This window comes from Rhizorhabdus dicambivorans (assembly GCF_002355275.1).
Classification (GTDB): domain Bacteria; phylum Pseudomonadota; class Alphaproteobacteria; order Sphingomonadales; family Sphingomonadaceae; genus Rhizorhabdus; species Rhizorhabdus dicambivorans.
Map to the genome: position 1 here is coordinate 3916381 of NZ_CP023449.1, position 56281 is coordinate 3972661.

The window sequence follows — 56281 nt, forward strand, 5'->3', positions numbered from 1 at the left end:
AGCCCTGCTCCTCTATCCAGCGCGTCACCTCCGCACAAACTCGCTCATGCACCGCGGGATCCCGAACCACACCTCCCTTGCCGACCTCTTCCCGCCCCGCTTCGAATTGCGGCTTGATCAGGGCAACCAGCCTGCCGCCGGGCCGAACGAAGCCGAGCGGCGCCACCAGCACCTTCGTCAGCGAGATGAAACTCGCATCGCACACGACCAGATCGATCGGTTCCGGGATTTCGGCAGGCGTCAGATAGCGGGCATTGGTCTGTTCTAGGACGACGACACGCGGATCGCTGCGCAATTTCCAGGCAAGCTGGTTGGTCCCGGAATCAACCGCATAAACCCGTGCCGCGCCATGAGTGAGCAGCACGTCGGTAAAGCCCCCGGTCGATGACCCCACATCGATGGCGACCACGCCCTGCACGTCCCAGCCAAAATGTTGCAACCCGTGGGCCAGCTTGATCCCGCCCCGCGAGACCCATGGGTGATCCCGCCCCCGCACCTCGATCGGCGCATCGGCCTTCATGCCCTGCCCGGCCTTCTCGATCTTGCGCTCGCCAGAAAACACCAGCCCCGCCAGGATCAGCGCCTGCGCCCGCGCCCGGCTCTCGGCCAGCCCGCGATCCACCAGCAACTGATCGACACGGACACCAGCCGCCATCAGGGACTCTTCGGAAAAATGGTGGGCGGTGACGGGCTCGAACCGCCGACCCTCTCGGTGTAAACGAGATGCTCTACCAACATGAATTTCCGCCTATCCCAGCAGGGAACAAATGTCGAGAACAAAAAATGAACAAATGCACTGCGATGGAGGATGCTCCATCGATCAGGCAGCCCGAGTGCCGTGCCCTAACTGCAAATGCTTGATGCGCTCATGGAACCGCCTATCCTTGCGAAGGTTAATGGCCGATTGGGGGCGAATCTGCCGGGGCGGGCTTTAGAAGACGAATGAACGACCGATCGACATTGGAGGCACAGGCGGGGGAGCAGCGCTACCAGTTGCTCGTCAACGCGATCAGCGATTATGCGGTCTACATGCTCGATCCCTCCGGGCGCATTGTCACCTGGAATTCGGGCGCCCGCCGGTTCAAGGGCTATGAGGCGGACGAGATCGTCGGCCAGCATTTCTCCCGGTTCTTCACGTCGGAGGACCGCACCGCGGGGATGCCGGAAACGATCCTGCGTACCGCGCGGGAAGAAGGCCGTTATGAGGGCGAGGGTCTGCGCATCCGCAAGGACGGCAGCCTCATCTGGGTTCATGTCGTCGTGGATCCCATCGTCGCCGATGACGGCACCCTGATCGGCTTCGCCAAGATCACCCGAGATATCACCGAACGACGCGCGACCGAACGCGCGCTCTACGCGGCCGAACAGCGCTTTCGCATGCTCGTTCAGGGCGTGCGCGATTATGCGATCTACATGCTCGATCTCGATGGCAGGGTGACAAACTGGAATGCCGGCGCGGAAGCGATCAAGGGCTACCGCGCCGACGAGATCGTCGGGGAGCATTTCTCGCGCTTCTATACAGAGGAGGATCGCATTCGCGGCGAACCCGGCCGGGCGCTCGAAACGGCCCTGCGCGAAGGGCGCTACGAACGGGAAGCAGAGCGGGTGCGCAAGGGCGGCACGCGTTTCTGGGCTCATGTCGTGATCGATCCGATCCATGACGAGCAGGGCAGGCTGATCGGCTTCGCCAAGATCACGCGCGACATCACCGAGAAAAAGCGCGCCCAGGAGGAGCTGGAGCAGGCCCGCGCCGCGCTCTTCCAGTCGCAGAAGATGCAGGCGCTGGGGGAACTCACCGGCGGCATCGCGCATGATTTCAACAACCTGATGACGGTTATCCGCGGCTCCGCCGAGTTGCTCCAGAAGGAGGAACTGGTCCCGGAAAAGCGCCGCCGCTATGTCCGCGCGATCACCGAAACGGCCGACAAGGCCACCGCCCTCACCGCCAAGCTGCTCGCCTTCGGCCGCCGCCAGGCGCTTCGGCCGGAGGTGCTCGACCTCGGCAGCCGGCTTGATGCCTTTGGAGAGGTTCTTTCGCGCACGCTAGGCAGCCTGATCGAGGTGAAGCTCGAGCTTGCTCCCGATCTCTGGCCGATTGAGGCCGACGCAGCGGAGCTGGAAACCGCGCTGCTCAACGCCGCTTTCAATGCCCGTGACGCGATGCCCGATGGCGGCTCTCTAACAATTTCGGCCCAGAATGTAGCCGATGAGGACGCGGTGTGCATCGCGCTTCGCGATACCGGGGAAGGCATCGCGCCGGACATACTCGAACGGGTGTTCGAGCCGTTCTTCACCACCAAGCCGGTCGGCAAGGGCACAGGTCTCGGGCTCAGCCAGATCCACGGCTTTGCGGCTCAGACCGGCGGCCGGGCCCGGATCGAATCTGTCCCAGGCGGCGGAACCACCGTCAGCCTGCTGCTGCCGCGTACCGATAAAGTGCCGGATCTCGGTGCGGCGGCTCGCTCAGCCATCGCCAATTGGAAACGGCTCGATGTGCTTCTGGTGGAGGACAACGACAATGTTCGCCAGTTTGCCCGCGCGATGCTGGGGGAACTGCGCGCCGATGTCACCGAGGCCGAAAATGCCGAGACCGCGCTCGATCTGCTCGAACGGCGCCGGTTCGATCTGGTCTTCTCCGACATCGTCATGCCGGGAATGAGTGGCCTCGATCTCGCTCGCCGCCTGCGCGACACCAAGCCCGCCCAGCGAGTCCTCCTCGCCACCGGCTATAGCCGCGAAGTCGCGGGCGGCGAGGCGGCGGGCTTCCACATCGTCCAGAAACCCTATGGTGCGGAATCGCTCACAGCGGCGATCTCCCTGGCGCTGGCGGATTGATTCAGGGGCACTTCCGCCTGAACCACGTCTTGGACATCTCATCCGTTGGTCCATTCTCGTCATTCCCACGAAAGGGGGAATGATATCGCTGGCTCAGGGTCGCTCGTCTTTTCATTTTCCTGCAAATAATCGCAGGTCTTTTTAAATCCGGCAAATATACAACCCAATCATTGTGACAATTCGTCGTCAGCATTTTCTCAAATCGACGGTTTTGTGATCACTTCCCATAAAAATCCCTCCCCGTGTAGGGTATGATATTTTACGAATCTCCACCTCGTCTATTCTGCATTTACTTCCATTATACTGATAATTTACTGAAATAATATCTTCAATTGGTTCAACGACATCCATATGATCCAACGGTTTAACAATTTCAGGATCGTATGCATGCCCCTTCACCAACACTTGAACTTCCACATCAAAACCTACGGCATTATTGATTTTTGTCTTCAACTCCCTGGAACAGGCGGCAACCATAAGACATCCGGCAAGAAGAATTATAGCTCTCATCTTGCCGCCCTTTCTTTTTGCTTTCTGACCGCATAATTATCGGCATCGATGTCAAAGGGATTATCATCTCCCAAATATGTTCCCGCAATTTCTAGCGGAATATAAAGAGGGCCCAGAACTTGTCCCTGATAAGTATGCCCCTCTTCATGCAAACCATTATTGACCTGCTGGCCCGTGTAGGAATCCGGATTGTCCCTTTCCGGTCCATATCCGGGTGCATAGATCTGTATGTTACCTACAGTATAAGCGCGACCATCGATGTTTAAGGGCGAGTTGAGCAACTGGAGCGCGTTGTTCCCAAATCGAAATTTCGGATCCGTTCCCATAACCTTGCCCGCGACATAAGATGGCAACGCCGCAGCTAGCCCTATGGCTGTATTTGGCGAATTCCACACCTTGCCGGCCATGTCGACCACTGTTTCCGCGAGGCCACCAGACTGGTCAGGCATCTTCCGCTCCATTTTCACATGAGCAGGCGACGCACTGGTAGCCGATTTCTTGCTTTCCCGAAACAAGCGTACCAACTCGGGCTCTCGTGGTGCAACAGGCTTCGATCTTTCGCGAGCCCATTGAATAAAACCGGCATCGCCAGCCGCAATGCGGCGCTGAGCAGATGGGCTCTCCCGCACCCAACGTACGAAATCGGAGCGCTCGTCATGATCATTTCTGCCGATAGTCGACTTATAGCTTCCCGGCGTATCGCCCTCCACGAGAAGACCTCGCCCTAACAAGCCACCCCGATCCGACCATCCTTCCCTATCGCCCACCGACAAAACTCCCGCCTTTTCGTGACCGCCCATCGATCGAGGACGACCATAGCAAAAAAACCGCAAAATGTTAAGAACAAAAAGAGAACATTAAAATTACGGCTTACGGATGGCAAGCACTCTCTCTATCAGCGGAAGCTGGCTCGCCAGCATCATCTCTCGCGCCTCTTCCACCCCGAACCAACGCGCCGCATCCACCTCGGGAAATCTCTGCATCCGTCCGCTTTTCGGGGGCCACTCCATCTCGAACATATTACTGCGGATCGCCGCCGCGTCGATGTCCGCTTCGATCGCGAATGCCTCGACGATCTTGCCGCCCGCCTGCCTGATCTCGCCCAGCGGCACCAGCGCGCCCTCCAGCGCCGCACCCAGTTCCTCCTGCGCCTCGCGCAGCGCCGCGCTCGCCGCATCCTCGCCGGGCTCGATCATCCCCTTGGGAATCTGCCATGCACCGGCATCCTTGTTGCGCCAATAGGGCCCGCCCGGATGGACGAGCAGCACCTCCATCGCGCCCTCGCACACCCGCCATATCAGCAGTCCGGCACTGCGCGGGGCGGGCATCCTATTCCCCCAGCAGGTGGAGCGCGATCGTGCGCTGATGCGGCCGGCGGCGGTGCTCGAACAGATAGATGCCCTGCCACGTCCCCAGCGCCAGCCGTCCGCCGATCAGCGGGATGGAAAGCTGCACCTGGGTCAGCGCCGCGCGCAGATGCGCTGGCATGTCGTCGGGTCCTTCGTCATCATGCGCATAGGCCGCCGGGTCCTCGGGGGCGATCCGCGCGAAATAGCGCTCGATGTCGCCGCGCACCTCGGGCGCCGCATTCTCCTGGATCAGCAGCGATGCCGATGTGTGCCGGCAGAACAGCGTCAGCAGCCCATCGCGCATATTCTGCTCCGAGACCCAGCGCACAACTTGGCTGGTGATCTCCGACAGTCCCTGTCCCCGGGTATCGATCTCGACCATCGTCTGCGCCTGGCGCATGCCGTTTGCTCCACCCTGTTCATACGCGCCTTTCCGCCACCGACGCGCGCTTGTCGAGTTTACAAGCCGTAGCGTCATATCCGGATACGCGTCACGACGGGGCTCGCACTAACGCCCCACATGGGTTAGGTTTCCCCTCGGGTGGCCAGAGGATCGGTACAAGCCCTTATGGTATGCGTCAGATATTTCAGGATATTTGGCCACGGGTAGAAGGTTGCGTAGGGGGTCTCGGATGGACGCATCCAGGGCGATGGACGACATCAATGCGCCGGCATTGCTGGCGGAACGCTGGTCGCTTCTGGCCAGTGCTATCGAACAGCTGGGCAGCGCCCGCTCGCTTGAGGACATCGTCGAGATATTGCGCAGCTCGGCGCGCCGCATCGCCGGCGCCGACGGGATCACCGTGGTTCTTAGGGACAATGGTCAATGCCATTATGTCGCCGAAGACGCCAAGGCGCCGCTGTGGGTCGGCCTGCGCTTCCCCCGCGACAGCTGCATATCCGGCATTGCGATGCGCGATCGGAAAGTCGTCCTGATCCCGGACGTGATGGCCGATCCGCGCGTGCCCCACGCCGCTTATGAACCTACATTCGTGCGCAGCATGGCAATGATCCCGATCGGCGCTCCGGAGGCGGTCGCCGCGATCGGGGCCTATTGGTCTGATACCGGCACGCCCAGCGCCGCGGCGGTCGCCCTGCTGCACACGCTCAGCCGCGCCGCGACCACCGCGCTCGAGAATAGCCGCCTTCTGGCTTCGCTGACCGAACTCAACGGGGCACTGGAAGCCCGCGTTGTGGAGCGCACCGCCCAGCTGGAGCGCACCCAGGAAATGGCCCGCCAATCCCAGAAGATGGAGACGATCGGCCAGCTCACCGGCCATGTCGCCCATGATTTCAACAATCTGCTGACGCCGATCATGGGCAGCCTCGACCTCATCCTGGCGCGCCAGACGATCACCGACGGTGTGTTGCGCAGTGTCAACGTCGCGATGGATGCGGCGGAGCGCGCCCGGCTGCTTGTCCAGCGCCTGCTCGCCTTCGCCCGGCGCCAGCCGCTCGCGCCGAGCCCGGTCGATCTGCGCGATCTCATCCTCGGCATGCGTAATCTGCTGGCCAGTTCGCTCGGCCCCCGCATCGCGCTCAGCTTCGATGTCGCCTCCGATCTGCCGCAGGCGATGGGTGACCGGCATCAGCTGGAAATGGCGCTGCTCAACCTCGCGGTCAATGCGCGGGACGCGATGCCGGAGGGCGGGATCCTGTCGATCTTGGCCGATCGTGGCGAGGCTTCCAGCCGTCCCGAGACGCTCGCCCGTGGCGATTATGTGCGCGTGATCGTCCGCGACGACGGCACCGGCATGGACAAGGCGACCCTCGCCCGCGCGGTCGAGCCGTTCTTCAGCACCAAGGATATGGGCCAGGGCACGGGCCTCGGCCTTTCGATGGTCGACGGGCTCGTGGCCCAGCTCGGCGGCACGTTGGAGATCCACAGCACTCCCGCTACCGGAACCACGGTCATCTTCTGGCTGCCGGTCGCACGCGAAAAGGCTGCTACCCCAGCGCCGGTGCAACCCGCGCCGGAGGACGATGCGCCACCCGGGACGGTGCTGGTCGTGGACGACGAGAGCCGGGTGCGCACCGCTACCGCATCGATGCTCAATGCCCTGGGTTATGACACCGTCGAAGCGGGCAGCGCGATCGAGGCGCTCGACCAGCTCGATGACGGCCTCGATCCGGCGATTGTCATCACCGACCATCTGATGCCGGGAATGACCGGAGCCGAGCTTGTACTGCGCCTGCGGGAGGAACGCCCCGGCCTGCCGGTGATGATCATCTCGGGCTATCAAGGCGTCGACCTGCTGGCCCCCGACGTCGTCCGCGTCTCCAAGCCCTTCCGCCGGGCCCACCTCAGCGCCGGCATCGCCGCCGCGCGTGAGAAGATCATGGCCTGAATGCGGGTCGCAAGCCCTCCGAGAAGGCCGATTTCTCCTTCTCCTAAAGCACGCGGCTCTATTTCCCTGGGCAGGCCCCGATCCGCCGCCCGGTGCTGGTGGACGTCATCTTCATGCTCATCCGGCCGGTCATCGTCGCGCTCGACGTGATGTTGAACGAGGTCGGCGAATAGCTGCCGTTCGCCCGTGCGGTCATCGTCCCGCCATTCTGCTGGCAGCTCATCTCGGTCGATATTCGTCCGCCCAGCATGGAATATTTGGTGAAACGACAGGAAGGGTTCTGCTTCAGCATCTCCTGCGGCCCCTGCTTGGCCTGCTCGGGGGTGATGCAGTAGCTCTGCTTCGTTGTCTTCCCTTTCATCATCGCCGCCATCTGCGGCGGCGCGCCCGGCATGTCGATCGACTGGACCGTCACAGAGGACTCCCACAACCCCGGCTGGACCTGCGCTTGGGCTAGGTGGGGAAGCGGCAACAGCAAGGCAACGCACAGACAGTTCGAAAATCGCATATGACTCTCCCTGCCCCCGCCGCCACTGTGCCGCATCGAGCAGCACTTGGAAAGCGGGCGAAACGACGTCGGCATTGCACGCCGCCTATGCCGGAGCGGCGAGGATCGCCGGCACCCCTTGTTCGCGCCCTGATACCTGATCCAGATCAGTCAATTCGGTCGGAACCCTGCCCGCGTGGCTTTCGTTCTGCCCGTATAATAGTCTAACAGCAGGATGAATGATGGCGACCCGATTCAGGATCGAGGAGCGTGAGCGACGCTCGCAATTTCTAACCGACAGTTTCCAGCGGGGCTTGGCCCACTGGAATCGCGAACGCCTTGCGCCCCGTCTTCCCGATGAGGATTGGGCCCGCCGCTTCGAGCGCGATGCCCGTATGGTTCGCCTCGAACGCGCCTTTCTGGATGAGCTACGGGCCGAAATCGCAAACGAGGCGGCCGCGGTGCCTACCGATCCCGACGGCTTCATAGCGTGGTTCGAGAATCTCAAACACGTCGGCCCCGGCCAGGGCGATCCGCTTTTTCCTTGGCTGGCCGAGCAGGCAACCCGCGACGAGCTGCGCTGGTTCTTCGAACAGGAAGCGGCGGGCGAAGCCGGCTTTGACGATCTCGTCGCCTACACCCAGGTCAAGCTACCCGTTCCCGCCAAGCTGGAACTCGCCCGCAACTATTGGGACGAGATGGGGCGCGGTACACGTGCCGGAATGCATGGGCCGATGCTCGACACTCTTGTCGAGACGCTTGCGGTTGATCCGTCCATCGAAAACACCGTCTGGCAGAGCCTCGCGCTCGCCAATGCGATGACGGCGATGGCGACGCATCGAGATCTAGCCTGGCATTCGGTCGGTGCGCTCGGCGTGATCGAGTTGACCGCGCCGGGCCGCTCGGCAATGGTCGCAAAGGGCCTGCGCCGCATCGGCCTGTCGGATAGGGAGCGCCGCTATTTCGATCTCCACGCCGTGCTGGATGTCAAGCACAGTGCCGATTGGAATCGTGAAGCGCTGCACCCGCTTGTTACGGAGGATCCGCGTCGTGCCACGGCCATTGCAGAGGGCGCGCTCGTCCGGCTGCGCTGCGGCGCGCGCTGTTTCGACCGATACCGTAAACATCTCTGGGCGGACCGTTGATCGCCCCCTAAGCGGCGCCAGATGAATCCGGCCCTGCGCATGCTGCTCGCCCTGGCGCTTGGCCTGGGCGGCGGCATCCTGGCCGGCGGCCACGCCCCGATAACGGGATATTTGCTGCCGATAGCAAGGCCGATTGGCAGCCTGTGGCTCGACGCCTTGACGATGACGATCGTCCCCCTGGTCTTCGGACTGATCGTGAACGGCATCGCTTCCGCCACACGGGAAGCTGCGGCCAGCCACATTGCCTTGCAGTCCATTGTTGGTTTCGCGACGCTGTTGACCGTTGCCTGTGCGCTCGGGGCCCTGGTCGCGACCGGGATACTGCACGCATGGCCGCTTTCGGAGCAGGCTATCGCCCTGCGCAGCGCTCCCTTGATGGCCGCTGCCGGCCCGGGTGGCACACATTGGTATGAAGGCATCATTCCGGCCAATCCGATCAAGGCGGCAGCCGAGACCGCGATGGTGCCCCTCCTCATCTTCGCTCTGCTGTTCGGTTTCGCGCTGATGCGGATCGATACCCGCCTCGGCGATGCCGTGCTCGCCCTCACCGAGGCGCTGGTCCAGACGATGCTGGTCATCGTACATTGGGTATTGCGGCTCGCGCCCCTCGGCATCACGGCGCTGGCGTTCGTGGCGGGCGTCAACATGGGCGCTGCCGCCGCCGGTGCGCTCGGCCAGTATATTGTCGTCGCATCGGCCGCCTGCCTCGCCGCGACAGCCATGGCCTATCTTGCCGCAATCTTTGTCGGCCGGCTTTCCCCGATGCGCTTCGCCCGCGCCGTGGCACCGGCCCAGGCGGTGGCTTTGGGCACACAATCCTCGCTCGCCACCTTGCCCGTGATGATAGACAGCGCGCCCGCCGTTGGCGCCGACCCCCGGGTGGCAGGCATCGTCCTGCCACTAGCCGTCACCCTGTTTCGCGCCGCCAGCGCGGCCGCGAATGTAGCGGTCGCCATCTACCTTGCGCATCTCCACGGCGTCCATCTCAGCATACCGATGTTGATCCTGGCGGTCCTTGTCGCCGTTCCGGTCAGCCTCGCGGCGGTCGGCGTCGCGGCCCAGGTCTCCTTCATCGCCACGATCGCGCCGATCTGCGTCGCACTCGGCGTTCCATTCGAAGTCCTGCCATTGCTGATGGCGGTCGAAACCATTCCCGATCTTTTCCGGACCTTGGGCAATGTCACCGCCGATCTCGCCGTCACCGCTATTGTGAGCACCCGGCAGCCGCAAGCGATTGATGGTTAACCTGAATTGGCCGAACGCTCTTCTGGCGAAGCGATTGCTATACGATGGTCTTATTCAAAATGGTCTGAATTGCGACCATGGTCTAACAGCGCGTTAACCATTTGTTTGTCGAGTCGACGGCAAATCTGCTTCCCGAAAGGAGTTAATGCTCATGGGAAGCTCTCTCGCTCACGTCGCCATCCTCGGCGCCAACGACACCGATGCGTTGCTCGATCTCGGCTTCGCCTATTCGACCGGCACCCGCGGATATCCGTTCGATCTGGTCAACGCGCATAAATGGTTCAACCTGGCCGCGATGTCGGGTTCCGAAGAAGCGCAATATTGCCGCGCCGATATCGCGGGCCAGATGACGGGCCGCGAGATTGCCGAAGCTCAGCGTGCGGCACGCACCTGGCTTGCCGGCCAGCACGCGCACTGATCAGGGTTAAGCCGGGATCAGCCCTGTCGGCTAACCCTTCATCAAACCGCCGCCTCTAGACCGGGCGGCATGTCGCCGCTGCTCATGATCGGCGCCGCTTCGGCCGCCGCCCTGCTCACCTACGGACGCAAGCGCCGCCTTGCCGGCCGGCTTCCGCTCCCGCGCATCGCCCGCGCCAAATCGCGCGCGCTGGCGGAGGCGATCCTTGCGGCGCTCACTGTCCTCCTCGTCGGCTGGCTGATCGCACCGGCGATCGATCCGGCCACCGCATCCTTACGGCCATTCTTCCTCGCCGCTGCGTTGCTTGTCGCCTGGCTCCAGTTCAACCAGACTTGGCGCGCGCGCCGCACACGCGGCGCCTGACCTCTACAATACGTCCGCTTCCTCGACGACCGGCCGGCTCTCGCGCGTGCCGCGCACCCGGCTTTCCGGCTTGTCGGGCTCCGACAGCAGGAAGACATGGTCGTCATGCACCTCGACGATCTGCCCGATGAAAGGGAAGCCAGCCAGGCTGCCGGTCACGCGATAGCTCACCGTGTCGCCGACCTTGAAGGTCGCGGGATCAAAATTAAATTCGAAAGGGCAATCGCCTTCGCCCATATTCTGCATCGGCCTTCTCCTTGTCGCCAATCTAAGGAAGGCGCATCGCCCGATCAACCTTGAGATCCGCGCCGGGCCTTACTTTCAAAAGTGAAATTTGCCCGGTAGAACCGGGCAATGGATCCCAATCCCAACATCCACCGGCAATATCGCAGCTTCGTCACCCATCTCGAATGCTCGCTGACCGGGGAGCGTTACGAGGCCGATCGGGTGCACGGCCTCTCCCGCGCCGGTCGGCCGCTGCTGGTCCGCTACGATCTGGAGGCTATGCGCGGCGCGGTGCCCAGGATCGCGATCCAGGGCCGCCCCACCGACATGTGGCGCTGGCGCGAACTGCTGCCCGTGCGCGATCCCAAGCACATCGTCAGTTTGGGCGAGATCGAGACTCCACTCGTTCCCATCCCCCGTTCTGGCGGCACCCATGTCCTCGTCAAGGATGAAGGCCGCCTCCCCACCGGCTCGTTCAAGGCGCGCGGCCTCGTCATGGCGGTGTCAATGGCTAGGGCGCTCGGCATCACCCGCATCGCCATGCCCACCAATGGCAATGCCGGCGCCGCGCTTGCCGCCTATGCCAGCCGCTGCGGGATCGAGACGATCATCTTCTGCCCGGACGACACGCCCGAGATCAACGTGCGCGAGATCGCCATGCAGGGCGCGCGCGTCTGGCGGGTCAACGGGCTGATCGACGATTGCGGGGCGATCGTCGGCGAAGGCGCAAGGCAGGGGCGCTGGTTCGACTTCTCGACCTTGAAGGAGCCCTATCGGATCGAAGGCAAGAAGACGATGGGGCTGGAGCTCGCGGCCCAACTGGGCTGGGAACTCCCCGATGCGATCTTCTACCCCACCGGCGGCGGCACCGGCCTGATAGGCATGTGGAAGGCCTTCGCCGAACTGGAAGCGCTCGGCTGGATCGGGTCGAAACGCCCGAAGATGTTCGCGGTCCAGGCCGCCGGTTGCGCGCCGATGGTCAGGGCTTTCGAAGACGGCGTCGAGCACGCGGAGCGCTGGGAGAACGCCCACACCGTCGCCGCCGGCATCCGCGTGCCCCGCGCGGTGGGCGATTTCCTGATTCTGCGCGCAGTTCGCGAAAGCGGCGGCCGCGCGCTCGCGGTCGAGGATAACGCGATCCTGAAGGCTGTGGACGATACAGCAAAACGGGACGGTCTGCTGATGTGCCCCGAGGGCGGCGCCACCCTCGCCGCCTATCGCAACGCCCTGGCTCAGGGGCTGGTCAGCGAGGACGACCGGATCATCCTGTTCAACTGCTCGACCGGCCTCAAATACCCGATGCCCGAGGCCCCGTTATGGCTCGATCGCACCCAGCCGATCGATTTCGACGCCCTGTAAGGAAGCCGCCCATGGACCGCCGAACCTTCCTCGCCACCGTCCCCGCCGCCGCGATCGCCGCGCCACTGCTCGCCGAAACCATGCCACCCACGCACTGGCCGGCAGGCGAGGACCGCTTCCTCCGTCCCGACGTCCAGACCGGGGATCGCCCGGTCGGCGCCAGCTTCGCATCGCGCACCGCCGCCTATGGCCTGTCGGGCGCCGCCGGCACCGCCCATCCGCTCGCCACCCTGGCCGGTATCGAGATATTGAAGAAAGGCGGTTCGGCCGTCGACGCGGCCATCGCGATCAACGCCTGCCTCGGCTTCCTCGAACCCACCGCCTGCGGCATCGGCGGCGATTGCTATGCGATGCTGTGGGATCCCAAGGCGAAGCAGGTGATGGGCCTCGCCGGCTCGGGCGCCTCCCCCCGCGCCCTCAGCCTGGAAACGGTCCGCGCCCGCGCGAAGAATGGCGTCCTCCCGCCGCTGGGCGCGATATCGGTCTCGGTGCCCGGCACAGTCGACGCCTGGGGCATGCTCCACGCCCGCTATGGCAAGCTCAAATGGGCCGAATTGTTCGAGCCCGCGATCGACCTTGCCGAGCATGGCGCCCCGGTCCCCGACATCATCGCCTATTATATCCGCCGTAGCCTCGCGGCCTTCCGCAAGCCCGGCACCGGGATCGAGGAGACCGAAAACGCGCTCCGCACCTATGCGCTCGGCGGCGACGGCCCCAAGGCTGGCGGCGTGTTCCGTAACCCCGATCTCGCCCGCACCTACCGCCTGATAGCCAGGGGCGGCCGCGACGCCTATTACAAGGGCGAGATCGCAAAGACGATCGATGCCTATTTCCGCCGCATCGGCGGCTGGCTGAGCGCCGCCGACCTCGCCGCCCACAAGGGCGAATGGATCACCCCTTACAAGACCGACTATCGCGACATCGGCGTCCACGCGCTCGGCGCCAACACCCAGGGCATCGCAACCCTCCAGATGCTCAACATCCTCGAGCATTTCGACACGACGGGCGCCGGCTTCCAGTCGGCCCGCTCGATCCACCTCCAGGTCGAGGCCAAGCGCCTCGCCTATGAGGATCGCGCCCGTTACTATGCCGATCCGCATTTCGCGCAGGTTCCTGCCGAATGGCTGGTCTCGAAGGACTATGCCGCCGAGCGCGCGAAGCTGATCCGCCCCGACCGGATCAATCCCGCCGTCCGCCCCGGCCAGGCCCCGTCGAAGGGCGACACCACCTATTTCACCTGCGCCGACAGCGACGGGATGATGGTGTCGATGATTCAGTCCAACTTCCGCGGCATGGGTTCAGGCCTCGTCGCCGACGGGCTCGGCTTCATGTTCCAGGATCGCGGCCAGCTCTTCGCACTGCAGGACGGCCACCCGAACATCTACGCGCCGGGCAAGCGGCCCTTCCAGACGATCATCCCCGGCTTCGCGACCATGGGCGACCAGCCATGGATGAGCTTCGGCGTGATGGGCGGCGACATGCAGCCGCAGGGCCAGACCCAGATCATCGTCAACCGTCGCGACTATGGCCTCGAAATTCAGGCCGCCGGCGACAGTCCCCGCTGGCACCATGAGGGCTCGTCGCAGGCGATGGGCGAGGACGGCCCCAACCTCCCCGCCACCGGCCTCCTCCGCCTCGAAAGCGGCGTGCCCGAGGCGACCCGCAAGGTGCTAGCCGACATGGGCTGGACGATCGGCGCCTCGGATGGCGGCTTCGGGCGCTACGAATGCATCGAGCACCGCATGGACGGCAAGGACCGGGTCTATGCGGCCGCGTCGGAGATGCGCGCGGATGGATGTGCTCTGGCTTATTGAGGCCGCCATATCCAACACAAGATGTTCGTGTCGTGGAATTAAGCACAAGCTCAGAAGTTAGCCCTCACATTTTCAGCTCGGTCGTGCCGACGCCTATCGCCATCAAGGTAAAGGTTTATGGCCAATCAGTCCATCATAATATGAAATGTGACAACAAACACGAGTATGGCAACAAAAATAGCCGCAAATTTCAGTTTATTGGGCTTTGGTATATCCAGTTTCTCTCCAGATTCTTCTGGATCACGTTCACGCCCAGGCGGCTTATCAGCACCCAGCTTACTGAAATCATGACCTTCTCGATATAGTTCTGTATGATTTTGTAAAAATGCTGGCAATATGACGGCTTCTCGCCAGTAACGATAAAAACCAGGAAGCTCTTCCAGTTTTGCCATGGCTTCGTGAAAGCCAGCCATTTCTTCATGAATCATTCGAACCAGTGACTGGCCTTTCGAAACTGTCTCAATATCACAACAGACCCGGTCGACTATGAACTCATCTCGTTTATATATAGAAACTGCTTTAATATTCGCCAGCATGATCGTATCGATACCAGCCGCCGTACATACCGAAAACCCGCCCTCCAGCATCTTTATATTTGATCGGCGGGGTGGATAGATCCTGAACATTTCTTTTACCAGCCACCGCCGCTCTGAGGCAATCTCCCGCCGCGTCGCAGCAGATTTCCGATATAATCGTAAACCCCTTCGCCAGCCTCATAACCCAACTGACCACCGGTCATTGCTCCAGCCACGCCGCCAGCAGGCGCGGCGACAACCGCGAAAGGTCCAGTAGCCGCACCAATGGCTCCTCCACCCGCACCTCCAGCGACACCTCCTAATCCGGCCCCGATGTTGGCTGCAATTGCACGCTTCTTATTATCGGCTCGCAAAACATCCAGACCGGCAAGTCCGACTCCGAGCACTCCCATTCCTTTTCCAACTTTACCGAACATTCGAGCCTGTTGATTCACAGCCTCATTCGGAACATTGGCTCGTCCGAACGAGCCCGGTTTAGGCCCTTTGTAAGGGAACAACGCATCAAGCGGTCCACGGACTTCTGGGGGAGATTCCGTGCGCAATCGGCCTTTGAGCGCTTCGCGCTGCGCATTGTCGTTCGGACCAAGGCTTCTTACCTGCGGATTGTACCGCGCTCGAACCTTGGCAGCTTCGATACCTACACGGCTGGCCCGTGAAGCCACGCCTACCGCCTGCCCGTCTTCGACTCCGTGAGCGGTATTCGGAGTAGAGGCAGATTTCAGCCTCTGTCCATCGCGCTGCCCTTGAGCGCGCATGGCCTCATACCCATTCCAATCCCAATTACCTGCTTCCGCAAGCTGGATAGGTTTGTCGCCATCGAGGCGCCTGATAGCCGCAAGCTCCTCCTCATACCTGCGATCCAGCTCGTCCCAGCTCATGATCCCCGCGCGCCTCTGATCGCCGGCTTTCCGTTCTCCCTCCGGCCGCGCCGTATTTTGCTCCTCGTCCAGATAAATGACGTTGCCATCCTCATCGACCCTGAACGGTCGAGGCATTTTTCCGTCCGGGCCTGGGAGCGACTTGATCCCCGCAAATCGATCGTAAACCATCTGATTCTCCGCATTCCAAAATGGAACATAGAGTGAACAAATGAAATCCTACTTTACAAGCCCTTTTTTCAGTATCTCGCCTTTTCGTCGCCAATAGTCTCCCACATCCCGCCGCAACTCCCCCGCGCACAGGAACAGCGCGATCACGTTCGGCAACGCCATCAGGAAGAAACTGCTGTCGACGATATCGACCACATGCCCCAGGTCGATCGCCGCCGCCGGCGGCAGTGCGACCACATAAAGCACCTTGTACGACCACTGCGCCCGCAGCCCGTGGCCGAACAGATAGCCCCAGGCCTGCAAGCCATAGAAACCCCAAGCCACCAGGGTCGAATAAGCGAACAGCACCACCACGATCGCCAGCAACCAGGGGAACCAGCCCGACACCTGCGCGAAGGCCGCACTGGTGATCTGGATGCCCTTCAGCCCGGTATCGTCCCAGGTCCCGGCGACGACCAGCGCCAGCCCGCCCAGCGCACAGACGATCATCGTCCCCAGCAGCGGCTCGAGCAACGCCACCATACCCTCGGACACCGGCTCCTCGGTACGTGCCAGACTGTGCGCCATCACCGCCGAGCCCACCCCCGCCTCGCTGGCGAACACCGCGCGGCGCATGCCGGCTACGAAGGCGCCGACCGCTCCGCCCATTGCCGCGTCGCCGCTCCACGCGCCGCGCCAGATCAGCACCAACGCCTCGGGCACCGCGCCCGCATGCAGGATCAGGATCGCCGCGACCCCCGACAGATAGACCGCGACCTTGAGCGGGGTCAGCCGCTTGGAGACCTCGCCCAGCCAATGCGCCCCGCCCAGGGTCACCAGCGACACCGCGAAAGCCAGGCCGATTCCATAGGCCCAGCCGTTGGTCATTCCGGTCACCATACTGACCTGCGCGAAGCTCTGGTTGACCTGCACCATCGGGATCGCCCCGAACAGCGCGAAGAAGGCATAGCAGCCGCCCAGCACCAGCCCGAACTTCGGCAACCCCTTCCGCGCCAGCACCGCCTTCAGCACATACATCGGCCCGCCATGGACATGGCCTCGTTCGTCGGTGACGCGATATTTCAGGCCCAGTGTCACCTCGGCCATCTTCACCGTCATGGCGAACCAGCCGATCGCGAACATCCAGAAGATCGCGCCGGGACCACCCATGGTCAGCGCCACCGCCACACCCGCGATATTGCCGAGCCCGATGGTTCCCGCGAGCGCGGTGGTCAGCGCTGCGAACTGGCTGACGTCGCCCTTCGCCTCGCCCTCGCGCGGCTGGTCGCGCAGCACCCGGAAGGCATGGCCGACATAGCGGATATTGGGAAAGCCCAGCCACAGCGTGAAGAACAGCATCGGCGCCGCGAGGTAGAGCACGATCAGCTCGATCTCGACGCCCAGCACCGGCACCTTGAAGAACACCGCGCCGGTCAATGCATCGACGATGCCGCTGAGGCTTTCTTCCATCAGCGCAGAGTGACCCGAAAGGCCGGGCTTGTCACGCGCGCGGCCGCTGCGATCCCCGATGCGGAATATCGGCGGCGTTGCGCTCGATGAATTCGTCCAGCAGCACCTCGCCGTCCGGCCAATCGGCCAGTCCCGACAAGGCGTTGATATGCCCGGCATGTCCAGCATCGACGAAGCGGCTGCCCCATGCCCGCGCCAGCGCTTCCAGCCGGTCGAAGGCGGCGTAGCGATCGTTGCGGCTGGCGACGAGGATCGACGGAAAGGGCAGCGGCGCGGCCGGCGTCGGCGCGAAGCGGCGCACGAATGGATGCGCGTCGGCCGCGTCGACATCGGGCGGCGCCACAAGCAACGCGCCACGGATCCGCGCCAGCCGCTCGGGCGCCGCGCCGATCGCCCACCAGGCGATCGTCAGGCAGCCCAGGCTGTGCGCGACCAGCACCACCGGCCCGTCCGTCATGGCCAATGCGGCGTCGAGCCGTTCGGTCCAGACGCGCCGGTCGGGCTCGGACCAGCAACCGAGATCGACCCGGCGGCAATCGTCTCGCCTGTCCTCCCACAGGCTCTGCCAATGGCCGGGCCCCGAATTGTCGAGGCCCGGCACGATCAGGCACAAGGGCGTCGGATCAGCCATCGATGCCTCCCACCGCCTCCGTGGTGCGGGCGTCGGCATCCCTATGCGCCCGTGCCTGGGTGATCACGCTGCCCGGCGGCACGCTGACGGTCAGCCAGACATTGCCGCCGATCACCGATCCGGCACCGATCGTCACCCGACCCAGGATCGTCGCACCCGCATAGATGGTCACATCGTCCTCGACGATCGGGTGGCGAGCGAGGCCGCGGCGCAAGGCTCCATCGGCGTCGGCCGGAAAGCTGCGCGCGCCCAGCGTCACCGCCTGATAGAGCCGTACCCGCCTGCCGATCACCGCCGTCTCGCCAATCACCACCCCGGTGCCATGATCGATGAAGAAGCCCTCTCCGATGTTCGCGCCCGGATGGATGTCGATCCCGGTCTTCGAATGGGCGACGTCGGAGATGATCCGCGCGACAAGCGGCGCGCCCGGCCCGTGGAGCAGGTGCGCCAGCCGGTAATGGACGATCGCCAGCGCGCCGGGATAGCAGGTCAGCACCTCGTCGACGCTGCGCGCGGCGGGATCGCCCGCATAGGCGGCCGCGATGTCGCTGTCGATCAGCCGCCTGAGCTTGGGCAGTGATCGCGCGAAATGGCCGATGATCCGGCCCGCATCCTCATCGATCAGCAACGGGGCATCGGTCCCCGCCGCATAGCTCAGCTCTCGCCGGATCTGGCCGTAGAGCCGGCTCAGGGCCGTCTGCAGCGTCTCCGCGACGAACGCCTCCTCGTTGTGCCGCCGCACGAAGCTCGGCCCGAGCCGCAGCGGGAACAGCGCACCGGTCAGGGCGGCCATGATCTTCTCGATCACCGCGCGCGACGGAAAGCCCTCGGCGCCCAGTTCCGCATGCCGCCGATGTGCATTGCGCCATTCCTCGCGCGCCTCGCGCAGCTCAGCGGCGATCAGGTCGATATCCCAATAATGGCCGGCGGGGGCCTCGATCGGATCGTCTGTCAGGTCGGTCATCTGCCCCTCGCGTCACAGCATGGCGTTCCTTACCAACCCCCGGAAAACTCGAAAGCAATTTTTCTCTATCAAATTGATAGATTTTATATCGGAACTCCCGCCCGGCGCGCGGGGGTGCTAAGGCGGGCCATGGTCCCCCGTCTCGGCCCCCTCAAGCTCAAGGCGCAGATCTTCTGTGGAGATGAGCCCGCCATCGGCCCCGGCAAGGCCGCGCTGCTGGAAGCGATCGACCGCGAAGGGTCGATCTCGGCAGCCGGTCGCACGCTCGGCATGAGCTACCGGCGGACATGGCTGCTGGTCGACAGCATGAACCGCTGCTGGAGCGAGCGGCTGGTGGACACGACCCCCGGGGGCGGCCAGGGCAAGGGCGCCCGTGTCACCGCTCTGGGGCACCGGGTCCTCACGGCTTACCGCAACCTTGAAAAGGCAATGCTCGCCGCGGCGGGGGAAGGCGATCTTGCCGGGCTCACCGCCCTGCTGCGGGAGAAGCCGTTGCCGCCCGCATGACTGGCCATATGATATACGGATGGATATAGCATACGCGCCCATGACCGTCGCGGATTGAAGACCATGCCCCCTTTCGCGCCAGTGCTTCGCTGGTTCGCCCTCATCGCCGCCCTGTTGGCGGCACCCATCCAGGCCGCCGAGACCCCGATCGCAGTCGCGGCCAACTTCACCGAGCCGGCGCGGGAGATCGCGGCCGGGTTCGAAAGGGCCACCGGCCATAAGGCGGTGCTGATCTTCGGCGCCTCGGGCGCCTTTTATACCCAGATCAGCCATGGCGCGCCCTTCGACATCCTCCTCTCTGCCGATGCCGAACGTCCCATCAAGGCGGAGCAGCAAGGGCTCGCGGTCCGTGGTACGCGCTTCACCTATGCGCTGGGACGGCTCGTCCTCTGGTCGGCAACGCCCGGCCTCGTCGACCCCCGGGGCGCCGTACTGGGGACGGGGCATTTCGAGAAGATCGCCATCGCCGATCCCACCACCGCACCCTATGGCGCGGCGGCGATCGAAACGATGCGCCGGCTCCGGCTCGATGATAAGCTGAAAGCCAGAATCGTTACCGGCAGTTCGATCGCGCAGACCTATCAATTCACCTCGACCGGAGCCGCCGAGCTCGGCTTCGTCGCGTTGAGCCAAGTGTTTGACCACAAGACCGGGTCGCGCTGGCTCGTCCCGGCGCGGCTGCACGCTCCGATCGATCAGCAGGCCATCCTGCTGCGGCCCGGCGCGAACAATCCTGCGGCCACGGCCTTCCTCCGCTATCTCAAGGGCCGATCGGCGCGCGCCATCATCGTCCGCTATGGCTATGCGGTGCACTAGATGGGCCTGGTCCTGCTGACGACCGCGGAACTGGCCCTGGTCACCACGATCCTGCTCATCCTGCTCGCCACCCCGCTCGCCTGGTGGCTCGCCCGCTCGCGCCGCTGGTGGAAGGAGGCCATCGGCGCTCTCACCGCCTTGCCGCTCGTCCTGCCGCCCACCGTGATCGGCTTCTACGTCCTGATTGCGCTTGGCCCGGAAAGCCCGCTGATGGCGCTCCTCCAGCCGTTCGGGGTCCGCACGCTCGCCTTCACCTTCACCGGCCTGGTCATCGGCTCGCTCTTCTATTCGCTGCCCTTCGCCATCCAGCCACTACGCACCGCGTTCGAGGCCATCGGCGACCGGCCGCTGGAAATCGCCGCAACCATGGGTGCCGGACCATTTGATCGTTTCTTCACCGTCGCGCTTCCGCTCGCCCGCCGCGGGTTCCTCTCGGCCTCCATCCTCGTTTTCGCGCACACGGTCGGCGAATTCGGCGTGGTATTGATGATCGGGGGAAATATCCCGGGCAAGACCGAGGTGCTGTCGACGCGCATCTACCAGCTCGTCGAAAGCCTCCAGTTCGGCGAGGCACACCGCATCGCCGCTGTCCTCGTCGCCTTTTCCTTCGCGGCATTGCTCGCCCTGCTTCTGGTCGAGCGCCGCATTGGAACCCCGCAGCCATGACGATCGCGGTCGCGCTCGACGGCCGGCTAGGCGGCTTCACGCTTCAGGTGATGTTCGAAGTACCCTCGACCGGCGTCACCGTACTGCTCGGCCCGTCGGGCTCGGGCAAGACCACCATCCTGCGCGCCCTCGCGGGCCTCGACAGGATCGCCGGCACGATCATCGTCGATGGCATGGTCTGGCAGGATGGCGCCACCTTCGTACCGTCTGAGCAGCGTCGCACCGGCTATGTCTTCCAGGGCCCGGGTTTGCTTCCCCATCTTAGCGTCGCCGCCAACCTCGCTTATGCCGAGCGCCGCGCTCCGTCGGGGCCCTTTTCGCGCGCCGCGATCATCGAACGCACCGGCATAGCCCCTTTGCTCGACCGCCAGCCCGCCCGCCTGTCCGGCGGAGAGGCCCAGCGCGCCAGCATAGCCCGCGCCCTCCTCGCCCAGCCGCGCCTGCTGTTGATGGACGAGCCCCTGTCCGCGCTCGACAGCGAAGCACGCACCGCCTTGCTCGGCTGGCTGGAACAACTGCTCGCCGACATCGGCATCCCGGTCTTCTACGTTACCCATGACCACGCCGAAGCCGCCCGGCTGGCCGCGCGCACCCTGCGGATCAGCAATGGCCGCCTGACCAGCTAATGCCCCGCCTTGGGAGGGCTTCCGGCCAGCTTCGCCACCTGCTCGGCCGTCACCGGATCGCCATAGTCGTTGCCGAAATGGGTGCGCACATAGCCGACCGCCGCCGCGATCTGCGCGGGCGTCAGCATGTCGTTCAGCCAGGGCATCGCCCCCTTGCCCTTGGCGACGATGGTGATCGGATAGGCGGGGAATTTCAGCTTGGGATTGGCGGCCAGCGACGCGATCGTCGCCGCACCAGTCGCGCCCTTGCCATCGGCCATGTGACAGGCCTGGCAGACCTGCCTGTAGATTTGTTCGCCCGTCTGGGGCGGTGGCACTCTGGTGCCGACTCCGCCCGGTGCATCCTGTGCGCCGGCAGGCACGGCGAACGCCACCAGCGCGGCGGCGGCAATGAAGCGACGGATCATGGTCAGGCCTCCGAAGCACGCTTGTGGAGCCGGGTGATCGCGTCGAGAGAGGAGAGCAGTGCGCCCTCCATCCAGCAGCCGATATAGGAGGCATGCTCGCCCGCCAGCGCGATCCGGCCGTCGAGACCGACCAGCGTCTGATAATGCTTCCGGCGCGTGTCCTCATTCCACCGCGCGCAGCAGCCCAGCGACCAGGGAACCCGGCTCCACGCCACCGACGCGCCGGTCATAAATTCCTTGCGATAGGCCGCCGGATGGAACACCGCGCCCTGGGCCAGCGCGGTCTCGATCCGCTGCTCCGGCGTCATCCCGGCCAACCGGTATGCGCCCAGCCCATTGGCGAAGGCGCCCAGCAGCACCGCCGGGCGATCGCTGAAGAAATCAAAGTTCGGATAAGAGATCAGGCTGATGTCCTGGGCGGTGAAGCTATGGCCGCCATAGATATGATCATCCTCCTCCCAGAAGCGCCGCCGCATCTCCAGGCCGATCTTCACCTGCCCACCATAGGGCACCGCCTTGATCGCCGCCTGCATCGCGGGGGCGACCTGGACGTCGATCTGGCTCAGCACCGACAATGGGATAGTACACACGCACCAATCGGCCTTCGCCTCCTGCGCCGCGCCCGATCCGATATCCTGATAGCTCACCGTCACGCCGCCGGCATCCTGGGCGATCCGCGTCACCTTTGCGTTGTAGGTGATCAGTTCCTTGACCTGCTTCTGGAAACCCTTGCCGATCATGTCCATACCGCCGACCGGCTGGAACATGGTCGTCTGCATCTCATAGTTCATGAAGAAGCTCATCGACCGCCACACCTGCGGATCGAGCACCTCCTTCAGCCCGAAAGGCTGCGACGGAATCGGCGCGCCCTCCACGCCGCCACCCCCCGGCCGTTCGAATCCGCGGTGGTTCGAACTGGCCAGGCTCGGCGCATACTGGAAATTCTCGTCGAGCCCACCCCAGCTCCGCATCGCCTCCAGCAATATCTCCTGATCCTCTCGGGAGACGCTTGCATCGAGCCCTTTCTGGTTGATCGACTTGGACAGCAGTTCGGCGACATGCCCGTCGAAATCGGCGGCGACCTCCTTGTAGCGGACCGGCCTGCCGCCGAAGGCGCCAGGAGAATGGACATAGGTGTTATGGTTGAGCTGAATGAACGGCTCGAGCGCGACCCCGAACGCCTTGCAATAGTGAAGCAGCGTTTGATGATGGTGTGGAATGCGCCATGGGCCAGGGTTCAGATAATTGCCCTTCTGGAAGCGGATATGCTGCGTTGCACCACCCAGTTCGGTATAGCTGTCGCCGCCGCGCAGTGACCAGTTCCGCCCACCTGCGCGCGGCTGATATTCGAGGATGCGAACCGAATAGCCGGCTTTGCGCAGTTCGAAGGCGGCCAGCATACCCGCCAGTCCCGCACCCAGCACCAGCACCGAAGCACCCTTTTTCGCCCCGGAAAGATTGGGCGGGCCGCTGAACTGGGTTTCCGCCGCATGGCCCAGGCTGGTCATCGCCTGATACATGGCGGCAACCCCTGCGGATTTACCGATAAGGCTCAGGAGCTGGCGGCGGCTTGGTTTGGGCTGATCGGGAATCGTCATCGTCCGGACTCCAAATGCTGCACTTGCGTAAGGAGCGGACATTGCCAACGTCAATAAAATTATTTTCGCCAAGAGAAATTGACATTGCTGGAGATAGGCTTGGGCCTGGGCGCGGGACGGGACAGACCGGCGTCGCGCCAGCCAAGACTTGGAGCAGCGGGCGTGAAGTCCGTTCGGATGGGCGGTTCGAACCATCGGAACCGCCCATACGGGTCACAGCATCATGTAGACCGACTTCGTTTCCAGGAACGGCGTCATGCCCTCGAACCCCGATTCCCGTCCCCAGCCCGATTGCTTGAAACCGCCGAACGGCATCGCCTTGTCGAGAATGGCGTAGCAATTGATCCAGACATTGCCGGAGCGGATCAGTTTCGCCGCGCGGTGGGCGGTGGAGTTGCTGCGGGTGAACACGCCCGCGCCCAGCCCATAGTCGGTATCGTTGGCAAGCTCGGCCAGTTCCTCGATACCGTCGAACGGCATCGCCGTCACGACCGGGCCGAAGATTTCCTCGCGCGCAATACGCAGATCCGCACGGTCGCGATTGGCGAAAACGGTGGGCCGCACGAAATAGCCGCGTTCGCCATGCCGCCGGCCGCCATCGCCGACCAGTCGAGCCCCCTCGCTGAGACCGCTATCGATATAGGACAGCACCTTTTCCATCTGCTGCTGCGATACGAGCGGCCCCATCTGCGTATCGGGCGCCATACCGCTGCCGAGCCGCATCGCTGCCCCGACCTTGGCCACGCCCTCGACCACCTTGTCGAAGATACCGCGCTGGACATAGAGGCGCGAGCCGGCAACGCAGATCTGGCCGGCATTGGCGAAGATCGCCATCGCCGCGGCGGGAATGGCCTGGTCCAGATCGGCATCGTCGAAGATGAACACGGGCGATTTGCCGCCCAGTTCCAGGGTCAGTCGCTTGAAATTGCCGGCCGAAGCCTCGACCAGCTTGCGGCCGGTCACGGTCGATCCGGTGAAGCTGAGCTTGTCGACCTGCGGATGGGCCGCAAGCGCGGCGCCCGCGACCGAGCCAAGCCCGTTGACGATGTTGACCTGCCCGTCTGGGAACAGCTTCCATTGCCGCAGCAGTTCGCCAAGCCGGATCGCGGTCAGGGGCGTCTGTTCGGCCGGCTTGCAGATCACGCTGCACCCCGCCGCCAGCGCTGGCGCCAGCTTGCCGATCAAGGTGCCGAACGGCGCGTTCCACGGCGTGATCGCGCCAACCACGCCCACCGGCTCTGCGCGTGTATAGGCCTGCAGTTCGCGGCCCGGCGCCGAAAGATCGGCGGCAATGCCGTGGAGCTTGTTCACGATCCCGGCATGATAGCGGATGCACTCGACCGCCGAGGTGATCGACATCTTCGCCGAGGCCAGGGTCCGGCCGTTGTCGCGCACCTCCAGTTCGGCCAGTTCGTCGCGATGTTCGAGAATGCGGTCGCCGAGCTGCCAGAGCGTCGCGCTGCGTTCGTGGATGCTGCGGCCCTGCCACTCGCCGCTGTCGAACGCGTGCCGCGCTGCGGCCACCGCGACATCCACATCGGCCGCCGACGCCGCATTGATCTGGGTGATGCGGTCCCCGGTCGACGGGTCGAACACGTCGATGCTGTCACCCGACCGGCCGACGATCGCCTCGCCGCCGATGAAATGGCTGTGCTGGACTTTCATATTATCCTCCGCTCATCGGGGCTCTTGCATCATGCCGAACAGCCAGGAGCGCTTCATGCCCATCAAATCGTCATCCCGGACTCGATCCGGGATGACGAGATTTGGATATGCCCCCCCTTTCGCCGCGTTTGGGGGCAGCTCAGAACTGCGCTTCGGGGAGGTGGATGATCAGCCCGTCCAGAGCCTCGTCCAGCTTGATCTGGCAGGCCAGCCGGCTGTTGGGCTGGGCGTTCTCGATCAGTTCGATCATCGCCTCCTCATGCTCCGATCGGGTCGTATCGAGCGAGGCGAGCCAGGCCTGATCGACCAGTATATGACAGGTCCCACAGGCGGCGTTACCGCCGCAATCGCCATCGATACCCGGCACGCCGTTCTGCAGGGCGGCCTCCATCGCGTTGAGGCCGACCTCGACCTCGACGTGATGGACCTCTCCGCTCGCCTCGACGAATTTGATCTCCATGGTTCTATTATCCTTCAAGCATTGGTCTTGCGGTGCAGGCGCACCGGCATGGTGTGAAAGCCCCGGAACATGTTGCTGTGGATGCGGGTCGGCTCGCCGACCATCTCGATGCGGTCGAAGCGTGGCAGGATTTCCTCCCACAGTATACGCAGCTGCATTTCCGCCAGGCGGTTGCCCAGGCAACGATGGATGCCGAAACCGAAGGACAGGTGCTGGCGCGGATTGGGTCGGTCTATGATGAAATCGTCGGGTCGCTCGAAGACCTCCTCGTCGCGATTGCCGGAGAGATACCAGATCACCACCCGTTCGCCCTTGGGGATCGTCGTACCCTGCAGCTCGACATCCTCGGTGGTGGTGCGCCGCATATAAGAAACCGGATTCTGCCAGCGGATCACCTCGGACACCATCGACGGGACCAGGGCCGGATTGGCCTTCAATTTCTCCAGTTCGCCCGGAAACTGTTCCATCGCAAGCACCGAGCCGCTCATTGAGTTGCGGGTCGTCTCGTTGCCGCCCGTCATCAGCAGGGTCATGGTGCCAAGGAACTCCGCCGGCGACAGATCGCTCATCACCTCCGACTTGGCGAGCATGGTGATCAGGTCATGCCCCACCGGATTGGCCCTTCGTTCCTTGAAGACCCGATCGAAATATTCGTGGATCTCGGTCATCACCCGGTTGCGATGCTCCCAGGACTCGACCACGCCATCGCCGGGGAAACCGATCACCACGTTCGACCAGTGGAGCATCTCCCGGCGCTTCTCGAACGGGTGATCGAACAGGATGGCCAACATCCGCATCGTCAGCTCAATCGCGACATTATCCACCCAGTCGAAAGTCTCTTCGACCGGCAGGCTGTCGAGCAATTCCTGGGTCCGCTGGCGGATGCCGGCTTCGAGCTTGAGGAGGTTGGCCGGGGCGAGGCCCGGCGCCACGGCGCTGCGGCGCGATGTATGGTGCGGAGGATCCAGGACGATGAAGCTGCTGCGCTTCTTCTCATTCTCGATATGACCGCCCGAGAAGAACTGGTCGTCGATGACCACTGTCCCATCCGAGGAGAATTGGCGGTGGTTCATGTCCACCTGCATGATGTCGTGGAATCTGGTAACCGACCAATAGGAGCCGAAGGCGCTGTTGGCGCAATAGTGGACCGGCGCCTCCTTCCTCAGGCGCCGCAGATATTCGGTCACGACGTCGCGGCGATGAAGTTCCGGGTCGCTCACATCGATATCGGCCAGGGGGACCCTGGCTGCTTCGGCGGCAGCCTGCGCGTTCATATGCCCTCTCTCCTCCACAACAGGCGCGGGCATTCCGCCTTTCCGGCTTGAACCACGCGGCCGCGCCCGCCTCCTCTCTCAAGGCGGCGCACGCCACCCCGCCGCGCACCATAGCCAGGCAGCGCCGCCGGATACTGACTATCCTTATTCAGTCGTTCGTTCAATCTGAATTTTGCATCAGACCGAATCCTGCCCGCAATCCCGCATCCCGGCTCGACACCCTTGGCGTCGAAATATTTAGTTGGTCGTACAATAGTCTTGAAAAAATCGCGCCATGGTGGATAGTGCGACATTGCCGGGGCAAACCCGGACGGGACAAGGTGGAACAACCACCGCGCAGACTCCAGGAGACAGCATGAGCCACACCCCCGGACGCATGAAGGCCGACTATGTCATTGTGGGCGGCGGCAGTGCCGGGCTCGTGCTGGCCAACCGGCTGAGCGAGGACGGCAGGTCGACGGTCATCCTGGTCGAAGCGGGCGGCGAAGCATCCGGCCTGATCACCCAGCTTCCCGCCGGCTACGCCAAGCTGGTCGGACACCCCCAGCGCGACTGGCAATATGCCCAGGCGCCCGATCCGACGATGAACGGCCGCCACCTGATCTGGGCCGGCGGGAGGCTGCTCGGCGGCGGCAGCGCCATCAATGGGCAAGTCTATATCCGCGGCACCAGAAGCGATTACGACCATTGGGCAAGCATGGGCGCGACTGGCTGGGGCTATGAGCAGGTCCTGCCCTATTTCCGCAAGCTGGAAAACTGGTGCGGCGAGCCGGATCAGATCCACGGCGAATCGGGCCTGCTTTCGATGGCGCCGGTACGCGGGCCCCATCCGCTCTGCGAGCCTTATATGCAGGCGTGTGAGGCCGTGGGGCTGGAACGCCTGCCGCGATACAATGACGGCCGGATGGAGGGTGTGTTCCAGACGATCGCGTCACAGCGCGATGGATGGCGATGCAGCACGGAAAAGGCCTATCTCCGCCCCGCCCGCAAGCGGCCCAACCTGACCGTCGTCACGGGCGCCGAGGCGGAGACGATCCGGATCGAGGGACGGCGCGCCATGGGCGTTCGGGCAAGACGGGGCGGTGCGATGGTGGAGATCGACGCCGGCCGTGAGGTGATCGTGAGCGCCGGTGCGATGGGAAGCCCCGGCCTGCTCTTGCGCTCCGGCATCGGCGATGGCGCCTATCTGAGGGCCAGTGGACGCGCCGTTGCCCACGACCTGCGCGGCGTGGGCCGCAACCTGCAGGAACACCCCAATATCCGCATCACCAAGCTCGTCGACCGGCCGACCCTGAACAGCGACCTCGGCAGCCTGCGCTTCCTGAAGCATCTCTTCCAGTTCGGCCTGAACCGCAGCGGGATATTGAGTGCGCCCGTGGTGCAGGTGATGGCGCTGGCACGAACGAGGGAAGGCCTGGCAGAACCCAATATCCAGCTGCACTTCGTGCCCTTCTGCATCGACATCAATCCCCAGACCCGACAGGTTTCGAAAGACTGGGCGGTCACTTTCGCCGCAACGGTATGCCATCCCCACAGCCGGGGCCGGATCGAGCTGGATCCGCAAGGCCGTCCGATGGTGCATCACCATTTTTATGACGACCGGCGCGACATGGAGAACCTGATCGACGGCTGTGAGTTGATCGAGAAGATCTGCTCCGCCGGCCCGCTGAGGTCCGTCCTGCGCGGAGACCGCAAGCCGGCCCCGGCACCGCAGACCCGCGAGGATTGGGAGAGCTATCTGCGCGCCAATTCCAACGGCGCCTCGCATCCGGTCGGCACCTGTCGGATGGGCTTGGACGACGATGCGGTGGTCGACCCGCGGCTGCGGGTGCGCGGCATGGAGGCGCTGCGGGTCGCGGACGCCTCGATCATGCCGCGCGTCACTGCCGCCAACACCAACGCCACCACAATCATGATCGGCGAAAAAGCCGCCGACATGATCCGGGAGGGATAGGACACCCCATCCGGCGGGATCGGAGAGATGGCCCCGCTTGCCCGCCACCGCCCCGGATCAATCCGCGACGGTGGTGACGCCGCCTCAGCCGACCACGCCCCGCTCGCGCAACTCGGTCTTCTTCTCGGCCGACAAGCCGAGGATATCCAGGATCGCATCGGTGTGCTCACCCACACGCGGCGCGGGGGTGGCATCGGGCCGGTCGCGGCCGACGACGCGGGCGGGCGCCTTGACATAGGCGCCGATGGCACCCCGGCTCGTCGGAAGGCGCTCGATCGACCTGTTGCGGCGGACCTGATCGGATTCCAGCACCTCATTATGCGTGCGCACTTCCCCCGCGAGCACGCCACGAGCCTCCAGCCCGTCGATCCAGTAGCGGCGCGGATGCGCCTGCAGCATCTGGTGCACGGCGGCGTGCAGCGCCTCGAGATTGGCCGCGCGGTCGGCGGGGGTGGCGAAACGGGCATCGCCGTGGACGTCGAGCCGCCCCGCGAGCTCGCAGAAGTCCTTCCAGTCGGAATCCCAGTAGAGGCCCATGTAAAGCGGCCCGTCTGCCGCCTCGAAGATCCCGTTGAGTGGATAGCGGCTGCCATGGCCGGTCTGGTCGAGCATCTTGCCGGTGACGCTGCATTCCAGGATCGGCGCCGTCTGCAGGTAGAGACCGACCTCGAACAGGCTCATCTCGACATGATCGATCTCGCCGGTGCGCTCGCGCTTGAGCAGGCTGGCCATGATCGCCCCCGACAATGCGAGGCCACCCGCCTGATCGACGAAACTGAGGCTACCCAGCAGCCCGCCCTGCATCAGCGCCATGCCCGTTTCGGACTGGAGCAGCGCGTCGACCCCCTTGCGGGCGGCGTCCGGGCCGGTCTGGCCGAAGCCGGAGAAGGATACGTAGATCAGCCGGGGATTGATCGCCGCGAGGTCCTCGCGTCCCAGCCCCAGGGATTCGACCACCCCAGGCCGGAAGGACTGGACTACGACATCGCAGACCCGCGCCAGATCGCGCACAAGCTGCTGACCCTCCGCCGACTTGAGATCGACGGCGATCGACTTCTTGTTGCGATTGAACGAGTCGAACACCCAGGGGACCAGGGTACGGGTGAAATCGCCTTTCTCGGGCGCCTCCACCTTGATGATCTCGGCACCGAAATCGCCGAGCAGCTTGGTCGCAGAGGGCCCCGCCAGAGCATGACTGAGATCCAGGACACGAAAGCCATCCAGCGCGGTCGTCATTCAAACCCTCCTCTTCAAGCCCGTGAGGCTATATTATTATTTGTACGATCATTCAATATAATGCGATGGCAAAACCGCTGCGGCGATGCGTCCAGCCTAGAGAGCCATGAAACCGGCGTGGACGAACCGCAGGCAATTCTCGGTCACCGATGAAATCTCGTCTTCCGGGGATCGCGTGCCGGTCCTCATCCTGTCGAACCGGTTGGTATAGGAGCAGACATACAGGATGGTCGCCACCATGAAGGAGAAGGCGTCCAGCAGCGCGTTCGGATCGGCATCAGGCATCGCCTCCCGGAACCGGTCCAGGAAAATCTGTCCGCAATGGTCGTAATGGCTCCGCAGAAGCGGTGTCCACCGCTTGACGCTGACAAGCTGCGATATCAGCCGGACGTGCGATTGCCACTGCTTCGAAGGGCCGTAGCAGGCGTCGATCACCGGCACGGCATAAGCCTCGATCAAGGCACGAACGACCTCCGCGCGTGGCGCCGCCCCTGTGCCGACCCGTGCCAGCGCGGCAAGCCGGGCCGCTTCCAGCTCGACTGCGCGGCGCCGGACCACCTCTTCGAAGAGGCGCAGCTTGGTCCCGAAATGATAGGTCGACAGCGCCATGTTCTGCCCGGCCAGATCGGCGATGTCCCGCAGCGAGGTACCGTCATAGCCGTGATCGGCGAACAGGCGCTCGGCCGCATCCAGCAACCTCTCGCGGGTGTCCGTACCCAACCGCGGCGACTTGCCCTTGGCCCCGCCCTTGGCCGCCGTCACCGTGGGACGACGGAGAGCCGGCACAGACGAGGGTTCCGCGCGGGGCCGCGCCGGTAGGGGACCGGGCCGGGCCGAACCTTCGGCCATGGTCAATGCGCGCCGCGCGGGCCGCGCGAATAATCACCGAGCGAGGCGATCAGCAGCGCACTCACGAGGAAGGCCGGAATCGCACCCATCACATAGAGCTGATAGGAACCGGTGATGTCGTAAACCCAGCCCGCCAGCGTCGGCCCCACGCCATTGCCCAGTACCAATACGCCCATGATGGTGCCCATCAGCGTCCCATAGTTGCGAAGGCCGAAGTAGCGGCTGGTGAGATAGGTCATCACATCCATCTCGGCTCCCAGCGCCAGCCCCTGGATGAAGGCTATGGCACATCCCATGGCCAGACCGCCATCATAGCTCAGGAGAAAGACCGAAGAGAGCGCCGGCAGCGCGAGGAAGGCCGCACCGACGATCTGCCCACGATAACGGTCCATCATGAAGCCACAGGTCAGTCGGCCGATGATGGAGCCCAGCCCGATCATGCCGGCGATCATCGCCGCGGTGGTGCGGTCGACGCCGAGACCGACGATCATCGGTATGAAATGCACCTGCAGGCCAATCAACGCGATCGTCAGGATCAGCGCGCAGAGCAACAGCCGCAGGAAGCGCCCCGAACGCAGCGATGCCCACAGCTCAGCCTTCGCCTCCGCATCATCGGCCGCACCCGCAGGCCTGGCGCCAGCCATGCGGAGCCGCGCCGCCGCCGCGCCGGGCGCGGGATCGCGCAGGAACAGCAGCATCAGCGGAAGAGTGAGAACCGCAACCCCAATACCAAGGAAGAGATAGCTCATTCGCCAGCCATGGTCGGCGATCAGCACGGTGAGGATCGTCGGCATGACGATCAGTATGGCGCCCGAGCCGCAATTGGTAACCGCAAGCGCCAGTCCGCGCTGGGAATCGAAGCGCCGCGACACGGCGACCGCCCACAGCGTGGGCTTCACCATCACATAGCCGATCGACAGGAATATCCAGAGCGCCCACCATTGCCACAGATGCGCGCCGGTCGTGCCGAGCGAGGCGATTGCGGTGGAATAGACCACCATGCCGATCAACCCGATCTTGCGGGTGCCGATCAGGTCGATCAGCCGTCCGGCAAAGGGAGCGGCAAAGAAGCCGATGATGCTGAGCACGACCAGCCCGGCGGTGATCTGGCCGCGCCCCCAGCCGAACTCGTCCTGGATCGGCTCGATGAACAGGCCGATGCTCCAGCTGGAGAGCACCGCCACGCCGATCCCGAAAAAGCTGGTGATAACCAGCGGGAAGCCTTCGCGCCACTCGGTCAGGCCCGATCGTTCGACACCGGCTGAGGCGCCAATCTCGGCCTTCTCCGCCGGAAGACTAAGCTGAGTCACGGCAACGGCCCCCGTGCTACCGGAGCATGGATGATAAGGTCAGACACAGCGACCGGATCGAACCCTCCAACCCTCTCCACACAACTGGTCACAAGGCCTCCTCTTCCCGGCCGCCTCACAGCGGCTCTATGGTCCCGACCTTGCCCAGGCGGGGATCGGTCGGTCCATCCCAATAATCGATGGACTCGGGGACCGGGGGCAACACGCGATGTTCGCGCGCGCCCACTTCGGGAAACTCCTCCATCCCGTAGCTATATTCCACCGTGATCCCGTCGGGATCGAGTACATAGAGAAAGACGCTGCCCGATGGGGGGTGCCGCCCAGGCCCCCGCACGATCGGCACGTCGTTCTTGTTGAAACGCCAGATCGCCCGACCGATGTCGTCGATCTCCTCGACCATGAAATTGACGTGATGGAGCGCGCGGCGGCTTGAATTGCCTAGGCCGATCGAATGATGAAGCGGATTGGGGAAGCATCGCAAAAAGCTGACGCGGCCGTCGATCACATCCGACGTCCGGAAATTGAGGACATCCCGGTAGAATGCCAGCGCCTCCTCGTAGCGCGGCGTGCTGAGCACGACATGGCCGATCCGCTGGATGCTGGCGAGGGTCGGCGACCAATCCTCCGCCGCCCGCTCCATCGTCACGAAATATTCATGGGTCGCGCCGGTATAAGGATCGGAAAAGCGCATCGCCCGATCGAGCCGCAGATCGGCGGCCTCCGCCGAATCCACGGGCACCACGGCATGGCCCAGACCACGCAACCGCTCCGCGAGCAGATTGAGATCGCGCCCACTTTCCATCTGCCATGCGATCCGCTTCAATCCCGGCTCGCCGCTACACAGCATCAGATCATGGTGATCGGGCCCGCAACGGAAGAACAACGAACCGTCCCGCGAACGACCATTCGGCTGCAGCCCCCACAGCTTCTCGTAGAATGCCGCCGAGCGATCGAGATCCGAAACGTTCATCGCTATATAGCCAAGCCCGGCATAGCGGTGCTGCATATCTGGTCTTTCCACCTTCACCCAATGCTTCCGGGAACGGATCGGCGCCCTTCCGAGGGATGTAGCCCCAAGCCCTTCCGCACGCAAGTTTATTGTACGGTCGTCCAATGAATATCTTTTTGGTCGTTCAAGACATTTCTGGGGTCGGAAGCGGCGCGAGATGAACGTCGCGAGAGACGCACCTCGCTCCGAAGCGCCGCCAGGGCGCGCACATTCACCATCCCAATGGCTCCAGATCGATCCGGCAGGACGAGCACCGCCTGCCACCTCCCGCCCTGCGCACTCTAGGACCCCGGCGAATCACCACACCCTCGCTCCACCTCCGCACCCATGGTGTTATATCATTTGTACGACCAAATAAATAATGTAATAGCGCTCCCTGGGAAGATCGAGGAGACGGAAGCGAATGTCCGAGCCGAAGAAGACGATTGCGGTGCTGGGCGGCACCGGCAAAGAGGGTGGTGGCCTCGCGCTGCGTTGGGCCGATGCCGGACATCGCGTGATCATCGGCAGTCGCACCGCGGAGCGCGCCGAAGAGGCGGCCAGCGGGATGCGCGCCACGCTTGGCCCCGCCGCAATGCTGGAGGGCGCCGCCAATCCGCAGGCCGCGCGGGCTGCCGACATCGTGGTGCTATCGGTTCCCTTCGCCGCGCAGCAGCCGACCGTGACCGAGGTCGCCGACGCTCTTCAGGGCAAGATATTGATCGATGTCACCGTGCCGCTCGTCCCGCCGCGGGTCGGCCATGTCCAGCTGCCCCAAGGCGGCAGCGCAGTGGAGGGGGTGCAACGCCTGCTCGGCAATGGCGTGCGGGTGGTATCGGCCTTCCAGAACATCTCGGCCCACCATTTGACCAGACTGGGCGAAGCCGTCGAATGCGACGTGCTGGTCTGCGCCGACGATGCCGCCGCGGCCGACGAGGTGGTGGCGCTGGCTGAAGCGATCGGCCTGACCGCCTGGAACGCTGGGCCACTGTGCAATTCGGTCGTCGCCGAAGCGCTGACCAGCGTCCTGATCTCGCTCAACCGCCGCTACAAGGTCCCCGGCTCTGGTATCCGCCTTACCGGCCTGCCGCAACGCGCGGCCTGATAGCGGGACATGCCGGCGCCGTCAGCGGCCCGGCGCATCCCCGAATATCTTCGCATAAGTGGAACTGCGCGCCATCGCAGCCTCCTGGGCGGCCTTGCGCTGCTCGGGAGTCGCCATGCTGACCTGCATTTCGCGCTCCCATATCAGCGCATCGTCGAGCTTCATCTCCATGCCACGATTGATCAGGCGCTTCGCCGCAGCCAGCGCATAGCCCGGCCGAAGCGCCAGTTCATGGGCCAGCGCGACCGCTGCCGGCATCACATCGTCGGGCTCGACCACCTTGCTCACCAGGCCAATCGCCAGCGCTTCCTCGGCCGTCTTGTCCAGCCCCAGGAAAATCATCTCCTTGGCCGCCGCGATGCCGATGAGGCGCGGCAGTCGCTGGGTTCCCCCCGCCCCCGGAACGCCGCCGAACTGAATCTCCGGCAGGGCGATCTTCGCTGTGCGCGACATGATCCGGAAATCGCAGGCCAGCGCCAGTTCGCAGCCGCCACCCTTGGCGGCGCCGTTGATGGCGGCGATTACAGGCATGCGCGAATGCTCGATCGCGTCCATGAAAGGCAATGGCGTACCGACGCCGAAGCTGTCGACGAAGGGCGCACGTGGGGCGCTCAGATCGCCGCCGGCACAGAAATGCCGGCCCGCTCCCGTCAAGATGACGACATGGCAGGACGAATCCTCCTCCGCCACCTCCATCGCCGCGCGGATATCGCGCTTCAGCTGGTCGTTGAACGTGTTGGCCTTTTCGGGCCGGTTGAGGGTGAGCGTGGCGATCCCATCGCCGATCGCCAGCAAAACGGTTTCGAAATCCATGTCACCCCTCCGGAAAGGGCCGCATCTTTGCGGCCATATGATCTTGGCCATCATGGCATAGCAAATTGGTTGAACAGTCGTACAGATAGTTTATGAGTCGGCATCTATGGCGGGCTTCGACGGCGGACACCCCGGCGGATGGCAAGACCCGACAAGGATGGGAGAAATATCTTGGCCACCCTCGCCCTGCCCGAGGAATATCGGCTTCCGCTGGAGAAGATCGACCTGAGCGATGCCTCGCTGCATCATCGCAACGTGGCCAAGGACTATCTCGCGCGGCTGCGCCGCGAGGATCCCGTGCATCTTTGTGCAGACAGCAAATTCGGCCCCTATTGGTCGATCACCAAATTTCACGACATCATGCATGTGGATATGAACCACCAGCTATTCTCCTCGGCCGGATCCGTGGTTTTCGATGACAATCATTTTTCGGGCGGCAATTTCGAGAACGAGATCAAGAAGCCCAGCTTCATCGTATCGGATCCGCCTTTCCATACCGAGCAGCGCCGCGCCGTGAGCCCCGCGCTAGCCCCCGGCAACATATTGAAGCTTCAGGACGGCATACGCCAGCGGGCCCGCAAGACGCTCGACGAGTTGCCGATAGGCGAAACCTTCGACTGGGTGAACGAGGTTGCCGTCGAGCTTACCACCCAGTTGCTCGCCATCCTGTTCGACTTTCCCTTCGAGGAACGCCGCAAGCTGCTGTTCTGGTCGCACGTGTCGGTGGGCTTTCCTGGTGATGGGGTGGTGGAATCGTGGGAACATCGCAGTGATGCGCTGAAGGATGCCGGTGCCCACTTCCTGGCCTTGCGCGAGGCGCGGCGTGGCCAGGCGGGCCGCCCCGATCTGATATCGATGATGGCGAATTCGGAAAGCATGCGCGACATGACCGGCGAGCAGTTCGTCGGCAATGTGTTCCTGCTGATGGTGGGCGGCAACGACACCACGCGCAACTCGATGACCGCGTCGGTACTAGCGATGCATCAGTTCCCGGAGCAGCTCGCCAGGTTGAAAGGCGACCCCGCCCTGCTTGCCTCGATGGTGCCCGAAGTGATCCGCTGGCAGAGCCCGGTCGTGTATCAGCGGCGCACCGCGACCGCGGATACCGAGATCCGCGGGAAGATGATCCGCAAGGGCGACAAGGTCGTGATGTGGTATCTGTCGGGCAACCGTGACGAGGACATCTACGAAAATCCCGACGATTTCGTCATCGACCGCCCTAATCCGCGCCAGCATCTTTCCTTCGGCTTCGGCATCCACCGCTGCCTGGGCAATCGCCTTGCGGAAATGCAGCTGCGTATCCTGTGGGAGGAAATCCTGGAACGCTTCAGCCGGATCGAGGTGATGGGGGAGCCGGAGCGGATCAATTCGAACGTGCTGCGCGGCTACACCGCACTGCCCGTCCGGCTGCATCGATAGCGGGCTGGCCAACCCAGCGCCGGGCCACCCTCATGATTCCGAACGGACTCAGGGGCGCCGCGTGATTCCCAGATCGGCGAGCAAGGTGGCGCCGGTGATCAGCCGCGCTGCGGGGGAAATCAGAAAGGCGATGATCCCCGCGATGTCCTCGGGCGTTCCGGTCTCCTTGATCGCCTGAAGCGACATCAGCCGCTCCCTCGCCGCCGCATCGAGCCCGGAGGCGACCAACGGCGTGTTGATGAAACCCGGTGCCAGGCCGACCACCCGAACGCCATGCCGGCCGAGCTCCTGCGAAAGCGACATGGTCAGCCCGTTCACCGCCGCCTTCGACACGGCATAGGGGCTGGAATGACCGTGGCCATAGCCCACCATGGAAGACATGTTGAGCACCACGCCAGCCGAACGGGCGAGCGCCGGCAACGCGGCCTTGGCCAGCGCGACGATCGCGAAAACGTTGACGCTGAACAGCTTCATCCATTCCTCGGGCGAATAATCCAGGCATGGCCCGCCCCAGGCCTTGCCATGCAGCGCCGCGTTGTTGACGAGCGCATGGAGACTGCCGAAATGTTCTACGCCCGCCTCGACGGCACGTTCCGCGCCCTCGGCACTCGCTATGTCGGCAACGACGCGAAGGACGGCGCGATCGTGGAAGCGAGCAAAGGCCGCGTCGAGCGCCGGTCGGTCGATATCGACCGCGACGATCCGATACCCATGGTTGGCAAGATGGATCGCGACGGCCAGCCCGATGCCGGCCGCCGCCCCCGTAATCAGGACGACGGGCGCCCCAGACATTTCATCCGCGACCATTCCGCCCCTCCTCCTAGCCGATCATCTGCGTCTATTATTATATGGTCGTACGTTCAATATCAAATATAGCAGCCGATATCGGGCGGATACCGGAATTTCCGCAAGGCCAGCACGCAAAGGGCGATTTTAATTGTATGACCGTACAAATAACAATATGCCTGCTTCCATGGATGGGAGAGGCGTGATTCCGGCTATGGGTAGATATTGCGGAAAACCGGATCGCCCCGGCAAGCCGTTGTCATCCTTGCCCGCCTTTCCCCATAATCGGGCCCGGATCGGGAGACATATATGACCAGTGCCACCGTTGACATCGCCAAGTTCAATCCGGGCGACCCGCGCCTGCTGCGCGATCCGTACAGCATCTACGCCGAATATAGGGCGGCCGACCCCGTCCACTGGGGCATCGCCAGCATGCGCGATCTGGAAGGCAGCTGGTACCTGTTCCGCTTCGAGGAGAATGCGGAAGTGCTCAGCGACGCGGAGGCCTATGCCAGCGACCCCGCGAGCGTCGGCCGGCAGCTGGCGGTGCCCGAATCATTCCGTCCGGTTTCCCATATCTTCCAGCGTTGGCTGGGCGGCATGGACGCGCCCGATCACCGCCATCTGCGCCAGGTGCTCGCCAAGGCCTTCACGCCCCGCCGGATCACCGCGCTGAAGCCGCGCATCGAAGCGATCACCGGCACGCTGATCCGCGATGCCGTCGCGAAGGATAGCGGACGCTTTGACGTGGTGCGGGACATCTCCTTCCCGCTGCCGATGGCGATCGTGGGCGACGCGCTGGGCGTGGGCGAAGCAGACTGGCACCTGTTCCAGAACTGGGCGAAAGACATCACCAACGCAGTCGACAAGGCCGGCGATCCAGCGGCTGGCGCGGCAGGCAGCGCCGCGATCAAGGGCATGGTCGAATATTTCGGCGAACTGGTCGCCCGGCGCCGCAAGGAACCGGTGGACGACCTGCTTGGCGCGATGATCTCGGAAGCCGACGACCAGGGAAAGCCGATGAACGAATTCGACGTCATCGCCATCGCCACCGAGCTGGGCGTGGCCGGCCATGAGACCGCCAGCAATGCGATCGGCAAGGGCGTACTGGGAATGATGGAGCAGCGCGACCGCTGGGCCGAACTCGGCAAGCTGGAGGACGCTGCGCTCGACCAGGCGATCGACGAGCTGCTGCGCTGGACCTGTCCGGTACAGCGTCAGCGCTGGCGCTGGGCGACGAAGGACAACAGCCTGGACGGCCGCAAGATTGAGCGCGGCCAGTCCGTGGTCTCCATCCTCGGCGCGGCGAACCGCGATCCGAACCACTTCCCGAATCCCGACCGGATCGATTTCCACCGCACCACCGGGCGCCACATGACCTTTGGCCTGGGCAATCATTTTTGCATCGGCTCGCACCTTGCCCGGCTCGAGCTGCGCTCGGTGCTGGGCTCGCTCGCCAAGCAGTTCCCCGAGTTACGCCTCGCCGCAAGCCCCGAGGAAATTCCCTGGGGCCATAATTCGCTACTTCCCGGGCCGGAGTCTGTGCCGGTTGCCGTATGACGCGTCCGGCCGCATCATGGCGGGGAGGAAAGGCGAGGACGGTACATGGGCGCGCTTACGGGCATACGCGTAATCGATTTGACGAATGCCCTGGCCGGCGCCTCCGCGACGAAGCTGCTGACCGATCTCGGCGCCGACGTGATCAAGATCGAAGACCGGGTACAGGGCGACTTCACCCGGTCGCTGATGCCATCGATCTTCCACAGCCATAATCGCAACAAGCGATCGCTGTCTGTCGACCTGCACACCGCGGAAGGCGTCGCGCTGGTCCGCCGGCTGGTCGAGAATGCCGATATCTTCGTCCAGTCCCTGCGCCCGGGCGCAGCCGCGGGACTGGGCCTCGACAGGGAGATGCTGACCGCGATCAACCCGCAGTTGATCTATGCGTCCTTCTCCGCGTTCAGCCAGCGCGGCCCCTCGGCAGCGCGGCGCGGCGTCGATGCCGTCGCGCAGGCGGAATCGGGGATGGTGCAGATCCAGGAGGGATTGCTCGGCAATATCAGCTATGTCGACACGGTAGCGGGGCTGGCCTTGTCGCATGCCATCATGGCGGCGCTGCTCAACCGACAGCGGACGGGCCAGGTGGACAGCGTCGAGGCCAATCTGCTCGACGCCGCACTCTACATGCAATCGGCGCCACTGGCCGAGTTCAGCGTCAGCGGCCAGGTACCCGATCAACGGAACTACCCGACCAAATATCCGGTGGTCGGCCTGTATCCGGCGCAGGATGGCGACATTCAGGTCGCCGCTTATTACGAGCGGGATTGGGTCGCACTGTGCGGCATCCTGGAGCGGCCCGACCTGCTGACCGACGATCGCTTTTCCGACCAGGAACACCGCCGCCGGCATATCCCCGAGCTACGCGAGATCCTCGAACGGGAATTCCGGCGGCAGCCGCGACATCATTGGGTGGAACAGCTGAGCCGGCATCGGATCCTGGGCGGCATCGTACGAGATTATGATGAGGTGCTGTCATGCGAGGAGTTCGGGGCGAGCCAATCCTTCGAACATATCGCGATAGCGCCGGATCAGCGCATGACGCATGTACGGGCGCCATTCCGTTTCAATGGGCAGGCGCCAGCCGCCACGAAAGCGGCCCCTGCCCTGGGCTCCGATACCGACGATGTGCTGATCGAAGCCGGCCTTAGCCGCACAGAGATTGAGGAACTCCGGCAACGCGGCATCATCGGCATGTCGAACGAACAGCCCGCGCCTGCGGCATCCGTCCTCTCCTGATGGCGCCGTGTCCACATCGACATCCGCCTCTTCCTTGCGCCAACACCATCGCAAAACCACCGCCAGCCCGGCATTTTCACCGCGCCAGCCAGCCCGGAAACCGATATGTATTTGAGTGTTCGTACAAATAATTTTTTAGCCGAGACGATTGCCTGACAGGCCAGTTTGTGCGATGAACGCTCAAGAGTTTGGATGGAGAGACGGATACCGTGCCATATGTGGTGACCGAAGCCTGCATCGGCGTCCTGGACAAGGCATGTACCAAGGTGTGTCCCGTCGACTGCCTCTATGAGGGCGGGCGGATGATGTACATCAATGCCGACGAATGCGTCGATTGCGGAGCCTGCGAGCCGGTCTGCCCGATGGAGGCGATCTATTATGAGGACGACCTGCCCGACGACATGCAGGTGTACCGCGAGGCGGGCATTGCCTTCTTCGAGAAGATCGGCTCCCCGGGCGGGGCGAAGAAGGTCGGCAAGCTGACCCACGATGCCGGCCCCGCCGCGATGCACGCCGAATGACCTCCGCAGCGATGGCGCCGGTGCGCGTGGCGGTGATCGGGGCCGGCCCGGCCGGCTATTACGCCGCCGAAGCCCTGCTCGCCTCCGAAACACCGCTGGTGGCGGTCGACATGTTCGACCGGCTGCCGACCCCCTGGGGCCTGGTGCGCGCCGGCGTGGCGCCCGATCACCCCAGGATCAAGTCGGTCAGCGCCCAGTTCGCCGAGATCGCCAGCCATCCCCGCTACCGCTATTTCGGCAATGTGGAACTGGGCCGCGACATCAGCCGCGACGAGCTGCTCGCGCGCTATGACGCGGTGCTCTACGCGGTGGGCGCACGCTCCGAACGCAGGTTGGGGATAGCGGGCGAGGATCTGCCAGGCAGCCTTGCCGCCTCCGATTTCGTGGCTTGGTATAACGGCCATCCCGATCATGCCGCGCTGGCGCCCGATCTGTCGGGGACGCGCGCGGTGGTTATCGGCAACGGCAACGTCGCGCTGGACGTAGCCCGCATGCTGCTGCTGCCGCAGGGTGAGCTCAGCCAGACCGACACGGCCGACCACGCCATCGCCGCCTTCGCCACGAGCAATATCCGCGAAGTCGTCATCCTCGGCCGGCGCGGCCCAGCGGAGGCCGCCTTCACCACCCCCGAGATCCGCGAGCTGGCCGATATCGAGGGACTCGACGTCGGCGTCGACGATCCGGCGCTGCTGGAACAGCCGCTGCCGCCCGATACCCCGGACATCAAGCGCATCCAGCGCAACATCACCGCCCTCGCCAAATATGGCGCGGGCCGGGTCGATGGCGAGCGCCGCATGCGCTTCCGCTTCCTGCGTTCGCCGCTTGAGATCGGCGGCAACGGGCGGGTGGAGAGCATCACCCTGGGCATCAACCGGCTCGAAACCGAGGGGGGACAGACCAAGGCCGTCGACACCGGGGAGCGCGAGACGATCGCGACCGATCTGGTGATCCGCGCGGTCGGCTATCGCGGCGTGCCGCTGCCCGGCGTGCCGTTCGACGAAGCCTCGGCGACCATCCCCAACGAACAGGGCAAGGTGACCGGTGGCGAGCGCGAATATGTCGCCGGCTGGATCAAGCGCGGCCCGTCCGGCGTGATCGGCACCAATCGCGGCGACGCGGTCGAGACGGTCGAACGGCTGCTGGCCGATTTCGCCGATGCCGACAGCAAGGCCGCAGCACAGGACGAGATCAGCGGTTGGCTGCGTTCGCGCTGCCCCGAAATGGTCGATCATGCGGGCTGGCTCGGCATCGATCGTCATGAGACCGGGCTGGGCGAGCCATCGGGCCGGCCAAGGGTGAAGCTGGTGACGATCGACGCCATGCTGGGGGTAGCGCGGACGGCGACCTCGGCGGACGAATTGCAGACACAGGATTGAAGCCCTTTCCCGTCCCACGGGAACCGGCCGCCTGTCGGCCTGACGCTTCGCACATCGGGAGGCCATGATGCGCCAAGAGCCGCTCCACCGCATGTCCGGCTATGTCCAGTCGGAAGGCGAGGACATCTATTATGAGCGGACCGGCGAGGGACCGCCGGTGGTGCTATGCCATGGCCTGGGCGGAAACCACGCCATATGGTGGCGCCAGATCGAGGCGCTCGCCACCCGACACGAGGTGATAACCTGGGATCAGCGAGGCTTCGGCAACTCCACCGCGCGATCGGGGGATATTGGGCCGCCGGCAGCGCGGCGCGATCTCCATGCCCTGCTCGATCATCTCGGCCTCGACGGCGTATCACTGGTCGGCCAGTCGATGGGCGGCTGGGCGGTGCTGGGCTATGCGCAGGCGCATCCCGGTCGCATCCGGTCGCTGGTCCTCTCGACCACGCTGGCGGGAGCAGATCGCAGCCATGTCGACCGGCTCGTTAGTGCCGAACCCGACCGCAACCGCCTGAACCGCCGCGAGCATCCGGTGCTGTCGGCCCAATTCTGTACCGAACAGCCCGATCTGGGCGTGCTCTACAACCAGATATCGAGCTTCGGGACGAAGCCCAATCCGGCCGCGATCCTCTCCGCCATGGCGTCGGATCGGCTCGCCCTGCTGCCGCTCGAAGAAATGGCGGTACCGACCCTTGTGCTGATGGCGAGCGGCGACGCCCTCTGCCCGCCAGCCGCGATGGAATCGCTGGTCTCACGGCTGCCCGGCGGGCGGATGCAGGTCATCCCCGGCAGCCATTCGGCCTATTACGAGGTTCCGGAGCTATGGAACGAGGCGGTGCTGGCTTTTCTCGCAAGCCATTGAGGCAGCCTCGTCACGACCTTCCCGCAGGTCGTGAGTGACAAGGACCTTCACCCTTTCGCCGACAGCATGGCGAGGGCATGGTCATAAGGCTCGTGCAGGTCCCGGGCGGCCTGTTCGGTGATGCGCAACTGAATGCCGCGATCCTGGGCAACCTGCAGCGCAAGGCTGAGGTCCTTGTTGGTGAGGGCCGCAAGGCCCTGCGTCCCGCCCGGATAGACCGCCGCCATCTGGCCGATCGATTCCCAGTTACGGGCCGCCCAGCAATCGGCAGCGCCGCTTGTCAGCACGCGCAGCATCGTGTCGCCATCCAGCCCGGCGCTCGTCGCCAGGCGGATCGCCTCGTGGACGGCATGCGCGGTGATGCCGATCACCAGATTATTGCCGAGCTTCGCGAGTTCGCCCGCGCCAACACCGCCGAGATGGGTGATTGCCCCCTCGGCTTCCAGTACGGGCCTTGCCGCCTCCACCGCCCAATCCTCGCCACCGACCAGCAGTGCGAGCGTCCCCGCCGCCGCTGCCGCCGCGCCGCCGGTGAAAGGCGCATCTATCAAGCCCACACCATGCTGCGCGGCGAGCTTGGCGAGACGCACGCAGGTGTCAGGGTGGATCGTGCTGTGCACGACGATCACCGCCCCTTCGCGCAGCCCTTCGAGCAGCCCCGTCTCGGCCGCGCTGACGACCTGCTCGACTTGGGCATCGTTGACGACATTGAGCAGAACGACCGAGCAATGCGCCGCCAGTTCGCGTGGCGAGTTCGCCGCGACTGCACCCGCCTCCACCAGCCGGCCGACCGCCGCCGCGCTGATATCGAACACGCGCGTGAGGAAACCGGCGGCCAGGACGTTGCGAGCCATCGGCTCCCCCATCGTCCCGAGACCGATATAGCCCACCGTGATCGATAACGAATCCATGTAGCAACTCCCAGCGCCGACGGATGCCCTTCCATGCGGGACGCGCCCGCCCCCCGCAACATCACGAATTTCGCACCGCCCAGTCCGTTCGCCATATATTATTTGAACGGCCATACAATATATAATAGAAGCCCGACGGATGCGATACAGGGATGAGGATAATGTCGGATGATCGAATTCTACTATAATCCCGGGCCAAATCCGCTGAAGGTCGCACTCTTCCTCGAAGAGGCGGGGCTGGATTATCATTTGATCCCCGTCGATCCCGTCAGGGGCGAGCAGTTCACCCCTGCCTTCACGGCGATCAACCCCAACAACAAGCTGCCGGCGATCGTCGACGGCGACGCAACGATCTTCGACAGCAACGCAATCCTCCTCTACCTGGCTGAGAAGACCGGCCGCTTCCTGCCCGGAGACACACTGGCGGATCGCGGCAAGCTGCTGTCCTGGATGATGTTCATCGCCTCGGGTGTCGGTCCCTATTGCGGCCAGGCCGTTCACTTCCGGCTCTTCGCGCCCGATCCCAAGAATTACGCCCTTGATCGCTACCTGTTCGAAGCCCGCCGCCATTACGGCATATTGGACAGACACCTGGCCGAACATGAATGGATGGTGGGCAGCCAATATACGGTCGCCGACATGGCCACCTGGGCCTGGGGCCGCCACGTGAACGTGGTGCTTGGCGATGGAGCGGCTGCGGACTTTCCCCACCTCCAGCGGTTCGCCGCAACGATCGAAGCCCGGCCCGCCGCCATCCGGGCGCTGGCACTCAAGCAGCGCCACGCCTTCAAGCTGGAGATCGACGACGAATTCCGGCGCAACCTGTTCCGCCACGTCCAGCCAGCCTGAGCATCACCCGCCACTTTCGCACTCTGCTGCGAATCCGATCCGTCGCAGCCATCTGAAATAGGCGGGAAAATAGGCCGATCATCCCACTCTAGATGAACTTTATTTTGTACATACGTTCAATCATCTTGCACTTTCCCGCGTGGCGAGTTACCCCCGATCAACGACATCATCGATTGAAAGAGTTTGTCATGCGTCCAGACGACAGCCGCGAGGGCCAGGAACCGCGCTATGCGCGGCTCGGCTATGTGGCGATCAATGTTTCCGACCTCGATCGCTCGGCGGACTTCTACGAACAGCTGTGGGGTCTGCAGCCGAATGGTGGCATCGACGATCAGCTTCGCTTCTTCCGATGCAGCGCGAACCATCATGACTTCATCCTGGCCAAGGGCGAGCCGGGGCTGAAGCGAATCGGCTGGCAAATGGAGAGCGAGGCCGACATCGACCGGATTGCGGATCGGCTGCGCCGTCATGGCCATGCGACCATCGAGGTCGATCCCGCAGAAACCGCGCTGCTGCGCCAGGGCCGCAGCGTGCGCTTCGCCGATCCCTATACCGGCGCCACCCACGAATATTTTGCGTCAATCGAGCAGGAAAAGGATGCCTGGTCACCCACGCTGGCCAATATCCAGCGCATCGGCCACCTCGTCCTCAAGACACCTCGCTTCCACGAAGCCGTGAATTTCTACAACAATGTGCTGAATTTCCCGACTTCGGACAGGATCGGTGACGTCGTCAACTTCATGCGATGCTTTCCCAACCCCCTCCATCACTCAATTGGCCTCAGCAATTCCGAAAGCAACGGCCTTCACCATGTCAATTTCATGGTCAGCGAGATCGATGACATCGGGCGGGCGCTGTGGCGTTTCCGCAAGAACGACGTTCCGATCGTGCGCGGTCCCGGACGGCATCCGCCCTCCGGTAGCGTGTTCCTCTATGTGCTCGATCCCAACGGAATCACGATCGAATACAGCTATGGGATGGAGGAGTTTCCCGAGGGCAACGCCCGCGATCATCGCGTTCTTCCGGCTGTACCGGAATCGATCGATTATTGGGGGGCGCCCACCGACAAGAGACTGGGCAAGATCGGCATCGTGGAATCGCTGGTCTGAGCGATTTCCTGATCCCGGACGGCGGACTATAGCTGGCCGACCACACCTGAGCCGCCCGAACGTCACGGAGAAGATGCCGGACATGCCCTCAAATTCATCGAGATCCCGCCGATGACCGCCGCCTTGCCCTTGAATGGGCTGAAGGTCGTCGCGATCGAGCAAGCGGTGGCGGCTCCATTCTGTACCTCCCGACTGGCCGATGCTGGCGCGCGGGTAATCAAGGTCGAACGTCCCGAAGGCGATTTCGCGCGTGGCTATGACGACGTCGCTGCGGGCCAGAGCAGCTATTTCGTGTGGCTCAACCGAGGCAAGGAGTCTCGAATTCTCGACCTGGCGGCGCCCGAGGGCAAGGCGGCGCTCCAGGAGTTGATCGCCGATGCCGATATTCTCGTTCAGAATCTCAAGGTCGGGGCGCTGGCTCGGCTCGGCTTCGCGCCCGAAGCGCTGGCCGCGCGCGACCCGCGCCTGATAATTTGCTCGATCAGCGGCTATGGCGACACCGGCCCGCTTGCGGACCGCAAGGCCTATGACCTTCTGATCCAGGCGGAATCGGGCCTTGCTTCGGTGACCGGCGGACCCGACGCACCGTCGCGGGTCGGCATCTCGATCGTCGACATCGCCACCGGCGCCACCGCCCACGCCGCCATTCTGGAGGCGCTGATCGGGCGCAGTATTCATGGCCGGGGTGCCGATATCCGCATCTCGATGTTCGATGTGATGGCGGACTGGCTCAGCGTCCCGCTGCTGCATCAGGATGCCGGCCATCCGCCGAAACGCGTCGGCCTGGCCCACCCGTCGATCGCGCCTTACGGCGTCTTCGCCTGCGGGGATGGGGCGCAATTGCTGATATCGATCCAGAGCGACCGGGAGTGGCGGCTGTTCGCGGAGCATTTTCTCCGCGACCCGGCCCTCGCCACCGACCCGCGCTTCGCGACCAACGTCGCACGGGTGCGCAATCGCGCCGAAACCGATGCGCTGACCGCGAAGGCCTTCGCCACGATCGAGTCGGCGCGGGCGGTGGAGATGCTGCAGGCCGCCGATGTGGCCTTCGCCCATCTCAACGACATGGCCGGGCTGTCACGCCATCCCAGCCTGCGTCGCATCATGGTCGACACGCCCGGCGGCCCAGTCAGCCTTCCGGCCCCCGCGCCGATCGTCGCGGGCGCGCCGCGTTGCTACGGCGCCGTCCCCGCCCTGGGTTCGGCCACCCCTGCCCCCGCCGCAGACTGACGCGCATGGCCGCCAGCATGTCCCTGCCGGCGATCGACATCCACACCCATATGGTGCCGGGGCACTTCCCGGCCAGCCTAGCGGGGGCGCCGTCGGCGATCGAGATCCGGCGAGGCTGCGATTGCGGCCACGCCGAAGTGTTCGTCGACGGGCGGCAGTTCCGTTCGATTACCGATGAATGCTGGGACATAGGCCGGCGGCTGGAGACGATGGATCGCATGGGCATTGGCCGGCAGATATTGTCGCCAATGCCCGAGCTGCTGAGTTTCTGGCGGCCGGCCGACGAGGCCGCCGCGATCGCCGAGCATGTCAACGCCGAGCTGGCAGCGATGGTAGAGCGCGCGCCCGGCCGCTTCGCCGCGCTGGGGATGGTCCCGCTCCAGGATCCTGACCGCGCGATCCGCATGCTCGAAAAGCTGATGGCGGAGCGGTCCTTTCTCGGTGTCGAGATCGGCACGAATATCGGCGGCATCCCGCTCGGCGACGCGCGGTTTCGGCCCTTCTTCGCGGCGGCCGAGCGGGTGGGCGCGGCCATATTCGTGCATCCGCTCAAACCCCTGGCGTGTTACCCCTTGCCAGGCCCTGGGGCAATGGAGGCCCTCGCCTGCTTCCCCTGCGAAACAGCGCTCGCCGCGGTATCGATCATCGCCTCCAATATCGCCATCGATCATCCCGGCCTGCGCATCGCGTTCAGCCATGGCGGCGGCGCCCTGTCGCTGCTGCTGCCCCGACTGGACCATGGCTGGCGAACCACCCCCGCGGTGGGTGCCGCGATCGCGGACCTGCCCTCGCTGCAGGCGCGCCGCTTCTTCTACGACATGCTGGTCTATGATGGGGAGACGCTGCGCTTCCTGATGCGATCGCTCGGCAAGACCCAGCTGTGTATCGGTACCGACCTGCCCTTCGCGGTGGCAGAGCGCGATCCGCTCGGGCGGATCGCGGGGCTTGAGCTGCTTCCAGCCGATGAGGGGTTGCTGCGACATGGCAATGCGGCGCGCTTTCTGGGATTCGAGGAAGACGGACCGCAGCAGCACTGACCGCCATTGGAGCGCAGCCTTCCGAAACGACGCGAGCCCGGTCTCGTCCGCTATTCGCGCAAGATCGCCTGTGTGCTAGCCCCGGGCGGATGAAGACAAATCCCACCCCGTCCGGACAGACCGAGGAAGGCTCCGAGCGCCGACGCCAGATCCTGGAAATCGCCGCGCAACTATTTGCCCGGAAAGGATATCGGGGAACGTCCATGCGCGATATCGGCTTGCAGGCAGGAGTGCTCGGCGGTTCCCTCTACCATCATATCAAATCCAAGGACGCGTTGTTCGTCGAGCTTCATGGCGCCGCGCTGGACGCCGCCGAGGAGAGGATCGCCAAGGCGGTTCGCGATCAGGATGGGCCATGGGCGAAGCTCCAGGCGGCATGCGCGACGCTGCTGGAGATTCAACTCGCGCCGGATTCGTTGACGACGCCGATGATGAACGATTTCCGGGAAGTCCCCGATGCCGTCCGGAAGCAGTTGATCGCACGTCGCGACAGATTCGAGGACTTATTCCGTGTACTGGTCGAAAGCCTCCCGCTGCGGCCCGAGATCGACAGGTCCATTTACCGGAACCTGCTGTTGACGCAGCTAAACTCCACCGCCGACTGGTATCGCCCGGGCAGGCTGAAGCCCGCCGATCTGGCCGCGCAGATCGTCGCGATCTTCCGGCAGGGCTGATCCCGCCATTGGATCGGATGGAAGGTGGCCACCTCCGACAATTTGACTGTAACATACGTTTGGTATAACGAGCCTGCACTTTCGGAAAGGAAGCCGATGCCCAGTTACGCGCCGCCCATCGACGACTATCGTTTCCTGCTCACGCGGGTGCTCGGGTTCGACCAGGCGATGGCCGAGACGGGTAAGGAGGTCGATGCGGACTTGGCGCTGGCGGTGCTGGAGGAAGCCGGGCGGATGTGCACCGATCGGCTCGCCCCGCTCAACCGGGAAGGCGATGTGTCAACGCCGGGATAAAAACGGGCCAGGCACCGGTTTAAAATGGGGCCAGTTGGTTTGAACAAAAAGCCCCAAGGTTGAGGCTGGGCAGCATCGGCAGCGGGGAAGCGGCTGGAGCGGAGCGGAAGCCGATTTCCCGCTGCCGATGGCCGCCCGTTCTTAGGTCATTTATCCTCCCCCTTGTCCTTCTGGCGCTTGCGGCTGCTGGCGAGACGGAAGCTGTCACCATTCATCTCGAGAATGTGGACGTGGTGTGTCAGCCGGTCGAGCAGGGCGCCGGTCAGGCGTTCGGAGCCGAACACCGATGTCCATTCATCGAAGGGCAGATTGCTGGTGATCAGCGTGCTGCCGCGTTCATAGCGCTGGCTGAGTACCTCGAACAGCAACTCGCCGCCCACGGCGGTGAATGGTACATATCCCAACTCGTCGAGGATCAGCAGCTTTACAGATGCCAGATGCTTTTGCAGGCTGCGCAAGCGACGCTCGTCGCGAGCCTCCATCAGGTCATGGACCAACGCCGCGGCCGTTGTGAAGGCCACGCTGTGCCCTTTCTGGCACGCAGCCAGTCCTAGCGCGAGGGCGGTGTGGGTCTTACCGGTGCCGCTGGGGCCCAGCGCAATGACATTACGCCGCCGCTCGATCCATTCACCGCGCGCCAGTTCCAGAACCAAGGCCTTGTTCAGTGATGGCTGGGCTGCAAAGTCGAAGGTGTCAAAGCTCTTGGTGTGCGGGAAGCGAGCCATGCGGATACGGCGCTCCACCATCCGGCGCTCGCGATCAATCCGTTCAAGTTCGCACAGGCGCAGCAGATAGCGGGGGTAATCGGCCCGATCCTGCGCGGCCTCGAAGGCGACCTTCTCATACTCGCGCACAAAGGTGGGCAGCTTGAGCGCTTTGAGATGGTTGGCCAGTAGTACAGCGGGCGGCACGCTGGTGGGTTCGGCCTCGATGGCTGGCAGCGGCATCATGGGATCACTCATGCTGCCACTCCCGTCGCTGGAGTGCCTGCCTGCGAGAGCAGGCCCATGTAGGTGCGCGGATCGGTACGCCCGACATTCGCGCGCGGCAAATGCGGGTAAAATTGCAGATCGAGGCGCGGCACACGCTGTTCGAGGCGGGCCAGCGCGATCATCTTGATCGCATCGAAGCTGATTGCCCCCATCTCCAGCGCGCGGGCCACTGCCCATTCCACCAGGGACTGCTCGAAGCGTTCGCATAGCCGCAGCACCTGGATGAACTCGCGCCGTCCCTCTTTGCCGCTGCGCGCCTCCATCAGTCGTCGGATGCGATGCATCGGTTCAGCCAGCACCCAGCCATCGAGCGGCGCTGCCTGATCAAGCGCGCGGGGTTTCTGTTCTAACAGCGCCAGATAGTGCAGCGGGTTGGCAATGAAGTCCTCCCGCTCATAGCTGCGCGGATGCACTGCGATCAGCTCCCCGCCACAGATGATCGCAACCCGATCGACATAGCCTTTGATTACGACCTCCTGGTGGGCATAGGCCGTCGGCACCGAATAATCATTGGTACGATAGCGCACCAGCGACATCGACGAGGCCCGCCCCGTCACCATATGGCAGGGATCGAACGGCACCGCCGGTAGCGGCATAAAGGCCGCCAGATCAGCCACCAGCCTGTCACCGATGCTGCGCTCATGCCCGCGCAAGATGGCCTGTCGTCGCTCCATGCATTGTTCGACAAAGCGCGCGTTCAGCGCATCAAAGCTGGGCGCCTCTGGCCTCGGCACCATGAAGTGGCGCCGGGAATAACCGACCAGCCCCTCGACCTTGCCCTTGTCGTTACCCTTGCCGGGGCGCCCGAATTTGTCTTCGAACAGGTAATGGCTCTGGAGGGTCGAGAACATCCGGCTGCGCTCGCGCTTCCCGTCGCCCAGGATCTGCGCCACTGCCAGCTTGGTGTTGTCATACAGGATCGACTGCGGGATGCCGCCGAAGAAGGCAAAGGCCGCCACGTGCCCTTCGCAAAATGCCTCAGCCACCTCGGCAGGATAGGCTTTAACGAACGGCGCATCGCTGTGCGGCAGGTCCATGCAGAAATAGTGGAACCGCACCAACTTGCCGTCGATGATCCCGTCCGCCTCACCAAAATCCACCTGCGCATGCCCCGGCTTGTGGCTCAATGGTATGAACACCTCGCGGCTGCGCAACTTGGCGCCCGCCACATAGTCGCGAACAATGGTGATGCCGCCGGTGAAGCCATGTTCATCGCGCAGACGCTCGAAAATACGCGCGGCAGTGTGTCGCTGTTTGATGTGAACCTTGCGGTCATCCACCAGGATTTGGTCAATGATGTCGGTAAATCCGGACAGCTTGCGGCTGTAGGTTTGCCCGCTCCGGCCGTGCGCTGCTGGCTCTGGAAAGCACAGCATCTTGTCGACGGTCTTGCGATTGATCCCAAAATACCGGGCGGCAGCGCGACGGCTCATCCCGTCAATCAGCACGGCGCGGCGGACCTTCTGATAAAGCTCCACTCTCTTCATCCTCCACCTCCGCCCAAAAACGGAGGTCTAGCAGGACTGGCCCCTTTTTAATCCGGTGAGACTGGCCGATCCGTGGCCCCTTTTATTCCCGGTGTTCTCACCATGAACGACATAGCCCTTTTCAAGCAGAAATTCAGCAAGATAGGATCCGTCCTGGCCGGTGATGCCCGTTATTAGCGCCGTCTTGCTCATGTCCGCCCACTTCGTTCTGGTTTAGCACCGGAAATGCCTTGAAGCACCTACTTTGCCGGGAAATGGCCCACAAGGGGCCTGTCCTCTAATATCGGCGCACCCTATCGTCGCACATCGCGTTCCGCGAGCAGGCAGAGGTGCGCCAGCATCGTCCGGCCCAGCTCTTCCCGATCGAATTTCCTGACCCCTTTCTGGCCGTTGGCGGATAGCCGGGCGCGGCGATCCGGGTCCATCTGAAGGCGCACTATCGCATCTGCGAGCGCGTCCGGATCGCCACCGGGCAATATCTCGCCGGCCTCCGCCTCCTCCACGATCCGGGCGGATTCGCCGGGGACTGCGTGAAGCACCGGAATGCCCATTGCCATGCATTCGAACAGTTTGGAAGGGATGACGGTCGCAAAGAGCGGATCGGGCTTCAGATGGATGATGGTCGCATCGAGAAGCGACCAGTAGCGAACGACCTGTTCCTTCGAGACGGTGGGCACGAAGAGTATATTGGGAAGATCTCCGGCATAGTGGATCAGCCGCTCGCGTTCCGCCCCATCTCCCAGCATCAACAGGGAAACATCCTTCCCATCGGCCCGGCCGGCGAGCAACGATGCGGCGTCGACCAACGTTTCCAGCCCATGCGCCATGCCATGCGTGCCGATATAGCCGACCACGAACTGATCCTGGAGGCCGAGTTCGACCGCGAGCGCCCCATCCTTCGGCTGCGACGCGAAGCGGCGGAGGTCGGCGCCATTCGTGACGACCTCGATCTTGGCCAGATCGATGCCGCGGGCGATGAGGTTTTCCCGAAAAGCCCTGGTCACGCAGATGATCGCGTCCGCCCGTCGGTACAGAAACAGTTCGAACTTCTCGAGCCAGTCGAGAAGGCGCGACGCCCGCATCGCCGAAACCGCCCGAATGGATTCGGGCCAGAGATCGCGCAGTTCGAATACCCAGGGACGGCGCTTGAAGGCCGAGGTCACCCATGCGGCGACAGCCGTGAAGAATTGCGGCGACGTGCCTATGATCACATCCACCCGGCGAACGAACAAGGACGCGAGCGTCGCCATCATCATGAAGCTTAGATAGTCGAGGATACGCCGGGCGAAGCCCTCGTTCCGGGTGATGTAGGACCAGACGCGTATGACGCGGATGCCGTCCATCTCCTCGCTTTGCCAGAGGCGGTTGCGATACCCTTCAAACACCTTTCCACGCGGAAAATTGGGCGTGCAGGTAATGACCGTGACGCGGTGCCCCTCGAGCACCCACAATCGGCAATGCTCGAAGGTACGGCTCGCCGGAGCGTTCACCTCGGGCGGGAAATTATCGGACAGGAAAAGGATATGCATGGCTCAGTCCCACTCGAGCGAAAGGGTGGAGCATCCTCCGCCGAGCGTCAGCGACAGGCAGGAGGATGGCAGGCTCACCCCGAACTCGGGATGGTAACTGGATGCCTCCACACGCACCGCCGCCGCCTGAGCATTCCAGCGGATCGGACCGCCTTCAGGTGGAAATAGCAGCCCCCTCCCGGGCCCCTCGATCGAAATCCTCACCGCCGGGTGAAGATGGAAGCGCGCCTCGGCGGGTGTGTCCGGCGTGACGCTGTCCTCGACCGTCAATCCATGCTCGCCGAGCGTCACCCGGCGGCGGTGGACCGCCCGCGTTCCCAAATGCCGATAGCCGTCATGCGCGCCACCGGCTTCCAGCCTATCGCCGCCGGCGCGCGCATAGGTGTCGAACGGCACCGCGCGGCGGCCTACCCGAAATGCCGCCCATGTCTCCGACGAATTTTCATCGTCCACCGTTACCGTACTGTGCGCCCGCGTGCCGCGCTGGCGCTGACGTTCGGTACCAAGGGCATAGATCGACGTGCCCGAATTGACGATGATGCGAGACGCGCCGAACGAGAATTCGAGTGACAATGTATCGGCATGCGCATGCCCGGGAAGATGATCCGGGCCCACCCGCGCCAGATCGAGAAACAGGGTGGCCCGGTCATTGGCGAGGCGCGCATAACCGCTCTCGCCCAGCCATGGGGAAGGAGGCGCCGCAGGCGGGGCGAAGCCGAGCCGCGAGGCATAAGCGACAAGCTCGGATAGCGTCGGGGCGATGCCGAACGCGGCATCGTTGAAGAAGGCGACGCCCTGGTCCGGATGCGAAAGGGCCGCCAGCCAGTCAAGCGCAGGCCGGATATGGCGCCGGATCGCGTCGTTGAGCCAAGCGATTCGCGGGTACCCGAATGCCGCCAGCATGTTGGCCAGATCGAGCAAATCCTCGACGGCGAGCGCATGGTACATCGGGCTCAGCTCGAATTGCGCGCCATCGGGCAGGAATTGCTCGGGAAGCTGCCTCTCCAGGATATGCGCGCCACGATCGAGCCAGCGCTCCCCTTCCTTCCCTCCAAAGAACAGGCCGGCGAAGACAAGAGCCTTGCCGTTGGAAAAAAGATGGTTGCCGAGAAGGTGCCACTCGATCTTTCGTTCGAGCGCGCGCGCCTGATGCGCGAGGCTGTGAAGAGCCTCATTGCCCAGATCATTGCCTGCCAGCGCCCATTTTATCCAGTTCACGATTCGCAACGAGAGCGGATAGGGTTGCCAACCGGTGCCGCTGTCCGGCCGATTGGCGGCGATCCATTCGGCGATGAGGGCACGATGCCAAGCGGCCCTGCGCGGCGCCTCGCTTGCCGTCAGGTCATCGAAATAGTGCAGATTATAGCGCCAGAGGAGCGGGCGATCGGGATTGTCCCAGCCATCTTCGGCGAGCGAACCTCGTGCATTGAGCAGCATATAGTCCCGGGGCCCGATCAGCGAGGGACGGCGGGCTGCGGGCGCGGTCCAACTCCCCCGGCCTTCGCGAAGCGGCGGTGTCGGCCGAATGCGCACCGGCCTTTCAGGCAGATATGTCCCCAACCGGCCGATGATCTGCACCGGACGGAGATGACGAAGGGTACGAAAATAGACGCCCGCCCACATCGCCGGGTCAGTCCAGCGCAGCGGCGGCGAGAATCGCGGAACGACTGACTTCGAAAATCTCGTCGCGCGGGATAGGGTCAGGCGCTTCGCTGCGCACGGCATCGATGAAGGCGCGCGCGCAGGCCTCTCCGCCCTTGTCCTGCCGCCATAGCCGGCGGCGCGCGAAGCCCGGCCAGCCACGACCAACCAGAGCGCGGAAATTGTCGAGCTGCAACGCGCGGCCCGAAGCGAATATCTCCAGTCGTTCCTTGGGAAGCGCCCGAGGACCGTTTGTCAGATAATGGACGGCGCCCAGCGAGCCGTCGGCGAAGCTGATCATGATCGTCGCGCTGTCGGCCGGGCCTGAAATGTCGGCGCCACGCATCGCGCGGGCCTCGATCCCGGAAATCGGCGCGCCGGCCAGATGGCGCAGCAGATCGATGAAATGGCAGGCTTCGCCCAGGATCCGTCCGCCACCCACGTCGCGATCCTGTGTCCAGTGCCCCGGCGGAACCGCCCCTGCGTTGACCGTCATCGTCATGTGACGGGGCCCGGACAACGTTGCGAGCAATTCCTCGATCTTGACGGTCAGCGGCGCGAAGCGGCGGTTGAAACCAACCATCAACCGCTGCTGAGGCCGCGAAGCCGCCTCTCGCTCGATCTCGTCCAGTTCGGCCAACGTGAGGCAGAGCGGCTTTTCGCAGAAGACATGCTTGCCCGCACGGAGCGCCGCCAGCACTTGTCCCGCATGCGCATCATGGCGCGTGGCGACCACCACGGTATCGATCGCGGGATCGTCGATGATCATCGCGGGATTGGTCGCGGCATTCACAACACCAAAGCGCCGCGCCGCATGCGCCGCGCTGACTCCGCCCGCGCTGACGACGGTGTGCAGCCCGGCGCCCGCAGCCTTGAACGCGGGCAACAGAGCCCGGGTCGCATGATTGCCGGCGCCCAGCACGCCAACAGTGCCGCGCGCCGCGACCGGCGCCGACGACAGGGCCACCCGACGAAGCGAGGAGCCCTCGTCAGCCGCATAGCCCAGCAGTATCCCCATATGCGGCGTGTCCGACGCGAGCAGATCCATCGCCGCGGCGCCGTCCTCAATGGCGAAGCGGTGCGTGACGAGCAATGACACATCGATCGTTCCAGCCGCCATCAAATCCAGTACGGCCTCGAAGTTGCGCTGTTCGGTCCAGCGAACGAAGCCCACCGGATAATCCTGCCCCCGCTGCTCGTAGTTCGCGTCATAGCGGCCCGGCCCATAGGAGCAGGACACCTGGAAACTCAGTTCCTTCTCGTAGAAATCAGCCCGGCTGAGTTCGAGGCCGGTGACGCCCACCAATATGATCCGGCCGCGCACACGGCTCATTCGGGCGGCTTGGCTAACTGGCGCCGAACTGGACGTCGCGGCAGCCAATATGACCGCATCGATCCCCCGGCCCCGGGAGAATTCGGCGGCTTTCGCCAGCACCTCCTGCTCGGAAAGCGGGCTGACCGTCTCGGCGCCAAAGCTGCGGGCTAGTGCGCGCCGCTCCTCGTCAGGATCGATACCGAGAACCCGACAGCCCTGTGCCCGCAGCATCTGTACAGTCAGCAGGCCGATCAGCCCAAGCCCCGTGACCGCCACGCATTCCCCCAGCGTGGGATTGGCGAGACGGATCGCTTGCAGCCCGATCGATCCCAGAACGGTGAATGCGGCGGTCTCATCCGATACGCCGTCCGGGATGCGTGCGCAGAGATTGCGCGGTATCGCCACGATTTCGGCATGCGCGCCATTGGAAACGACCCGATCACCGGCGACGA

General features: G+C 64.0%; 54 protein-coding genes and 2 pseudogenes (2 of these 56 running past the window's edge). 26 read left to right on the forward strand and 30 right to left on the reverse strand.

The window, feature by feature from the left end; genetic code table 11:
* Positions 1-655 carry the 5' portion of a TlyA family RNA methyltransferase gene (locus CMV14_RS18435; RefSeq protein ID WP_066962571.1) on the reverse strand. The gene continues 107 nt to the left of window position 1, outside the view, so 655 of the gene's 762 nt are visible here — the first part of the coding sequence; its start codon is at positions 653-655; the stop codon falls past the left edge of the window.
* A 287-nt stretch (positions 656-942) separates the two neighbouring features.
* On the opposite strand from CMV14_RS18435, the gene CMV14_RS18445 reads away from it, so the two are divergent.
* Positions 943-2835, forward strand: coding sequence for a hybrid sensor histidine kinase/response regulator (locus CMV14_RS18445; protein ID WP_066962568.1), 1893 nt, complete (start codon positions 943-945; stop codon positions 2833-2835).
* Between the two features lie 186 nt (positions 2836-3021).
* On the opposite strand, the gene CMV14_RS26530 is transcribed toward CMV14_RS18445, so the two are convergent.
* The 4 genes from CMV14_RS26530 to CMV14_RS18455 form a co-directional block, all read right to left on the reverse strand.
* Positions 3022-3345, reverse strand: coding sequence for a hypothetical protein (locus tag CMV14_RS26530; protein WP_139114704.1), 324 nt, complete (start codon positions 3343-3345; stop codon positions 3022-3024).
* Complete coding sequence (locus CMV14_RS26535; RefSeq protein WP_153046166.1) at positions 3342-4112, reverse strand: hypothetical protein; 771 nt, start codon at positions 4110-4112, stop codon at positions 3342-3344. The genes CMV14_RS26530 and CMV14_RS26535 overlap by 4 nt, the downstream gene beginning before the upstream one ends.
* 96 nt (positions 4113-4208) lie before the next feature.
* Positions 4209-4673 (reverse strand): NUDIX hydrolase, encoded by a 465-nt coding sequence (locus CMV14_RS18450; RefSeq protein ID WP_066962565.1) that lies wholly within the window; start codon positions 4671-4673, stop codon positions 4209-4211.
* A gap of 1 nt (position 4674) precedes the next feature.
* Positions 4675-5094, reverse strand: a complete 420-nt coding sequence (locus tag CMV14_RS18455; RefSeq protein ID WP_066962562.1) for a secondary thiamine-phosphate synthase enzyme YjbQ — start codon at positions 5092-5094, stop codon at positions 4675-4677.
* 232 nt (positions 5095-5326) lie between these two features.
* Between CMV14_RS18455 and CMV14_RS18460 the strand changes: the two genes are divergently transcribed.
* Positions 5327-7042, forward strand: a complete 1716-nt coding sequence (locus CMV14_RS18460) for an ATP-binding protein (protein ID WP_066962557.1) — start codon at positions 5327-5329, stop codon at positions 7040-7042.
* A 58-nt stretch (positions 7043-7100) separates the two neighbouring features.
* On the opposite strand, the gene CMV14_RS18465 is transcribed toward CMV14_RS18460, so the two are convergent.
* Positions 7101-7457, reverse strand: a complete 357-nt coding sequence (locus CMV14_RS18465) for a DUF3617 domain-containing protein (protein ID WP_238147084.1) — start codon at positions 7455-7457, stop codon at positions 7101-7103.
* 314 nt (positions 7458-7771) lie between these two features.
* On the opposite strand from CMV14_RS18465, the gene CMV14_RS18470 reads away from it, so the two are divergent.
* The 4 genes from CMV14_RS18470 to CMV14_RS18485 all read left to right on the forward strand — a co-directional run bounded on the left by CMV14_RS18470 (position 7772) and on the right by CMV14_RS18485 (position 10700).
* On the forward strand, positions 7772-8674 hold the full coding sequence (locus CMV14_RS18470) for an iron-containing redox enzyme family protein (protein ID WP_066962716.1): 903 nt from the start codon (positions 7772-7774) through the stop codon (positions 8672-8674).
* A 21-nt stretch (positions 8675-8695) separates the two neighbouring features.
* The gene (locus tag CMV14_RS18475) at positions 8696-9919 is read left to right on the forward strand and encodes a dicarboxylate/amino acid:cation symporter (RefSeq protein WP_066962551.1); all 1224 of its coding nucleotides are present in this window, start codon (positions 8696-8698) and stop codon (positions 9917-9919) included.
* Positions 9920-10070: 151 nt separating this feature from the next.
* The gene (locus CMV14_RS18480) at positions 10071-10337 is read left to right on the forward strand and encodes an SEL1-like repeat protein (protein WP_066962713.1); all 267 of its coding nucleotides are present in this window, start codon (positions 10071-10073) and stop codon (positions 10335-10337) included.
* A 69-nt stretch (positions 10338-10406) separates the two neighbouring features.
* On the forward strand, positions 10407-10700 hold the full coding sequence (locus tag CMV14_RS18485) for a hypothetical protein (protein ID WP_066962548.1): 294 nt from the start codon (positions 10407-10409) through the stop codon (positions 10698-10700).
* Between the two features lie 3 nt (positions 10701-10703).
* On the opposite strand, the gene CMV14_RS18490 is transcribed toward CMV14_RS18485, so the two are convergent.
* Complete coding sequence (locus tag CMV14_RS18490; protein WP_066962543.1) at positions 10704-10946, reverse strand: hypothetical protein; 243 nt, start codon at positions 10944-10946, stop codon at positions 10704-10706.
* Positions 10947-11054: 108 nt separating this feature from the next.
* On the opposite strand from CMV14_RS18490, the gene CMV14_RS18495 reads away from it, so the two are divergent.
* Complete coding sequence (locus CMV14_RS18495) at positions 11055-12284, forward strand: threonine synthase (RefSeq protein WP_066962539.1); 1230 nt, start codon at positions 11055-11057, stop codon at positions 12282-12284.
* Between the two features lie 11 nt (positions 12285-12295).
* Positions 12296-14098 (forward strand): gamma-glutamyltransferase family protein, encoded by a 1803-nt coding sequence (locus CMV14_RS18500; RefSeq protein ID WP_066962536.1) that lies wholly within the window; start codon positions 12296-12298, stop codon positions 14096-14098.
* A 125-nt stretch (positions 14099-14223) separates the two neighbouring features.
* On the opposite strand, the gene CMV14_RS26540 is transcribed toward CMV14_RS18500, so the two are convergent.
* Genes CMV14_RS26540 through epsC form a run of 5 tightly spaced genes read right to left on the reverse strand, consistent with a single transcriptional unit; the run spans position 14224 to position 18727 of the window.
* Entirely contained in the window at positions 14224-14724 is a 501-nt protein-coding gene (locus CMV14_RS26540) for a hypothetical protein (protein WP_139114702.1), read from the reverse strand.
* 5 nt (positions 14725-14729) lie between these two features.
* Positions 14730-15683 carry a hypothetical protein gene (locus CMV14_RS26545; RefSeq protein ID WP_139114701.1) on the reverse strand — a complete coding sequence of 318 codons (954 nt, stop codon included), beginning with the start codon at positions 15681-15683 and terminating at the stop codon, positions 14730-14732.
* A 48-nt stretch (positions 15684-15731) separates the two neighbouring features.
* Complete coding sequence (locus CMV14_RS18515; RefSeq protein WP_066962527.1) at positions 15732-17132, reverse strand: alanine/glycine:cation symporter family protein; 1401 nt, start codon at positions 17130-17132, stop codon at positions 15732-15734.
* Between the two features lie 31 nt (positions 17133-17163).
* A complete protein-coding gene (locus CMV14_RS18520) occupies positions 17164-17763 on the reverse strand; it encodes an RBBP9/YdeN family alpha/beta hydrolase (protein ID WP_066962524.1) in 600 nt (199 codons plus the stop codon).
* Positions 17756-18727, reverse strand: coding sequence for a serine O-acetyltransferase EpsC (epsC, locus tag CMV14_RS18525; protein WP_066962521.1), 972 nt, complete (start codon positions 18725-18727; stop codon positions 17756-17758). Before epsC ends, CMV14_RS18520 begins: the two co-directional genes overlap by 8 nt.
* Before the next feature lie 129 nt (positions 18728-18856).
* Between epsC and CMV14_RS18530 the strand changes: the two genes are divergently transcribed.
* From CMV14_RS18530 to CMV14_RS18545, 4 genes are all read left to right on the forward strand, one after another.
* Positions 18857-19234: a winged helix-turn-helix domain-containing protein gene (locus CMV14_RS18530; protein WP_066962518.1), complete on the forward strand. Its 378-nt coding sequence runs from the start codon at positions 18857-18859 to the stop codon at positions 19232-19234.
* Positions 19235-19297: 63 nt separating this feature from the next.
* Positions 19298-20050, forward strand: a complete 753-nt coding sequence (gene modA / locus CMV14_RS18535; RefSeq protein ID WP_066962514.1) for a molybdate ABC transporter substrate-binding protein — start codon at positions 19298-19300, stop codon at positions 20048-20050.
* A complete protein-coding gene (modB, locus tag CMV14_RS18540) occupies positions 20051-20716 on the forward strand; it encodes a molybdate ABC transporter permease subunit (RefSeq protein WP_066962511.1) in 666 nt (221 codons plus the stop codon).
* Entirely contained in the window at positions 20713-21342 is a 630-nt protein-coding gene (locus tag CMV14_RS18545; RefSeq protein WP_066962508.1) for an ATP-binding cassette domain-containing protein, read from the forward strand. The genes modB and CMV14_RS18545 overlap by 4 nt, the downstream gene beginning before the upstream one ends.
* On the opposite strand, the gene CMV14_RS18550 is transcribed toward CMV14_RS18545, so the two are convergent.
* The 5 genes from CMV14_RS18550 to CMV14_RS18570 all read right to left on the reverse strand — a co-directional run bounded on the left by CMV14_RS18550 (position 21339) and on the right by CMV14_RS18570 (position 26746).
* Positions 21339-21749, reverse strand: a complete 411-nt coding sequence (locus CMV14_RS18550) for a c-type cytochrome (RefSeq protein WP_202820865.1) — start codon at positions 21747-21749, stop codon at positions 21339-21341. The genes CMV14_RS18545 and CMV14_RS18550 overlap by 4 nt on opposite strands.
* A 2-nt stretch (positions 21750-21751) precedes the next feature.
* On the reverse strand, positions 21752-23347 hold the full coding sequence (locus tag CMV14_RS18555; RefSeq protein ID WP_066962505.1) for a flavin monoamine oxidase family protein: 1596 nt from the start codon (positions 23345-23347) through the stop codon (positions 21752-21754).
* 213 nt (positions 23348-23560) lie between these two features.
* Positions 23561-25012: an aldehyde dehydrogenase family protein gene (locus tag CMV14_RS18560; RefSeq protein ID WP_066962503.1), complete on the reverse strand. Its 1452-nt coding sequence runs from the start codon at positions 25010-25012 to the stop codon at positions 23561-23563.
* A 139-nt stretch (positions 25013-25151) separates the two neighbouring features.
* A complete protein-coding gene (locus CMV14_RS18565) occupies positions 25152-25472 on the reverse strand; it encodes a 2Fe-2S iron-sulfur cluster-binding protein (protein ID WP_066962500.1) in 321 nt (106 codons plus the stop codon).
* 14 nt (positions 25473-25486) lie between these two features.
* Positions 25487-26746 carry a cytochrome P450 gene (locus tag CMV14_RS18570; protein ID WP_066962497.1) on the reverse strand — a complete coding sequence of 420 codons (1260 nt, stop codon included), beginning with the start codon at positions 26744-26746 and terminating at the stop codon, positions 25487-25489.
* A 355-nt stretch (positions 26747-27101) separates the two neighbouring features.
* Here CMV14_RS18570 and CMV14_RS18575 point away from each other — a divergent pair, with 355 nt between their 5' ends.
* A complete protein-coding gene (locus CMV14_RS18575) occupies positions 27102-28700 on the forward strand; it encodes a GMC family oxidoreductase (RefSeq protein ID WP_176489031.1) in 1599 nt (532 codons plus the stop codon).
* Positions 28701-28784: 84 nt separating this feature from the next.
* Here CMV14_RS18575 and CMV14_RS18580 read toward each other — a convergent pair whose 3' ends face one another.
* The 4 genes from CMV14_RS18580 to CMV14_RS18595 all read right to left on the reverse strand — a co-directional run bounded on the left by CMV14_RS18580 (position 28785) and on the right by CMV14_RS18595 (position 33101).
* Complete coding sequence (locus CMV14_RS18580) at positions 28785-29936, reverse strand: CaiB/BaiF CoA transferase family protein (RefSeq protein ID WP_066962492.1); 1152 nt, start codon at positions 29934-29936, stop codon at positions 28785-28787.
* A gap of 96 nt (positions 29937-30032) precedes the next feature.
* Entirely contained in the window at positions 30033-30722 is a 690-nt protein-coding gene (locus tag CMV14_RS18585) for a TetR/AcrR family transcriptional regulator (RefSeq protein ID WP_176489032.1), read from the reverse strand.
* A 65-nt stretch (positions 30723-30787) separates the two neighbouring features.
* Positions 30788-32095 carry an MFS transporter gene (locus CMV14_RS18590; protein WP_066962486.1) on the reverse strand — a complete coding sequence of 436 codons (1308 nt, stop codon included), beginning with the start codon at positions 32093-32095 and terminating at the stop codon, positions 30788-30790.
* A 115-nt stretch (positions 32096-32210) separates the two neighbouring features.
* Positions 32211-33101 carry a VOC family protein gene (locus CMV14_RS18595; protein ID WP_066962484.1) on the reverse strand — a complete coding sequence of 297 codons (891 nt, stop codon included), beginning with the start codon at positions 33099-33101 and terminating at the stop codon, positions 32211-32213.
* 406 nt (positions 33102-33507) lie between these two features.
* Between CMV14_RS18595 and npdG the strand changes: the two genes are divergently transcribed.
* Positions 33508-34188, forward strand: coding sequence for an NADPH-dependent F420 reductase (gene npdG, locus CMV14_RS18600; RefSeq protein WP_066962481.1), 681 nt, complete (start codon positions 33508-33510; stop codon positions 34186-34188).
* A gap of 21 nt (positions 34189-34209) precedes the next feature.
* On the opposite strand, the gene CMV14_RS18605 is transcribed toward npdG, so the two are convergent.
* Positions 34210-35001: an enoyl-CoA hydratase/isomerase family protein gene (locus tag CMV14_RS18605; RefSeq protein WP_066962478.1), complete on the reverse strand. Its 792-nt coding sequence runs from the start codon at positions 34999-35001 to the stop codon at positions 34210-34212.
* 171 nt (positions 35002-35172) lie between these two features.
* Between CMV14_RS18605 and CMV14_RS18610 the strand changes: the two genes are divergently transcribed.
* Positions 35173-36420, forward strand: coding sequence for a cytochrome P450 (locus tag CMV14_RS18610; protein ID WP_238147085.1), 1248 nt, complete (start codon positions 35173-35175; stop codon positions 36418-36420).
* A gap of 48 nt (positions 36421-36468) precedes the next feature.
* Here CMV14_RS18610 and CMV14_RS18615 read toward each other — a convergent pair whose 3' ends face one another.
* Complete coding sequence (locus CMV14_RS18615; RefSeq protein WP_066962475.1) at positions 36469-37227, reverse strand: SDR family NAD(P)-dependent oxidoreductase; 759 nt, start codon at positions 37225-37227, stop codon at positions 36469-36471.
* A gap of 288 nt (positions 37228-37515) precedes the next feature.
* Here CMV14_RS18615 and CMV14_RS18620 point away from each other — a divergent pair, with 288 nt between their 5' ends.
* The 5 genes from CMV14_RS18620 to CMV14_RS18640 all read left to right on the forward strand — a co-directional run bounded on the left by CMV14_RS18620 (position 37516) and on the right by CMV14_RS18640 (position 42761).
* A complete protein-coding gene (locus tag CMV14_RS18620) occupies positions 37516-38766 on the forward strand; it encodes a cytochrome P450 (RefSeq protein ID WP_066962472.1) in 1251 nt (416 codons plus the stop codon).
* Positions 38767-38811: 45 nt separating this feature from the next.
* Positions 38812-40002, forward strand: a complete 1191-nt coding sequence (locus CMV14_RS18625) for a CaiB/BaiF CoA transferase family protein (protein WP_066962469.1) — start codon at positions 38812-38814, stop codon at positions 40000-40002.
* Positions 40003-40211: 209 nt separating this feature from the next.
* Complete coding sequence (gene fdxA, locus CMV14_RS18630; protein WP_066962703.1) at positions 40212-40523, forward strand: ferredoxin; 312 nt, start codon at positions 40212-40214, stop codon at positions 40521-40523.
* The gene (locus tag CMV14_RS18635; RefSeq protein ID WP_238147086.1) at positions 40520-41899 is read left to right on the forward strand and encodes an FAD-dependent oxidoreductase; all 1380 of its coding nucleotides are present in this window, start codon (positions 40520-40522) and stop codon (positions 41897-41899) included. Before fdxA ends, CMV14_RS18635 begins: the two co-directional genes overlap by 4 nt.
* Positions 41900-41963: 64 nt before the next feature.
* Entirely contained in the window at positions 41964-42761 is a 798-nt protein-coding gene (locus tag CMV14_RS18640) for an alpha/beta fold hydrolase (protein WP_066962466.1), read from the forward strand.
* Between the two features lie 47 nt (positions 42762-42808).
* Here CMV14_RS18640 and CMV14_RS18645 read toward each other — a convergent pair whose 3' ends face one another.
* A complete protein-coding gene (locus CMV14_RS18645; RefSeq protein WP_176489034.1) occupies positions 42809-43672 on the reverse strand; it encodes an NAD(P)-dependent oxidoreductase in 864 nt (287 codons plus the stop codon).
* Positions 43673-43840: 168 nt separating this feature from the next.
* Between CMV14_RS18645 and CMV14_RS18650 the strand changes: the two genes are divergently transcribed.
* From CMV14_RS18650 to CMV14_RS18675, 6 genes and pseudogenes are all read left to right on the forward strand, one after another.
* Positions 43841-44521: a glutathione S-transferase family protein gene (locus tag CMV14_RS18650; protein WP_066962462.1), complete on the forward strand. Its 681-nt coding sequence runs from the start codon at positions 43841-43843 to the stop codon at positions 44519-44521.
* Between the two features lie 188 nt (positions 44522-44709).
* On the forward strand, positions 44710-45630 hold the full coding sequence (locus tag CMV14_RS18655) for a VOC family protein (RefSeq protein WP_066962460.1): 921 nt from the start codon (positions 44710-44712) through the stop codon (positions 45628-45630).
* A 111-nt stretch (positions 45631-45741) separates the two neighbouring features.
* Positions 45742-46860 carry a CaiB/BaiF CoA transferase family protein gene (locus CMV14_RS18660; RefSeq protein WP_066962457.1) on the forward strand — a complete coding sequence of 373 codons (1119 nt, stop codon included), beginning with the start codon at positions 45742-45744 and terminating at the stop codon, positions 46858-46860.
* A gap of 5 nt (positions 46861-46865) precedes the next feature.
* Complete coding sequence (locus CMV14_RS18665; protein WP_066962454.1) at positions 46866-47897, forward strand: amidohydrolase family protein; 1032 nt, start codon at positions 46866-46868, stop codon at positions 47895-47897.
* A gap of 89 nt (positions 47898-47986) precedes the next feature.
* Complete coding sequence (locus tag CMV14_RS18670; protein WP_066962452.1) at positions 47987-48571, forward strand: TetR/AcrR family transcriptional regulator; 585 nt, start codon at positions 47987-47989, stop codon at positions 48569-48571.
* Between the two features lie 96 nt (positions 48572-48667).
* Positions 48668-48847, forward strand: a pseudogene (locus tag CMV14_RS18675) (acyl-CoA dehydrogenase); the annotation flags it as partial.
* A 164-nt stretch (positions 48848-49011) separates the two neighbouring features.
* Here CMV14_RS18675 and istB read toward each other — a convergent pair.
* The 6 genes and pseudogenes from istB to CMV14_RS18705 form a co-directional block, all read right to left on the reverse strand.
* Positions 49012-49812 (reverse strand): IS21-like element helper ATPase IstB, encoded by an 801-nt coding sequence (istB, locus tag CMV14_RS18680; protein WP_066970386.1) that lies wholly within the window; start codon positions 49810-49812, stop codon positions 49012-49014.
* Between the two features lie 11 nt (positions 49813-49823).
* Positions 49824-51344, reverse strand: a complete 1521-nt coding sequence (istA, locus tag CMV14_RS18685; protein WP_096367681.1) for an IS21 family transposase — start codon at positions 51342-51344, stop codon at positions 49824-49826.
* A gap of 99 nt (positions 51345-51443) precedes the next feature.
* Positions 51444-51536: pseudogene (locus CMV14_RS18690) on the reverse strand (GDP-mannose 4,6-dehydratase); the annotation flags it as partial.
* Positions 51537-51637: 101 nt separating this feature from the next.
* On the reverse strand, positions 51638-52873 hold the full coding sequence (locus CMV14_RS18695; RefSeq protein WP_066969927.1) for a glycosyltransferase family 4 protein: 1236 nt from the start codon (positions 52871-52873) through the stop codon (positions 51638-51640).
* Between the two features lie 3 nt (positions 52874-52876).
* Positions 52877-54310: a heparinase II/III family protein gene (locus CMV14_RS18700; protein ID WP_202820866.1), complete on the reverse strand. Its 1434-nt coding sequence runs from the start codon at positions 54308-54310 to the stop codon at positions 52877-52879.
* Between the two features lie 193 nt (positions 54311-54503).
* Positions 54504-56281: the 3' portion of a bi-domain-containing oxidoreductase gene (locus CMV14_RS18705; RefSeq protein ID WP_066969923.1), read on the reverse strand. 325 nt of this gene lie beyond the right edge of the window; the window shows 1778 of its 2103 coding nt (coding positions 326-2103); the start codon falls outside the window, past its right edge; its stop codon occupies positions 54504-54506.

What these genes read in the sequence shown, in the direction of transcription:
- npdG (WP_066962481.1), top strand. Translation starts at nt 33,508, where the DNA reads ATGTCCGAGCCGAAGAAGACGATTGCGGTGCTGGGCGGCACCGGCAAA.
- CMV14_RS18475 (WP_066962551.1), top strand. Translation starts at nt 8,696, where the DNA reads ATGAATCCGGCCCTGCGCATGCTGCTCGCCCTGGCGCTTGGCCTGGGC.
- CMV14_RS18615 (WP_066962475.1), bottom strand. Translation starts at nt 37,227, where the DNA reads ATGGTCGCGGATGAAATGTCTGGGGCGCCCGTCGTCCTGATTACGGGG.
- CMV14_RS18640 (WP_066962466.1), top strand. Translation starts at nt 41,964, where the DNA reads ATGATGCGCCAAGAGCCGCTCCACCGCATGTCCGGCTATGTCCAGTCG.
- CMV14_RS18490 (WP_066962543.1), bottom strand. Translation starts at nt 10,946, where the DNA reads ATGCAGAATATGGGCGAAGGCGATTGCCCTTTCGAATTTAATTTTGAT.
- CMV14_RS18605 (WP_066962478.1), bottom strand. Translation starts at nt 35,001, where the DNA reads ATGGATTTCGAAACCGTTTTGCTGGCGATCGGCGATGGGATCGCCACG.
- modA (WP_066962514.1), top strand. Translation starts at nt 19,298, where the DNA reads ATGCCCCCTTTCGCGCCAGTGCTTCGCTGGTTCGCCCTCATCGCCGCC.
- CMV14_RS18455 (WP_066962562.1), bottom strand. Translation starts at nt 5,094, where the DNA reads ATGCGCCAGGCGCAGACGATGGTCGAGATCGATACCCGGGGACAGGGA.
- CMV14_RS18695 (WP_066969927.1), bottom strand. Translation starts at nt 52,873, where the DNA reads ATGCATATCCTTTTCCTGTCCGATAATTTCCCGCCCGAGGTGAACGCT.
- CMV14_RS18555 (WP_066962505.1), bottom strand. Translation starts at nt 23,347, where the DNA reads ATGACGATTCCCGATCAGCCCAAACCAAGCCGCCGCCAGCTCCTGAGC.
- CMV14_RS18460 (WP_066962557.1), top strand. Translation starts at nt 5,327, where the DNA reads ATGGACGCATCCAGGGCGATGGACGACATCAATGCGCCGGCATTGCTG.
- CMV14_RS18485 (WP_066962548.1), top strand. Translation starts at nt 10,407, where the DNA reads ATGTCGCCGCTGCTCATGATCGGCGCCGCTTCGGCCGCCGCCCTGCTC.
- CMV14_RS18700 (WP_202820866.1), bottom strand. Translation starts at nt 54,310, where the DNA reads ATGCTGCTCAATGCACGAGGTTCGCTCGCCGAAGATGGCTGGGACAAT.
- modB (WP_066962511.1), top strand. Translation starts at nt 20,051, where the DNA reads ATGGGCCTGGTCCTGCTGACGACCGCGGAACTGGCCCTGGTCACCACG.
- CMV14_RS18655 (WP_066962460.1), top strand. Translation starts at nt 44,710, where the DNA reads ATGCGTCCAGACGACAGCCGCGAGGGCCAGGAACCGCGCTATGCGCGG.
- CMV14_RS18495 (WP_066962539.1), top strand. Translation starts at nt 11,055, where the DNA reads ATGGATCCCAATCCCAACATCCACCGGCAATATCGCAGCTTCGTCACC.
- CMV14_RS18565 (WP_066962500.1), bottom strand. Translation starts at nt 25,472, where the DNA reads ATGGAGATCAAATTCGTCGAGGCGAGCGGAGAGGTCCATCACGTCGAG.
- CMV14_RS18645 (WP_176489034.1), bottom strand. Translation starts at nt 43,672, where the DNA reads ATGGATTCGTTATCGATCACGGTGGGCTATATCGGTCTCGGGACGATG.
- CMV14_RS18545 (WP_066962508.1), top strand. Translation starts at nt 20,713, where the DNA reads ATGACGATCGCGGTCGCGCTCGACGGCCGGCTAGGCGGCTTCACGCTT.
- CMV14_RS18670 (WP_066962452.1), top strand. Translation starts at nt 47,987, where the DNA reads ATGAAGACAAATCCCACCCCGTCCGGACAGACCGAGGAAGGCTCCGAG.
- CMV14_RS18665 (WP_066962454.1), top strand. Translation starts at nt 46,866, where the DNA reads ATGGCCGCCAGCATGTCCCTGCCGGCGATCGACATCCACACCCATATG.
- CMV14_RS18620 (WP_066962472.1), top strand. Translation starts at nt 37,516, where the DNA reads ATGACCAGTGCCACCGTTGACATCGCCAAGTTCAATCCGGGCGACCCG.
- CMV14_RS26545 (WP_139114701.1), bottom strand. Translation starts at nt 15,683, where the DNA reads ATGGTTTACGATCGATTTGCGGGGATCAAGTCGCTCCCAGGCCCGGAC.
- CMV14_RS18450 (WP_066962565.1), bottom strand. Translation starts at nt 4,673, where the DNA reads ATGCCCGCCCCGCGCAGTGCCGGACTGCTGATATGGCGGGTGTGCGAG.
- CMV14_RS18530 (WP_066962518.1), top strand. Translation starts at nt 18,857, where the DNA reads ATGGTCCCCCGTCTCGGCCCCCTCAAGCTCAAGGCGCAGATCTTCTGT.
- CMV14_RS18500 (WP_066962536.1), top strand. Translation starts at nt 12,296, where the DNA reads ATGGACCGCCGAACCTTCCTCGCCACCGTCCCCGCCGCCGCGATCGCC.
- CMV14_RS18515 (WP_066962527.1), bottom strand. Translation starts at nt 17,132, where the DNA reads ATGGAAGAAAGCCTCAGCGGCATCGTCGATGCATTGACCGGCGCGGTG.
- CMV14_RS18650 (WP_066962462.1), top strand. Translation starts at nt 43,841, where the DNA reads ATGATCGAATTCTACTATAATCCCGGGCCAAATCCGCTGAAGGTCGCA.
- CMV14_RS18635 (WP_238147086.1), top strand. Translation starts at nt 40,520, where the DNA reads ATGACCTCCGCAGCGATGGCGCCGGTGCGCGTGGCGGTGATCGGGGCC.
- CMV14_RS26540 (WP_139114702.1), bottom strand. Translation starts at nt 14,724, where the DNA reads ATGTTCAGGATCTATCCACCCCGCCGATCAAATATAAAGATGCTGGAG.
- CMV14_RS18570 (WP_066962497.1), bottom strand. Translation starts at nt 26,746, where the DNA reads ATGAACGCGCAGGCTGCCGCCGAAGCAGCCAGGGTCCCCCTGGCCGAT.
- CMV14_RS18560 (WP_066962503.1), bottom strand. Translation starts at nt 25,012, where the DNA reads ATGAAAGTCCAGCACAGCCATTTCATCGGCGGCGAGGCGATCGTCGGC.
- CMV14_RS18480 (WP_066962713.1), top strand. Translation starts at nt 10,071, where the DNA reads ATGGGAAGCTCTCTCGCTCACGTCGCCATCCTCGGCGCCAACGACACC.
- istA (WP_096367681.1), bottom strand. Translation starts at nt 51,344, where the DNA reads ATGAAGAGAGTGGAGCTTTATCAGAAGGTCCGCCGCGCCGTGCTGATT.
- CMV14_RS18550 (WP_202820865.1), bottom strand. Translation starts at nt 21,749, where the DNA reads ATGATCCGTCGCTTCATTGCCGCCGCCGCGCTGGTGGCGTTCGCCGTG.
- CMV14_RS18595 (WP_066962484.1), bottom strand. Translation starts at nt 33,101, where the DNA reads ATGCAGCACCGCTATGCCGGGCTTGGCTATATAGCGATGAACGTTTCG.
- CMV14_RS18580 (WP_066962492.1), bottom strand. Translation starts at nt 29,936, where the DNA reads ATGACGACCGCGCTGGATGGCTTTCGTGTCCTGGATCTCAGTCATGCT.
- CMV14_RS26530 (WP_139114704.1), bottom strand. Translation starts at nt 3,345, where the DNA reads ATGAGAGCTATAATTCTTCTTGCCGGATGTCTTATGGTTGCCGCCTGT.
- CMV14_RS18625 (WP_066962469.1), top strand. Translation starts at nt 38,812, where the DNA reads ATGGGCGCGCTTACGGGCATACGCGTAATCGATTTGACGAATGCCCTG.
- istB (WP_066970386.1), bottom strand. Translation starts at nt 49,812, where the DNA reads ATGCCGCTGCCAGCCATCGAGGCCGAACCCACCAGCGTGCCGCCCGCT.
- CMV14_RS18470 (WP_066962716.1), top strand. Translation starts at nt 7,772, where the DNA reads ATGGCGACCCGATTCAGGATCGAGGAGCGTGAGCGACGCTCGCAATTT.
- CMV14_RS18575 (WP_176489031.1), top strand. Translation starts at nt 27,102, where the DNA reads ATGAGCCACACCCCCGGACGCATGAAGGCCGACTATGTCATTGTGGGC.
- CMV14_RS18445 (WP_066962568.1), top strand. Translation starts at nt 943, where the DNA reads ATGAACGACCGATCGACATTGGAGGCACAGGCGGGGGAGCAGCGCTAC.
- CMV14_RS18660 (WP_066962457.1), top strand. Translation starts at nt 45,742, where the DNA reads ATGACCGCCGCCTTGCCCTTGAATGGGCTGAAGGTCGTCGCGATCGAG.
- epsC (WP_066962521.1), bottom strand. Translation starts at nt 18,727, where the DNA reads ATGACCGACCTGACAGACGATCCGATCGAGGCCCCCGCCGGCCATTAT.
- CMV14_RS18520 (WP_066962524.1), bottom strand. Translation starts at nt 17,763, where the DNA reads ATGGCTGATCCGACGCCCTTGTGCCTGATCGTGCCGGGCCTCGACAAT.